The 57,671-nt window shown below is 44.7% G+C and carries 53 protein-coding genes, 16 tRNA genes, 1 rRNA gene and 1 pseudogene (2 of these 71 running past the window's edge); 58 read left to right on the forward strand and 13 right to left on the reverse strand.

What is annotated here, in order from left to right:
- The 28 genes from AC0VYE_RS06835 to AC0VYE_RS06970 all read left to right on the forward strand — a co-directional run.
- Nucleotides 1-1,756: ribosomal RNA gene (locus AC0VYE_RS06835) — 23S ribosomal RNA — on the forward strand; it begins 1,176 nt to the left of the window's first position.
- A gap of 111 nt (nt 1,757-1,867) precedes the next feature.
- Nucleotides 1,868-1,943: transfer RNA gene (locus AC0VYE_RS06840), tRNA-Asn, on the forward strand.
- A gap of 4 nt (nt 1,944-1,947) precedes the next feature.
- Nucleotides 1,948-2,038, forward strand: a tRNA-Ser gene (locus tag AC0VYE_RS06845).
- A 4-nt stretch (nt 2,039-2,042) separates the two neighbouring features.
- Nucleotides 2,043-2,117, forward strand: a tRNA-Glu gene (locus AC0VYE_RS06850).
- Nucleotides 2,118-2,183: 66 nt separating this feature from the next.
- Nucleotides 2,184-2,259: transfer RNA gene (locus tag AC0VYE_RS06855), tRNA-Val, on the forward strand.
- Nucleotides 2,260-2,277: 18 nt separating this feature from the next.
- A tRNA-Met gene (locus AC0VYE_RS06860) sits at nt 2,278-2,354 on the forward strand.
- A gap of 38 nt (nt 2,355-2,392) precedes the next feature.
- Nucleotides 2,393-2,469: transfer RNA gene (locus AC0VYE_RS06865), tRNA-Asp, on the forward strand.
- A 16-nt stretch (nt 2,470-2,485) separates the two neighbouring features.
- A tRNA-Phe gene (locus AC0VYE_RS06870) sits at nt 2,486-2,561 on the forward strand.
- Between the two features lie 31 nt (nt 2,562-2,592).
- Nucleotides 2,593-2,668 (forward strand) — tRNA-Thr (locus AC0VYE_RS06875).
- 3 nt (nt 2,669-2,671) lie between these two features.
- Nucleotides 2,672-2,756: transfer RNA gene (locus tag AC0VYE_RS06880), tRNA-Tyr, on the forward strand.
- A 12-nt stretch (nt 2,757-2,768) separates the two neighbouring features.
- A tRNA-Trp gene (locus tag AC0VYE_RS06885) sits at nt 2,769-2,842 on the forward strand.
- Nucleotides 2,843-2,860: 18 nt separating this feature from the next.
- Nucleotides 2,861-2,936, forward strand: a tRNA-His gene (locus AC0VYE_RS06890).
- A 31-nt stretch (nt 2,937-2,967) separates the two neighbouring features.
- Nucleotides 2,968-3,042 (forward strand) — tRNA-Gln (locus AC0VYE_RS06895).
- Between the two features lie 7 nt (nt 3,043-3,049).
- Nucleotides 3,050-3,124, forward strand: a tRNA-Gly gene (locus AC0VYE_RS06900).
- Between the two features lie 7 nt (nt 3,125-3,131).
- Nucleotides 3,132-3,205, forward strand: a tRNA-Cys gene (locus AC0VYE_RS06905).
- Nucleotides 3,206-3,229: 24 nt separating this feature from the next.
- Nucleotides 3,230-3,306, forward strand: a tRNA-Arg gene (locus tag AC0VYE_RS06910).
- A 13-nt stretch (nt 3,307-3,319) separates the two neighbouring features.
- A tRNA-Leu gene (locus AC0VYE_RS06915) sits at nt 3,320-3,401 on the forward strand.
- Nucleotides 3,402-3,558: 157 nt separating this feature from the next.
- Entirely contained in the window at nt 3,559-4,515 is a 957-nt protein-coding gene (locus AC0VYE_RS06920) for an ABC transporter ATP-binding protein (protein ID WP_475446910.1), read from the forward strand.
- Nucleotides 4,508-5,260, forward strand: a complete 753-nt coding sequence (locus AC0VYE_RS06925) for an ABC transporter permease (RefSeq protein ID WP_475446912.1) — start codon at nt 4,508-4,510, stop codon at nt 5,258-5,260. Before AC0VYE_RS06920 ends, AC0VYE_RS06925 begins: the two co-directional genes overlap by 8 nt.
- A gap of 45 nt (nt 5,261-5,305) precedes the next feature.
- A complete protein-coding gene (locus tag AC0VYE_RS06930) occupies nt 5,306-5,686 on the forward strand; it encodes a GntR family transcriptional regulator (RefSeq protein WP_076270974.1) in 381 nt (126 codons plus the stop codon).
- Nucleotides 5,687-5,693: 7 nt separating this feature from the next.
- The gene (locus AC0VYE_RS06935) at nt 5,694-6,392 is read left to right on the forward strand and encodes an ABC transporter ATP-binding protein (RefSeq protein WP_076270975.1); all 699 of its coding nucleotides are present in this window, start codon (nt 5,694-5,696) and stop codon (nt 6,390-6,392) included.
- Nucleotides 6,389-7,144, forward strand: a complete 756-nt coding sequence (locus AC0VYE_RS06940) for a hypothetical protein (protein WP_475446915.1) — start codon at nt 6,389-6,391, stop codon at nt 7,142-7,144. The genes AC0VYE_RS06935 and AC0VYE_RS06940 overlap by 4 nt, the downstream gene beginning before the upstream one ends.
- Before the next feature lie 166 nt (nt 7,145-7,310).
- Nucleotides 7,311-9,062, forward strand: a complete 1,752-nt coding sequence (locus AC0VYE_RS06945; protein WP_475446917.1) for a sensor histidine kinase — start codon at nt 7,311-7,313, stop codon at nt 9,060-9,062.
- Entirely contained in the window at nt 9,055-10,668 is a 1,614-nt protein-coding gene (locus AC0VYE_RS06950; RefSeq protein ID WP_475446919.1) for a helix-turn-helix domain-containing protein, read from the forward strand. The genes AC0VYE_RS06945 and AC0VYE_RS06950 overlap by 8 nt, the downstream gene beginning before the upstream one ends.
- Before the next feature lie 174 nt (nt 10,669-10,842).
- The gene (locus AC0VYE_RS06955) at nt 10,843-11,766 is read left to right on the forward strand and encodes an ABC transporter permease (RefSeq protein WP_076271054.1); all 924 of its coding nucleotides are present in this window, start codon (nt 10,843-10,845) and stop codon (nt 11,764-11,766) included.
- 50 nt (nt 11,767-11,816) lie between these two features.
- Nucleotides 11,817-12,755 carry a carbohydrate ABC transporter permease gene (locus AC0VYE_RS06960; RefSeq protein ID WP_076270979.1) on the forward strand — a complete coding sequence of 313 codons (939 nt, stop codon included), beginning with the start codon at nt 11,817-11,819 and terminating at the stop codon, nt 12,753-12,755.
- Between the two features lie 86 nt (nt 12,756-12,841).
- The gene (locus AC0VYE_RS06965; RefSeq protein WP_076270980.1) at nt 12,842-14,389 is read left to right on the forward strand and encodes an ABC transporter substrate-binding protein; all 1,548 of its coding nucleotides are present in this window, start codon (nt 12,842-12,844) and stop codon (nt 14,387-14,389) included.
- Between the two features lie 134 nt (nt 14,390-14,523).
- Entirely contained in the window at nt 14,524-16,107 is a 1,584-nt protein-coding gene (locus tag AC0VYE_RS06970; RefSeq protein ID WP_475446922.1) for an ABC transporter substrate-binding protein, read from the forward strand.
- A gap of 75 nt (nt 16,108-16,182) precedes the next feature.
- Here the strand turns inward: AC0VYE_RS06970 and AC0VYE_RS06975 are convergent, their stop codons facing one another.
- On the reverse strand, nt 16,183-16,731 hold the full coding sequence (locus AC0VYE_RS06975; RefSeq protein WP_076270982.1) for a C40 family peptidase: 549 nt from the start codon (nt 16,729-16,731) through the stop codon (nt 16,183-16,185).
- A 262-nt stretch (nt 16,732-16,993) separates the two neighbouring features.
- On the opposite strand from AC0VYE_RS06975, the gene AC0VYE_RS06980 reads away from it, so the two are divergent.
- The 6 genes from AC0VYE_RS06980 (at nt 16,994) to AC0VYE_RS07005 (ending at nt 21,047) form a co-directional block, all read left to right on the forward strand.
- Nucleotides 16,994-17,290, forward strand: coding sequence for a LiaF transmembrane domain-containing protein (locus AC0VYE_RS06980; protein WP_076271055.1), 297 nt, complete (start codon nt 16,994-16,996; stop codon nt 17,288-17,290).
- A gap of 75 nt (nt 17,291-17,365) precedes the next feature.
- Nucleotides 17,366-18,052 (forward strand): PspA/IM30 family protein, encoded by a 687-nt coding sequence (locus tag AC0VYE_RS06985; protein WP_076270983.1) that lies wholly within the window; start codon nt 17,366-17,368, stop codon nt 18,050-18,052.
- Complete coding sequence (locus AC0VYE_RS06990) at nt 18,040-18,519, forward strand: PspC domain-containing protein (RefSeq protein WP_441879401.1); 480 nt, start codon at nt 18,040-18,042, stop codon at nt 18,517-18,519. Before AC0VYE_RS06985 ends, AC0VYE_RS06990 begins: the two co-directional genes overlap by 13 nt.
- Before the next feature lies 1 nt (nt 18,520).
- Nucleotides 18,521-19,228 (forward strand): PspA/IM30 family protein, encoded by a 708-nt coding sequence (locus tag AC0VYE_RS06995; RefSeq protein WP_076270985.1) that lies wholly within the window; start codon nt 18,521-18,523, stop codon nt 19,226-19,228.
- 101 nt (nt 19,229-19,329) lie between these two features.
- Complete coding sequence (locus AC0VYE_RS07000) at nt 19,330-20,316, forward strand: sensor histidine kinase (protein ID WP_076270986.1); 987 nt, start codon at nt 19,330-19,332, stop codon at nt 20,314-20,316.
- 80 nt (nt 20,317-20,396) lie between these two features.
- The gene (locus tag AC0VYE_RS07005; protein WP_076271056.1) at nt 20,397-21,047 is read left to right on the forward strand and encodes a response regulator transcription factor; all 651 of its coding nucleotides are present in this window, start codon (nt 20,397-20,399) and stop codon (nt 21,045-21,047) included.
- Nucleotides 21,048-21,055: 8 nt separating this feature from the next.
- Here AC0VYE_RS07005 and mobB read toward each other — a convergent pair whose 3' ends face one another.
- Nucleotides 21,056-21,556, reverse strand: coding sequence for a molybdopterin-guanine dinucleotide biosynthesis protein B (gene mobB, locus AC0VYE_RS07010; protein WP_475446926.1), 501 nt, complete (start codon nt 21,554-21,556; stop codon nt 21,056-21,058).
- Between the two features lie 121 nt (nt 21,557-21,677).
- On the opposite strand from mobB, the gene AC0VYE_RS07015 reads away from it, so the two are divergent.
- Nucleotides 21,678-23,033, forward strand: coding sequence for a molybdopterin molybdotransferase MoeA (locus AC0VYE_RS07015; RefSeq protein ID WP_475446928.1), 1,356 nt, complete (start codon nt 21,678-21,680; stop codon nt 23,031-23,033).
- Nucleotides 23,034-23,168: 135 nt separating this feature from the next.
- On the opposite strand, the gene AC0VYE_RS07020 is transcribed toward AC0VYE_RS07015, so the two are convergent.
- Together AC0VYE_RS07020 and AC0VYE_RS07025 are read right to left on the reverse strand one after the other, a co-directional pair.
- Nucleotides 23,169-23,945, reverse strand: a complete 777-nt coding sequence (locus AC0VYE_RS07020; protein WP_076270988.1) for a hypothetical protein — start codon at nt 23,943-23,945, stop codon at nt 23,169-23,171.
- A gap of 139 nt (nt 23,946-24,084) precedes the next feature.
- Entirely contained in the window at nt 24,085-24,453 is a 369-nt protein-coding gene (locus AC0VYE_RS07025) for a hypothetical protein (RefSeq protein WP_475446930.1), read from the reverse strand.
- 181 nt (nt 24,454-24,634) lie between these two features.
- Between AC0VYE_RS07025 and AC0VYE_RS07030 the strand changes: the two genes are divergently transcribed.
- The 8 genes from AC0VYE_RS07030 (at nt 24,635) to AC0VYE_RS07065 (ending at nt 34,453) form a co-directional block, all read left to right on the forward strand.
- Nucleotides 24,635-25,474: a YwmB family TATA-box binding protein gene (locus tag AC0VYE_RS07030; protein ID WP_475446932.1), complete on the forward strand. Its 840-nt coding sequence runs from the start codon at nt 24,635-24,637 to the stop codon at nt 25,472-25,474.
- Nucleotides 25,475-25,614: 140 nt separating this feature from the next.
- Nucleotides 25,615-27,171, forward strand: coding sequence for a glucose-6-phosphate dehydrogenase (gene zwf / locus AC0VYE_RS07035; RefSeq protein WP_076270991.1), 1,557 nt, complete (start codon nt 25,615-25,617; stop codon nt 27,169-27,171).
- Between the two features lie 39 nt (nt 27,172-27,210).
- Nucleotides 27,211-28,797 (forward strand): peptide chain release factor 3, encoded by a 1,587-nt coding sequence (locus AC0VYE_RS07040; protein WP_076270992.1) that lies wholly within the window; start codon nt 27,211-27,213, stop codon nt 28,795-28,797.
- Nucleotides 28,798-28,956: 159 nt separating this feature from the next.
- Nucleotides 28,957-30,024, forward strand: coding sequence for an undecaprenyldiphospho-muramoylpentapeptide beta-N-acetylglucosaminyltransferase (locus AC0VYE_RS07045; protein WP_475446935.1), 1,068 nt, complete (start codon nt 28,957-28,959; stop codon nt 30,022-30,024).
- Nucleotides 30,025-30,218: 194 nt separating this feature from the next.
- A complete protein-coding gene (locus AC0VYE_RS07050) occupies nt 30,219-31,253 on the forward strand; it encodes a LacI family DNA-binding transcriptional regulator (protein ID WP_475446937.1) in 1,035 nt (344 codons plus the stop codon).
- A 105-nt stretch (nt 31,254-31,358) separates the two neighbouring features.
- Nucleotides 31,359-32,522, forward strand: a complete 1,164-nt coding sequence (locus AC0VYE_RS07055; RefSeq protein ID WP_475446939.1) for a Gfo/Idh/MocA family protein — start codon at nt 31,359-31,361, stop codon at nt 32,520-32,522.
- Nucleotides 32,523-32,582: 60 nt separating this feature from the next.
- Complete coding sequence (locus AC0VYE_RS07060) at nt 32,583-33,305, forward strand: ThuA domain-containing protein (RefSeq protein WP_076270996.1); 723 nt, start codon at nt 32,583-32,585, stop codon at nt 33,303-33,305.
- A 47-nt stretch (nt 33,306-33,352) separates the two neighbouring features.
- Nucleotides 33,353-34,453 carry a Gfo/Idh/MocA family protein gene (locus AC0VYE_RS07065; protein WP_179089922.1) on the forward strand — a complete coding sequence of 367 codons (1,101 nt, stop codon included), beginning with the start codon at nt 33,353-33,355 and terminating at the stop codon, nt 34,451-34,453.
- Nucleotides 34,454-34,958: 505 nt separating this feature from the next.
- Here the strand turns inward: AC0VYE_RS07065 and AC0VYE_RS07070 are convergent.
- The 3 genes from AC0VYE_RS07070 to AC0VYE_RS07080 all read right to left on the reverse strand — a co-directional run bounded on the left by AC0VYE_RS07070 (nt 34,959) and on the right by AC0VYE_RS07080 (nt 37,924).
- A complete protein-coding gene (locus AC0VYE_RS07070; protein WP_475446941.1) occupies nt 34,959-35,825 on the reverse strand; it encodes a glycine betaine ABC transporter substrate-binding protein in 867 nt (288 codons plus the stop codon).
- Between the two features lie 67 nt (nt 35,826-35,892).
- The gene (locus tag AC0VYE_RS07075) at nt 35,893-36,729 is read right to left on the reverse strand and encodes an ABC transporter permease (RefSeq protein WP_076270998.1); all 837 of its coding nucleotides are present in this window, start codon (nt 36,727-36,729) and stop codon (nt 35,893-35,895) included.
- Nucleotides 36,716-37,924, reverse strand: coding sequence for a quaternary amine ABC transporter ATP-binding protein (locus tag AC0VYE_RS07080; protein ID WP_441879374.1), 1,209 nt, complete (start codon nt 37,922-37,924; stop codon nt 36,716-36,718). Before AC0VYE_RS07080 ends, AC0VYE_RS07075 begins: the two co-directional genes overlap by 14 nt.
- A 240-nt stretch (nt 37,925-38,164) precedes the next feature.
- Here AC0VYE_RS07080 and AC0VYE_RS07085 point away from each other — a divergent pair, with 240 nt between their 5' ends.
- Together AC0VYE_RS07085 and AC0VYE_RS07090 are read left to right on the forward strand one after the other, a co-directional pair.
- Complete coding sequence (locus AC0VYE_RS07085) at nt 38,165-38,722, forward strand: GbsR/MarR family transcriptional regulator (RefSeq protein ID WP_339207472.1); 558 nt, start codon at nt 38,165-38,167, stop codon at nt 38,720-38,722.
- 233 nt (nt 38,723-38,955) lie between these two features.
- Nucleotides 38,956-40,161, forward strand: a complete 1,206-nt coding sequence (locus AC0VYE_RS07090; RefSeq protein ID WP_475446944.1) for an alpha-D-ribose 1-methylphosphonate 5-triphosphate diphosphatase — start codon at nt 38,956-38,958, stop codon at nt 40,159-40,161.
- On the opposite strand, the gene sspI is transcribed toward AC0VYE_RS07090, so the two are convergent.
- On the reverse strand, nt 40,155-40,388 hold the full coding sequence (gene sspI, locus AC0VYE_RS07095) for a small acid-soluble spore protein SspI (protein ID WP_144376885.1): 234 nt from the start codon (nt 40,386-40,388) through the stop codon (nt 40,155-40,157). The two genes, AC0VYE_RS07090 and sspI, sit on opposite strands and share 7 nt — an antisense overlap.
- Nucleotides 40,389-40,467: 79 nt before the next feature.
- Here sspI and AC0VYE_RS07100 point away from each other — a divergent pair, with 79 nt between their 5' ends.
- Together AC0VYE_RS07100 and AC0VYE_RS07105 are read left to right on the forward strand one after the other, a co-directional pair.
- Complete coding sequence (locus tag AC0VYE_RS07100; protein ID WP_076271060.1) at nt 40,468-41,190, forward strand: potassium channel family protein; 723 nt, start codon at nt 40,468-40,470, stop codon at nt 41,188-41,190.
- 8 nt (nt 41,191-41,198) lie between these two features.
- On the forward strand, nt 41,199-42,023 hold the full coding sequence (locus tag AC0VYE_RS07105) for a TrmH family RNA methyltransferase (RefSeq protein ID WP_475446946.1): 825 nt from the start codon (nt 41,199-41,201) through the stop codon (nt 42,021-42,023).
- A gap of 69 nt (nt 42,024-42,092) precedes the next feature.
- Here AC0VYE_RS07105 and AC0VYE_RS07110 read toward each other — a convergent pair whose 3' ends face one another.
- On the reverse strand, nt 42,093-42,629 hold the full coding sequence (locus tag AC0VYE_RS07110; protein ID WP_475446948.1) for a superoxide dismutase family protein: 537 nt from the start codon (nt 42,627-42,629) through the stop codon (nt 42,093-42,095).
- A gap of 112 nt (nt 42,630-42,741) precedes the next feature.
- On the opposite strand from AC0VYE_RS07110, the gene AC0VYE_RS07115 reads away from it, so the two are divergent.
- On the forward strand, nt 42,742-43,212 hold the full coding sequence (locus tag AC0VYE_RS07115; RefSeq protein ID WP_475446950.1) for a GNAT family N-acetyltransferase: 471 nt from the start codon (nt 42,742-42,744) through the stop codon (nt 43,210-43,212).
- 23 nt (nt 43,213-43,235) lie between these two features.
- On the opposite strand, the gene AC0VYE_RS07120 is transcribed toward AC0VYE_RS07115, so the two are convergent.
- Together AC0VYE_RS07120 and AC0VYE_RS07125 are read right to left on the reverse strand one after the other, a co-directional pair.
- Nucleotides 43,236-43,730 carry an LURP-one-related family protein gene (locus tag AC0VYE_RS07120; RefSeq protein WP_475446952.1) on the reverse strand — a complete coding sequence of 165 codons (495 nt, stop codon included), beginning with the start codon at nt 43,728-43,730 and terminating at the stop codon, nt 43,236-43,238.
- Between the two features lie 40 nt (nt 43,731-43,770).
- Nucleotides 43,771-44,190 (reverse strand): NUDIX hydrolase, encoded by a 420-nt coding sequence (locus AC0VYE_RS07125; protein ID WP_475446954.1) that lies wholly within the window; start codon nt 44,188-44,190, stop codon nt 43,771-43,773.
- 138 nt (nt 44,191-44,328) lie between these two features.
- Here AC0VYE_RS07125 and AC0VYE_RS07130 point away from each other — a divergent pair, with 138 nt between their 5' ends.
- The 9 genes from AC0VYE_RS07130 to AC0VYE_RS07170 all read left to right on the forward strand — a co-directional run bounded on the left by AC0VYE_RS07130 (nt 44,329) and on the right by AC0VYE_RS07170 (nt 55,628).
- A complete protein-coding gene (locus AC0VYE_RS07130; RefSeq protein ID WP_475446956.1) occupies nt 44,329-44,472 on the forward strand; it encodes an RAxF-45 family protein in 144 nt (47 codons plus the stop codon).
- A 106-nt stretch (nt 44,473-44,578) separates the two neighbouring features.
- The gene (gene abc-f / locus AC0VYE_RS07135) at nt 44,579-46,501 is read left to right on the forward strand and encodes a ribosomal protection-like ABC-F family protein (RefSeq protein WP_475446958.1); all 1,923 of its coding nucleotides are present in this window, start codon (nt 44,579-44,581) and stop codon (nt 46,499-46,501) included.
- A 391-nt stretch (nt 46,502-46,892) separates the two neighbouring features.
- Nucleotides 46,893-47,636 (forward strand): alpha/beta hydrolase, encoded by a 744-nt coding sequence (locus AC0VYE_RS07140; RefSeq protein ID WP_475446960.1) that lies wholly within the window; start codon nt 46,893-46,895, stop codon nt 47,634-47,636.
- A 161-nt stretch (nt 47,637-47,797) separates the two neighbouring features.
- Entirely contained in the window at nt 47,798-48,814 is a 1,017-nt protein-coding gene (locus tag AC0VYE_RS07145; protein WP_076271007.1) for an HD-GYP domain-containing protein, read from the forward strand.
- A gap of 175 nt (nt 48,815-48,989) precedes the next feature.
- Nucleotides 48,990-50,792 carry a sensor histidine kinase gene (locus AC0VYE_RS07150; protein ID WP_339207479.1) on the forward strand — a complete coding sequence of 601 codons (1,803 nt, stop codon included), beginning with the start codon at nt 48,990-48,992 and terminating at the stop codon, nt 50,790-50,792.
- A 30-nt stretch (nt 50,793-50,822) separates the two neighbouring features.
- Nucleotides 50,823-52,160, forward strand: coding sequence for a response regulator transcription factor (locus tag AC0VYE_RS07155; protein ID WP_076271009.1), 1,338 nt, complete (start codon nt 50,823-50,825; stop codon nt 52,158-52,160).
- Nucleotides 52,161-52,266: 106 nt separating this feature from the next.
- Complete coding sequence (locus AC0VYE_RS07160; protein WP_475446964.1) at nt 52,267-53,190, forward strand: carbohydrate ABC transporter permease; 924 nt, start codon at nt 52,267-52,269, stop codon at nt 53,188-53,190.
- Nucleotides 53,187-54,059: a carbohydrate ABC transporter permease gene (locus tag AC0VYE_RS07165; protein WP_076271011.1), complete on the forward strand. Its 873-nt coding sequence runs from the start codon at nt 53,187-53,189 to the stop codon at nt 54,057-54,059. The genes AC0VYE_RS07160 and AC0VYE_RS07165 overlap by 4 nt, the downstream gene beginning before the upstream one ends.
- A gap of 111 nt (nt 54,060-54,170) precedes the next feature.
- Complete coding sequence (locus AC0VYE_RS07170) at nt 54,171-55,628, forward strand: ABC transporter substrate-binding protein (RefSeq protein WP_076271012.1); 1,458 nt, start codon at nt 54,171-54,173, stop codon at nt 55,626-55,628.
- Between the two features lie 66 nt (nt 55,629-55,694).
- Here the strand turns inward: AC0VYE_RS07170 and AC0VYE_RS07175 are convergent, their stop codons facing one another.
- Together AC0VYE_RS07175 and AC0VYE_RS07180 are read right to left on the reverse strand one after the other, a co-directional pair.
- Nucleotides 55,695-55,892 (reverse strand): YiaA/YiaB family inner membrane protein, encoded by a 198-nt coding sequence (locus AC0VYE_RS07175; RefSeq protein WP_256711064.1) that lies wholly within the window; start codon nt 55,890-55,892, stop codon nt 55,695-55,697.
- A 60-nt stretch (nt 55,893-55,952) separates the two neighbouring features.
- A pseudogene (locus AC0VYE_RS07180) lies at nt 55,953-56,174 on the reverse strand (YiaA/YiaB family inner membrane protein); the annotation flags it as partial.
- Nucleotides 56,175-56,619: 445 nt separating this feature from the next.
- Here AC0VYE_RS07180 and AC0VYE_RS07185 point away from each other — a divergent pair.
- Nucleotides 56,620-57,671, forward strand: the 5' portion of a protein-coding gene (locus AC0VYE_RS07185; protein WP_475446966.1) for an AraC family transcriptional regulator. It continues 898 nt past the right edge of the window; the window shows 1,052 of its 1,950 coding nt (coding positions 1-1,052); it begins with the start codon at nt 56,620-56,622; its stop codon lies beyond the right edge, outside the window.

Here is a 57,671-nt window from a genome sequence, read left to right on the forward strand (position 1 = left end):
AAAATGTAACGGGGCTAAACACACCACCGAAGCTATGACATGTACCGTATGGTACTTGGGTAGGGGAGCGTTGAATACGGATTGAAGTTGGACCGTGAGGACTGGTGGACTGTATTCAAGTGAGAATGCCGGTATGAGTAACGAAAAGACAAGTGAGAATCTTGTCCGCCGAAAGCCTAAGGGTTCCTGAGGAAGGCTCGTCCTCTCAGGGTAAGTCGGGACCTAACGCGAGGCCGAAAGGCGTAGTGGATGGACAACAGGTTGAAATTCCTGTACCACCGAAGATCGTTTGAGCAATGGGGTGACACAGAAGGGCAGTGACGCGGACTGATGGAATAGTCCGTCCAAGCAGTGAGGCTGATCGATAGGCAAATCCGTCGATCATAAGGCTGGGCTGTGATGGGGAGCGAAAATTGCAGTAGCGAAGGTCATGTACTCCGGCTGTCAAGAAAAGCCTCTAGTGAGATCTAGGTGCCCGTACCGCAAACCGACACAGGTAGGCGAGCAGAGCATGCTAAGGCGCGCGGAAGAACTCTCGTTAAGGAACTCGGCAAAATGACCCCGTAACTTCGGGAGAAGGGGTGCCTCGGTAGGGTGAATAGCCCGAGGGGGCCGCAGTGAAAAGGCCCAAGCGACTGTTTAGCAAAAACACAGGTCTGTGCGAAGCCGTAAGGCGAAGTATACGGGCTGACGCCTGCCCGGTGCTGGAAGGTTAAGGGGAGCGGTTAGGGGTAACCCGAAGCTGTGAACCGAAGCCCCAGTAAACGGCGGCCGTAACTATAACGGTCCTAAGGTAGCGAAATTCCTTGTCAGGTAAATTCTGACCCGCACGAATGGCGTAACGACTTGGGCGCTGTCTCAACGAGAGATCCGGTGAAATTTTAATACCTGTGAAGATGCAGGTTACCCGCGACAAGACGGAAAGACCCCATGGAGCTTTACTGTAACTTGATATTGAACTTTGGTACGATCTGTACAGGATAGGTGGGAGCCTTAGAAGCATGAGCGCCAGCTTGTGTGGAGGCAACGTTGGGATACCACCCTGATCGTATCGGAGTTCTAACCTAGAACCGTGAAACCGGTTCGGGGACCGTGTCAGGTGGACAGTTTGACTGGGGCGGTCGCCTCCTAAAATGTAACGGAGGCGCCCAAAGGTTCCCTCAGAATGGTTGGAAATCATTCGAAGAGTGCAAAGGCATAAGGGAGCTTGACTGCGAGACCTACAAGTCGAGCAGGTACGAAAGTAGGGCTTAGTGATCCGGTGGTACCGAATGGAAGGGCCATCGCTCAACGGATAAAAGCTACCCTGGGGATAACAGGCTTATCTCCCCCAAGAGTCCACATCGACGGGGAGGTTTGGCACCTCGATGTCGGCTCATCGCATCCTGGGGCTGAAGTAGGTCCCAAGGGTTGGGCTGTTCGCCCATTAAAGCGGTACGCGAGCTGGGTTCAGAACGTCGTGAGACAGTTCGGTCCCTATCTGTCGCGGGCGCAGGAAATTTGAGAGGAGCTGTCCTTAGTACGAGAGGACCGGGATGGACGTACCGCTGGTGTACCAGTTGTTCCGCCAGGAGCACCGCTGGGTAGCCAAGTACGGACGGGATAAGCGCTGAAAGCATCTAAGCGTGAAGCCCCCCTCAAGATGAGATTTCCCAGTATGTAAGACCCCTTGAAGACGACGAGGTTGATAGGTTCGGGGTGGAAGCACAGCAATGTGTGTAGCTGACGAATACTAATCGGTCGAGGGCTTATCCTAAACACGTTTACTGTGACCCATACATCCAGTAGACAGCAGCTAAAAAGGCTTCAGCAAGCCTACCTTTCGTATCCAGTTTTCAGGGCGCAATTTGCTTTGAATGCTTAATATTCCCTGATAGCTCAGTTGGTAGAGCACTCGACTGTTAATCGAGTTGTCACAGGTTCGAGTCCTGTTCGGGGAGCCATTGTAGAGAGGTGTCCGAGTGGTCGAAGGAGCACGATTGGAAATCGTGTAGGCTCTAACCGGGTCTCGAGGGTTCGAATCCCTTCCTCTCTGCCAGCAAGGCCCGTTGGTCAAGTGGTTAAGACACCTCCCTTTCACGGAGGTAACAGGGGTTCGAGTCCCCTACGGGTCACCAACTTTTCTATAAAAAAGATTGACAAAAAAGAATGACCTATGATATGATATAAAGGTCGCTCAACATGGAGGATTAGCTCAGCTGGGAGAGCATCTGCCTTACAAGCAGAGGGTCGGCGGTTCGATCCCGTCATCCTCCACCATTCATTAAATAATAACGACGCGGGGTGGAGCAGCCCGGTAGCTCGTCGGGCTCATAACCCGAAGGCCGCAGGTTCAAATCCTGCCCCCGCAACCAAATTCTTTACCTTTCGGAACTTTCCGAGAACATGATGTGGAGCTGTGGTGTAGTGGCCCAACATGCCTGCCTGTCACGCAGGAGACCGCGGGTTCGAATCCCGTCAGCTCCGCCACTTAAAAACAACATCAGGCTCGGTAGCTCAGTCGGTAGAGCAGAGGACTGAAAATCCTCGTGTCGGCGGTTCGATTCCGTCCCGAGCCACCATTGATGCAGTACAAGCAACACAAGTGAATATGCCGTTGTAGCTCAACTGGTAGAGCAACTGACTTGTAATCAGTAGGTTGGGGGTTCAAGTCCTCTCGACGGCACCACATGGAGGATTAGTGAAGTGGCTAAACACGGCAGACTGTAAATCTGCTCTCTCTGAGTTCGGTGGTTCGAATCCATCATCCTCCACCATTTTTTTACCTTAGGGGCATAGTTTAAAGGTAGAACAAAGGTCTCCAAAACCTTTGGTGTGGGTTCAATTCCTGCTGCCCCTGCCAATAAAACATTTGAATATGGCGGTCGTGGCGAAGTGGTTAACGCATCGGTTTGTGGATCCGACACTCGGGGGTTCAATTCCCCTCGATCGCCCCATTAATTCAAAAATTAGCATCACGTATTTTGTTGGGGATTAGCCAAGCGGTAAGGCAACGGACTTTGACTCCGTCATTCTCAGGTTCGATCCCTGAATCCCCAGCCATTTATATGCGGAAGTGGCTCAGCGGTAGAGCATCGCCTTGCCAAGGCGAGGGTCGCGGGTTCGATTCCCGTCTTCCGCTCCATTTATTTGGCGCCATAGCCAAGTGGTAAGGCAGAGCTCTGCAAAAGCTCTACCCCCAGTTCGAGTCTGGGTGGCGCCTCCACAGATTTCTCTTTGCAACAAATATGTGCCCTTAGCTCAGCTGGATAGAGCGTTTGACTACGAATCAAAAGGCCAGGAGTTCGAATCTCTTAGGGCACGCCATCTTTACTGAAATGCCGATGTGGCGGAATGGCAGACGCGCGCGACTCAAAATCGTGAGGGAAACCGTGGAGGTTCGAGTCCTCTCATCGGCACCAACTTTTCTAACACAAACTCTTAAGATCATAATGATCTTAAGAGTTTTTTTGTGTTTTAGTTTCATAATAGGTAAAATCGACCTGAAAATTGCCCTTTACATTTGTTTAGACCTAGTGTACTATTTAACTAGAACACTAAGACGATGGAGGTAAGGAAATGATGAAATCATCTTCTGAAATAAAGGGAACAATCCCCGTACTTTCTTTAAAAAATGTAACCAAACGTATTGGAGGCAAGGCAATTGTAGATCGAATGTCATTTGATATTCACAAGGGAGAAATCGTAGGGTTGCTTGGGCCAAATGGTGCAGGTAAAACGACGACAATTCGAATGATTGTGGGTTTGATTCAAATGTCCGAGGGTGACGTGCTTATTCAAGGAAAAAGCATACGTAATGATTTTACAGGTGCCATAAGGCATATCGGAGCTATTATAGAAAATCCCGAGTTTTATCCATATATGACTGGGTATGATAATCTAAAGCAATATCAGAGAATGTCATCAGGCATTACGGAAGAACGGATAAAAGCAGTTACGGAGCTGGTAGGTTTAGAGGCAGCAATGAACAAGAAAGTAAAAGCATACTCTCTTGGAATGAGGCAACGGCTAGGCATTGCACAAGCACTGTTAGACAATCCATCATTGTTAATACTGGATGAGCCAACTAATGGGTTAGATCCAGCAGGGATTCGTGAAATGAGACAATATTTGCAAAGAATAGCTGTTCAAGAAGGAATTTCGATTCTTGTATCGAGTCATCTACTCTCAGAAATGGAGCTCATGTGCAGCAGAGTCGTTGTTATTCAGGAAGGCAAATATGTGACTCATCGTTCACTAAGCGATAAGGAAGAGCAATCCAAGCAACTATCCGTTGTTGTTCGTGTAGATGATATTGAGCGAGCAAGCCGGGTTGCTACAAGTATAGATGGTGTTGAGGTTATTCAACTTTTAAAAGATAACAGCGAGCTTGTATTAGCTCTTCAGAATGAACTTATTCCTCAGGTTGTAAGCAAGCTAGGGGAAGACAATATTAAAATTTATCGAATCACTGAAACGAAGATATCACTGGAAGACGAGTTTTTAAAATGGACTGGAGGTAGTCGCATTGCTTAATTTTAACGGACTAGTATTAAACGAATGGTTGAAAATGTCAAAGAAACGCAGCTTCTTCATTGCATACGCAGTAATGCTCCTTACGATTGTAGGTTTCACTTATTTAATTTGGAAAATGTCTGGCGATCAATATCCAACTATGCTAGAATTTGCAGGATCGATCATGGCAAATGGAGTCGGACAGATCGTAACGATTGTAGCCATTATTTTCACAGCTGGTATCGTTGCAAAGGAACATCAATTAGGAACTGTTAAGTTTTTGCTCATACGAGCTCATGGTAGAAGTAAAATTTTAGCATCAAAATATACAGCCGTTATATTGTTTGTTTGTTCGCTCATCATTTTCACAATAGCTGCTGCTCTTGCAGCAGGAGGAATCGCATTTGGATTTGAAGCGACTGGGGAAGTTTCCTGGTTGGATGTTGCGAAATCAATGTTATTTCAAACGGTTTATACAACCATCTATGTAACTTTAACGTTTATGTTCGGCATTTTAACAAGATCATCTGGAGCGACAATAGGAATAGGCATGACTGCTGTCTTATTGGAAGGCTTAATGAAAATGTTATTATCAAGCTACGATTTCTCCAAATATCTACTCTTTATGAATACAGATCTATCGTTATTTACAGGTAATGAATCGTCATCTGGCGGAATGTTATTCCCGAGTGTTGTGTGTGCAGCATATGTGTGTTTGTTTTTGGTCATTAGCTTTGTTACGTTTAAAAAACGGGATATTGCCTAACATGCAACGTTTTCAAGTGGGCAGTTGAAGGGAGAAGGACATATTGTGAGCATAGAATTTGATAATAATTTGCCAATCTACTTGCAGATCATGAATTATATTAAGAAAGAAATTGTCATTGGCAAGTTGAAGGCTGGGGATAAAATACCGGCGGTACGAGAACTTGCATTAGAGCTACAAATCAACCCGAATACGATACAACGAACCTTTCAGGAGCTTGAGCGAGAACAAATCGTCGAAACGAAGCGCGGGCTTGGCCGATATGTCACTAGCGAGGAGTCGAAAATAATGGATATCAAAAAAGAAATGGCAGGAGATTTGCTAGGTCGCTTTATTCAAGGGATGCAGGAGCTGGGCTTTGCAAATAACGATATCATAACGATCGTTTCACAAGCGGTAAAAGAAGAAGATAAAGAAAAGGAGTGATAGGACTGTGGAAAGCATTTTGAAGCTGACTGAGGTATCAAAGTCATTCGCCGGCAAGAAGGCATTAGACCAAGTATCACTCACGTTGGCGCCTGGCAAGATTGTTGGTCTGTTAGGAAGCAATGGCAGTGGCAAAAGCACATTGATGAAAATAGCTGCAGGACTCATTCATCCAGGTTCAGGTACGGTAACGATTAACGGGCAGCTTGTAAGCAATGAGACAAAAGCAATTACATCTTTTATGCCAGATCAACCGCTCACAGAGAGTTGGATGCGCGTAGAGGACGCAATTGATTTTTATAAGGATTTTTATGCCGATTTTGATCATAAGAAAGCAGATGAAATGCTTGCTTTCATGAATTTGAATAAACGCGATCGGGTAAGCGCGTTATCTAAAGGGATGAATGAACGTCTTCAGCTTACACTCGTATTATCACGAAATGCGAGGTTGTATTTGCTTGATGAGCCAATCGGAGGCGTAGATCCAGTAGCAAGAACGAAAATTTTGGATGCGATTGTTAACTACTATAACGAAGAAAGCAGCTTAATCATTTCAACCCATCTTGTACGCGATATTGAGCGGATCTTTGATGAAGTTGTTTTCATACGCGAGGGTAAGATTGTATTGCAGGATGAGGTAGAAAATATACGACTGGCTCACGGTAAAAGCGTTGATGAAATGTTTAAGGCGGTGTTTGGGGAATGATTAAGCTGTTGAAATACGATTGGAAGCGAAGCAACGATGGTATCCTCAGCACGCTTGCAATCTTTATCATACTAGAAGCAGCGTTCAGTATCACGGGATTGACGCGCAACTGGGATGAAGGTCTTATTACAGCGTTTAGTATTTTCGGCTATGTAATGGTCTTTATCTTGTTGTTCATCCATTGCTGCCGGACGTTTGAACGAAACATTAAATCCTATAGCCGGCGCTTACTGCCGCTGCACCCAATCAATGGAATAGGTGCTGCTATCCTTTTAGGCTGGATCATCATGCTGCTCGTTTTGATTATAGCAGCTATTCATATCGCGATCTTCATAGCATTTTCGGATATGGATATTCAATATTTCAAAGAACATATTTCTTTAGAGAACGGCGCTGTATTCGGAATGGTAATAAGCTATATTTGGATGTACACATCCTTTATGCTCTCGATTCTATGTTCCATTACAGTGGCGCGCAGCTTCCGAGTGAAGCATTCTACATGGATCGGGATTGTCTTTTTCTTTGGAGTACAAAGCATTGCTTCTTGGTTAACGTATCAGTTATTTGACCAAAAAGAAGGGATGATGGGTATAGTTTCAGTCAATGTACCTCAATCGAATAGCGGATCTGTTACCTTTGGTTCATCATTTAATGTAGATTTTTTATTCGGACCATTTTTACTGGATTTAGCGTTTACTTTAGGTTACTTGTTTCTAATGATTTATTTGTTAAAAAAGAAAGTCGAGATTTAATAAAGAATGACGATGGCGCATGTGGGGTGAAAATCCTATATGCGCTTTTTTATGTTTTAAATAGATTTGAAAAAAAGGGTCGGCGTATCGATTTTAAGTGATTTCAAGAAAACGCTTTAAATGGTAATATGATTATGATTCAATCGATATTAGGGGGAAGCGGAGCGTGAGGTTCGGTAAATCGATTAGAACTCGTCTTATTATTGGGTTTATGGCAGTTATGCTGCCGGTAGTTATTTATATGCTCATTAACAACAGTTACTCACGTGAGATCGTTCGAGAGAAAGTATCTGAGACCTATCGAAACACACTCGATATTTACGTGGGGCAAACGGATCAAAATCTATTGCAGATTAATGATTATCTTTATAAAATGTCAGTGCTTGATACCGACGTAGGTTTGCTAATGTCCTTTCCGATGGATAGTGACGGTTATACGTTAACGAAAATTAGAATTGATGGGAAGCTAAATCGCGACGTTGGTGTCTATAATCTGATTGATGCTGTATTTCTATATCACGATAAAGATATTATTTTTGGAACAAAAAGCGTATATAATGATACAAAAAAAATAATAAAAACGCATATGGATTCAATGACAAAGGAAGAAAATCTGCTTATGAATGATCAACATTTATGGGAGGTCAGAGCAGATGAGCGGTTGCCAGGGAAGTTTTTTTTGATCAATTTCATTAAGGTGTCAGATGATTTATACGTCGGCGCAATCATTAAAGTACAGGATATAAACAGAATGTTATCGATTCAATGGAGTGACGGTGATATAGGCCATAACGGCATTTATTTACGCGCTGGCGATCAACTTGTTCAGTCATTGACGGAAAACTTAGCGCCGCTGGAACTCAGCTATAAAATATCGAAGAAACCGTATGAATCGTTGACTGATCGAAATACAGGCGAAACCTATCTTGTTATGAATAGAATGAGCGAAATGGTGGATATCGCTTATCGAGTCGTTATACCTGAGCGGACGCTGCTGCGTAATTTATTATTTTTTAGAAATGCGACGTTGTTTGCTCCAATTGGGTTTCTAGCTATTTTGCTTATTTATTTGTTCTTTATGAGGAATATGCTGTTTAAGCCGCTGCATGAGCTTATTCTAGGAATGAAGAAAATCTCTTTAGGAATGCTGGATGTTAGATTGAAGAAAAACAAATCGCTTGAATTTGAGTTTCTAGGAAACACCTTCAACATCATGGCTGAACAAATTAAAACCTTGAAAATTGATGTTTACGAGGAGCAGCTCCGCGTGAAGCAAGGAGAGCTTAAGCAGCTCCAAGCGCAAATTAATCCGCATTTTTATATGAACAGCTTAAATATTATTTATAATTTAGCAGCATTAGGCGATACAGAGTCGGTGAAAAAGATGTCGCTGCATCTTGCTGATTATTTCCGCTTTATTATGAAAGCCAATCGGGATACGATCACACTTAAGGAAGAACTAATGCATATCGAAAACTATATGACGATTCAAAAAATTAGGTTCCCTGAGAAGCTGCAATGTACCTATGAGGGGATCGATGACATTTTGCATTATCCTATTGCGGCATTAACCATTCAGCCTTTTGTAGAGAACTCCATCATTCATGGGTTCAAAAACAGGAGGCAGCTTTTCCAAATCAAAATATGTGCGGAAATGGACTCCGAGCATGGATTTACGTTATCGATCAGCGACAATGGTACGGGCTTTAGTCCTGAGGTGCTGGAGAAGCTGCAAAACAAAGAACCGCTGCAGGAAGGCGAATCGAGCAGCTTAGGCATCATGAATGTTATTCATAGACTACAGCTGCTGTATGGCGAGCGGACATCAATTACTTTCCGCAATCAAGCGGAGGGTACCGGAGCAATTGTCGTTATCGTATTTCCTAAGCTTACGGAGGGAGTGAGAGCAGTTGTATAACTTATTGGTTGTAGATGATGAGGAGATAGCCATTCGAGGCATCGTGAATGGCATAGACTGGTCAACGCTGCCGATTGCGAGCATTTATACGGCTATAGATGCGGAAGAGGCCCAGGCGTTGCTGACTGCGCATACGATTCACATTATGATATCGGATATTGATATGCCAAATCAAAGCGGTATCGAATTGCTAGAGTGGGCGAATGAGCATTCCCCTTCCAGCGTAACAATCTTTTTGACCGGTCATGCGGATTTTAAATATGCGCAGCAGGCGGTTCAGCTTGACTGCTTCGATTATTTGCTCAAGCCGATCGATCATAACGCTCTAAAAGCATGTGTGAATGAGGCGCTGCAAAAAGCTCGTGATTTGGAGCAGCTGGCAAAAATTCGCGGGACATACAACTTATTTTATGAGCAATGGAGCAAGCAGCAGCCTATATTAATTGAGCGTTTCTGGCAAGATGTCATTCACTACCGTTTATCAGCGGCATCGCAACAGCTCAATTTCTCATTGCAAACCTATGGTTTACCGCTTGAAGCGGACAGCTTGATTCACGTCGTGCTTATTAGCATCGAGCAGTGGCGGGAGGAATGGTCGGCCCGTGATGAGGAGATCATGACATACGGAATTAAGAATGCTGCTGAAGAGATCGTGCTTCAAGGTGAATCTGGCCATATTGTGCAAGATGGCAGCGGGATTTTATATGCAATATTTTATAGTGGAGCGTTTGGTGACAAGCAAGGCAATAATGATCTGCATGCCAGATGCAAAACATTTATTGATCAATGCAAAACGCTGCTGAATTGCTCGTTATCCTGTTATATAAGCGAAGCAGCGGAGGTGAAGCAGCTCCGTATTACAATACAAACGCTGCTTACCTTAGAGAGAAGCAACGTCAGCAATACTTGTGCGATTATAATGGAGCGTGATTATACTCAGAAGCAAGGACTGAATACACTTCAACAAGCCCCCTTCGCTGACTGGGCACTATTGCTGGAATCCGGCAAGCAGACGGAGTTGTCCTTGCGAATAGATGAATGCTTTGACCAAATGTTAGAGCTGAAAGTTGATTATACCTATATGGCATCGTTTTATTATGGGTATATGAATATGGTGTTCCAATGGTTGAATAAAAAGTCGGTTCAAATGACGGACGTGTTTGTACATAGAGAATGGGAGGTAGGCGAGAACATTCTCAAATCATTGCCGCGCATGCGAACATGGACACAGCAATTGAGCCAGCAGATTACGGACTATGCCAACCAGAACGGCAAGGACGTGTCACAAGTAGTGGAGAAGGTTCAGCGCTACATGGAAGAGCATATGGGAGAGGAATTCAGCCGTGAGCAAGCGGCCGAGTCTGTTTATTTGAATCCAGCTTATTTATCTCGTTTATTCCGAAGGGAAACGGGTTACTCGTTAACGGATTATTTGGTTCGAATGCGTATAGCCAAGGCGAGAATCGAGCTTGAAAAAACAAATAACCGAATAAGTGATGTTGCCATAAACGTAGGATATAGTAATTTCTCGCACTTTTCTAAGCTGTTTAAGAAAACGACGGGGCTTACACCGCAAGAGTATCGTAAAAACTTTCAGGATGTATGATTGAAAAGTCACTGTACCGTTAATATGGTCACGGCGCCGACAGATGTCGGCGTCTTTTTTTTATACAATTATACCTAGATGGAACACAAGAGTTTTAGAAAGAGGAGGGGGAAGGCGTTGGCGAAACATACGACGGAAGCGATAACAACAGCTGCCTATATTCCGAAGAGTTCAATGAAAAAAATGTCTCAGCTCCGTATTTTTCGCAAGTATTGGATGTTCTACCTAATGATGCTGCCAGCCATCGTATTGCTGCTGCTGAACAATTACATTCCGATGTTCGGAATCATAATTGCTTTCAAAAACATTAATTACGCGGATGGAATATTTGGAAGCGCCTGGAGCGGGTTGAGAAATTTTGAGTATTTGTTCAAAACATCAGACGCTTGGATCATTACAAGGAATACGCTGCTGTACAACTCAGGTTTTATCGTATTGAACTTGGTATTCCCGCTCTCTTTTGCGATCATGCTTAATGAAATCAGAAGCCGTTTTCTCGCAAAGCTTCATCAAACGATTATGTTCCTGCCCTACTTTTTATCGATGGTCGTCATTAGTTATTTGGTCTATGGCTTCTTGAGCGATCAGCATGGGTATTTGAACACTTCGCTGCTGCCGGCGCTTGGACTTGAACAGGTTCAATGGTATTTCACGCAGGAGGTATGGCCTTATATTTTGCCAATCGTAAACACCTGGAAAAGCATGGGGTACTTTACCGTCATTTATATGGCAGCCATCATTGGCATAGATGATGAGTATTACGAAGCTGCAACTATAGACGGAGCAAGCAAGTGGAAGCAAATGACGAGTATTACGATCCCGCTCATCATGCCGATCATTACGATTATGACGCTGCTGCAAATCGGAAAAATATTTAACGCGGATTTCGGTTTGTTTTTCCAAGTGCCAAGAGAATCGGGTGTGTTGTTCCCGGTAACAAATGTTATCGACACCTATGTTTATCGCACATTCCTAACGGTTGGTGATATTGGCTTATCCTCAGCGGCAGGATTGCTGCAATCCGTAATCGGCTTCGCATTAGTATTTTTCTCGAATTGGGTGGTCCGCCGAATTAATAAAGATAATGCGTTATTTTAGAGTCGTGCAATCGAAGGATATTTACGAAAATTTTGTTTGGAGGTGATCCTATGGAAGCAGCTGAGATTGAGAAAATACCTTCCGGATCTAATATTAAAAACCAATTATCACTTCCGGCTTCTCTAGGCATCAATATATTTTTTATAGTGTATTCGTTGCTTTGTATCGTACCGCTCATTTTAATTATTATGGTTTCGATCTCCGATGAAAGTACAGTTGTCAGGGAAGGGTATCAATTTATTCCTTCAAAATTTGATTTGGCAGCGTACCAGTTCCTATTCAAAGATGCGACCCAGATTTTTCGATCCTATGGTATCTCTATCTTTGTAACGATTGTTGGAACTTCACTTAGCTTAATGATCATGGCGCTGTACGCTTATCCAATATCCAGATCAGATTTTCCTCATGCCAAGTTTTTTACCTTCTTCGTATTTTTTACGATGCTTTTCTCAGGGGGCTTAGTTCCTTGGTATCTCGTATATGTTCAAATGCTCGATTTGAAGGATACGATAATGGCTCTTATTGTACCGCTTTTAGTTGCTGCGTTTTTTGTTCTAATCATTCGAACGTTTTTCCAAACGACCATTCCTGTAGCCATACTGGAGTCTGCAAAAATTGATGGAGCGGGAGAGCTGACGATCTTTTTCAAAATCGTTTTGCCGTTATCGCTTCCGGTACTTGCCACAGTAGCACTCTTCCAGACGTTAACGTATTGGAATGATTGGTTTCTCAGCCTTGTGTTCATAACGAAGGAATCGAACATAACTGTTCAATACCTCATGTATAAGACGATGCTGAACATTCAGTTTTTAGCTAATAACAGTACGGCGGCGGCAGCTATTATTGCGGCTGGAGGAACCTTTAAGTTTCCGAGCGAGACAGTTCGTATGGCTATGGTTGTTGTTGGAATCGGTCCTATCATTTTTGCCTACCCGTTCTTTCAAAAATATTTTGTAAAAGGGCTGACTGTCGGCGCTGTAAAAGGTTGAACTCATGACTGTCAGCAATCATACGGCTGTAATCGGCAAAGCCGATTTAGCATATAATCCAAATTTTTGAGGGAGGTCCACCCGCTATGAAGCAAGTTAAACAAAAAACATCGATGCTTCTTCTCATGCTGATGTCCATCGTACTGATTGTATCCGCATGTTCAGGAAACAACGGGAAAAACAACGCAGAGCCAACAAAAGCGCCAGCTGCCGAAACGGATAAACCAGTCACTACGGATGAAGAGCCGCCAGCATCAGATTTGAAGCCATATCAAGTTTCTCTCGTATATCCTGGTACACCGCAAACAGATGAGAAAAAAGTAGAAGAAGCACTCAATAAGCTGCTTACTGAAAAAATCAACGCAACGATTGATCTCAGGCCAATCGATTGGGGTGCATGGGATGATAAAATCAATTTGATGGTTGCTTCGAGGGAAGAAGTGGACATTGTGTTCACGGCGCAGTGGAATGGTCATGCTAAATATGTTGCCAAAGGCGCATTTCTGGATCTAGGTGACCTGATTGATAAATACGGTCAAGGCATTAAAGATTCATTAGACCCTGCGTTTCTGGAAGGGGCAAAAATTAGCGGCAAAAACTACGGTGTTCCAACGAACAAGGAGCTCGCAGCTGCTGGCGGAATCGTCTACCGCAAAGATGTTACCGATGAGCTTGGCATTGATATGAGCAATGTGAAAACACCAGAAGATCTTGATGCTGTATATGCCGTCGTTAAGGAGAAAAAGCCGGAACTAATTCCGCTGTATACAACGGCAGGCGCTTTCAACTCGCACTTCTTCGCCAATTACGACTTCTTGGGCGATTCAACGATTCCTGGCGCCATTCTTAAAGATAAAGACGATACTAAAGTGATGCCTATGGAGCAGCTTGACCGCTACAAGCAATATTTAAATCTGACTCGTGACTATTTCAAGAAAGGCTACATTAATGCAGATGCTGCGACTACACAAGTTGCTTCAGCAGACGCTTGGAAGGCAGGCAACGTATTCTCTACGATTGAGCCAATGAAACCAGGCAAGGACGCAGAGATTGCAAGCGCTTCTAACCTGACTGGGAAGCTTGCTCAAATCATGATGACAGAAAAAACAGTCGCCACATCTGAAACTGCTGGTTCGATGCTAGGTATCTCTTCCACTTCTAAGGATCCAGACCGTGCGATGATGCTGATTAACTTGCTTCATACTGACAAGGAAATCAATAACTTGCTTAACTTCGGTATTGAAGGCGACCATTATACACGCAGTGGAGAAATCATAACAGCTACAGGAAATACAGCTAACTATAACCCAGGCTCGGCTTGGATGTTCGGCAGTCAGTTCTTGAACTATGTTTGGAATACAGAGGACCCAGATAAGTGGGCCAAATTTAAAGAGTTCAACCAAAATGCGAAGGTTTCTCCAGGCCTTGGTTTCGTATTCGACAGCGAGCCAGTGAAATCGGAAGTTGGAGCATTGGCAAACGTAATCCGTCAATATCAAAGAGCGCTTGAAACAGGCTCGGTCGACGTCGATAAAACGTTAGCTGAATATGATAAGAAATTGAAGGAAGCAGGCGTTGATAAAGTGGTTGCGGAGAAACAAAAGCAATTTGATGCGTTCCTAGCCAGCAAGTAAACAACCTGTTGTTACGATCAATGAAACCCGCGCCTTCTAAAGGCGCGGGTTTTTCTTGCTTGCAATTTTTTGTGTATTCCTTACAATTAAGCTAACAAATGCAATTCATCCATGCAGTAGGGGGCTAAGCGGGTATGACTCGATCGAAGTACCATTTGATGCGTGCAAGGATGCTCCTGCTGACCTGCTTCTTTCTAATCATAGCTTGTTCAAATGAGTCAGGCACAGAACCGGCATGGAACAACAGTGAAGCCAAGAGCAAACTTGAAATCAATAATGAAAGCGTTTCAATGGATTCAGGAGAAATGGATGAAGCCGATAACTCTGACATTCTTCAATTAAAAGCGTATACGCTAAAGTTTGTATATACAGGTGCACCGCAGAAAGATGAAGAAGAAATAGAAGCGGCCATGAATGACTACTTATTAACGAAAATAAATGCAAAAATAGACCTTATTCCAATTGACTGGGGACCGTGGGACGATAAAGTCAATCTGATGATCGCATCACGTGAAAAGATTGATATTTTATTTACAGCGCAATGGAATAAACACGCGATTAATGTGTCAAAAGGTGCTTTTTTAGTCGTTGATGAGCTTCTAGATCAGTATGGCCAAGGCATTTTGCAATCGCTTGACCCTATATTTCTGGCAGGCGCCAAGATTGAGGGACATAATTATGCCGTTCCAACAAACAAGGAGCTTGCTGCGCAGGGAGGCATTATCTATCGGGCGGATATAGCTGAAGAGCTTGGAATAGATATGACTAAGGTGAAAAGTATAGAAGACTTAGATGAGGTTTATCAGATTGTCCGAGAGAAAAAGCCGGAGATCACCCCCCTTTATCTGAAGATGGGGGAATCGTTTAATACACATTACATTGGGAATTTTGATGCATTAGGAGATACATCGATTCCTGGGGTCATTTTGAAGGATGGAGAAAGCACTAAGGTTTTGCCTGCCTATGAAGTGGGCCGTTATATAGATACACTTCATATCACACGCAAGTTTTTTCAGAAAGGGTACATTAATAAAGATGCGGCTACGAATCAGACGATGAACAGCGAGGCGCTGAGATCCGGCGATGTTTTTTCAATAACTGGCGCATTAAAGCCCGGCAAAAGTGAAGAGCTGGCGATTCAGACGGGGATGATCGGAAAGCTTGCGCAGCTGCCGTTAAATGTGAAGACGATAGCAACGTCAGAGACCGCGGGGTCCATGCTGGCTATCTCTTCGACCTCACAAGATCCAGCGCGAGCGATGATGTTTATTAATCTGCTGCATACAGATGTTTACTTAAACAATTTATTGAACTACGGGATTGAAGGCAGGCATTATATAAAGGTTAGTGAGAATGTGATCAGGCCTACCGAGTATACCCAAAATTATAATCCAGGAACCACGTGGATGTTCGGCAATCAGTTTTTAAATTATGTATGGGAAAGTGAAGACCCAATGAAGTGGAATAGCTTCAAGCAATTTAACCAAGAGGCGAAAATTTCACCAGGTCTTGGCTTCGTATTTAATGGGGATACGGTAAGGGCTGAAGTAGCTGCGGTCGGCAATGTGGATAGGCAGTACCAAACTGCGCTTGAAACAGGATCTGTAGATGTGGATAAAATACTGCCCGAGTATATCGAGAGGCTGAAAGCGGCAGGTATCGAGAAAATAATAGCGGAGAAGCAAAAGCAATTCGATCAATTTCTTGCAAGCAAATAAGCTTCAAAGCTTATAAGTTGTGCCGGCCATGCGCTTTCGTAGCTGGACCGGCACTTTTTAATGATAAGAAAACGGCTAGAGCGCGCTTCCGCCAAAAACAAAACGGTATTCCCAGTGTGTATTGTCGATGTTGTCGATTCGTACGCCGCCGCTTTCCTTCGAATAAGTATCGAGCATTTTTCCATTGCCTAAATAAACGCCTACGTGAGTTATCGTTTGTTTTGACTTCGTTAAACGCGAATAACCTGCCGTACTGCTGCCGTGATAGGACATAAAGAACATGAGGTCACCGCGCTTTAGGTTTTTCCAGTCTGTTTGAATCGCTGAATTTTTCTTAATATAAGCTGCTTGCAGAGCAGAGGTAGAAGGAAGCGTTACGCCCGCTGCTTTTTCAAATATGTGTTTGGTGAAATCTGAACAATCAAATGTTTTCGTTGTGCTTCGATCAGAGCCGAACTCATAGGGTGTCCCTAAGTATTTCATTCCTGTTGCAATTATTTTCTCCACCGATGATGATGCTGCATAGACATGTCCATTTGTTTGGAAAGGAATGGTTCCAGTATTTAATAATACGGTAGTCAAAAAGCCAGCTACAATGAGTTTCTTAATCGAATAGTTTTTCATTGGCAGCGTATACACCTCCTGTGTGATAATAACGTAACACAGGGATATTAGTAGTTTAAGCTGTAAAATATGGGTATTAACCCGCATTTGACCCTAGAGGCGGGCTGCCCACTCGACCTAAGTCTAGTGAGAAAACCGCCGAAAGTCCGTTTTATAAAAGGAGAAATTGATCTAAACTAAGTACATAAGCAAGAGCAACACACGTAAGGCAAGAAAAGAAAAATGAATAAATTCTAATAGTCGAAAGGAGTTGGAAATGGAGATGAATGGAAAAAGCGCTTTGGGCGTGTTGCTTGTCATCGTCGGCAGTATCGCGGTACTTAATTTTGTCGGAGTTCATTTTGGTGCAATATTCGGATTTTTGCTCCCGTTCATACTAATCGGATTGGGGGTTGTCGGTTGGTCGAACAATAAGAAATGGATTGGCGGAATACTTATTGCAATCGGCGGCATGATGATTTTCGGTAAACTCGGCGGTATCATCTTACTGCTTCTAGCAATCGGCTTAATCGTTGCTGGTGTGAGCCTCTTTAAGAAAGACAAACGCAGAGCATTTTAGTTGCTGCGAATCATTATAAAATGTAAAGATAGATGAAGCTGGTTTTGCACCGCAAAACGTTAAGGAGGACATTGAATGAGCATTATGAAGCGAGTTCGCGACATTACTGTCGCTACATTAAATGAACGGCTTGAAAAATCAGAGGATCCAGTACGGTTGATTGATCAATTCCTCTGGTCGACAAGAGAAGATATTATCCAAGCTGAGAAATTATATCAGCAGTATGCAGGACATAGCAATCACTTGAAAGCACAATGGCTGCAAGCTGAAGAGCAAAAGGAACGCCGTGAAAATCAAGCGTTGACAGCTCTGAAGGCTGGCGAGGAGCAAATGGCAAGAATCGCATTGCATGAGAAAGCTAGCTGCGAAGAGCGTTCAATTCAATACCGTGAGCTGTTCGAGCAAAGCCGTCAAAACACGCTTGATCTTGAAGAACAGCTGCGCGAGATGCGCAGCGAATACCAATCGGTATATGACAAGCGTGAATATTATGCAGCTCGTATGGAATCACTAAGGCTTCAACAACGAATGAACGCTCGATATACGAGCGGCTTCGGTGATCAAGGCATTCAATCGGGTTCTGTGTTTAGAAAGCTGGAGGATCGTATAAGCGGCATGGAGCATGAAGCAAAGAGTCTTCGCGACATTCGCAAAATGGGTCAAGAATTCGTATCCGAAGCGGGCAACACCTTGCAATCGGTTATTGAACGAGAGCTTGAGCAGCTGAAACGTAAGCTTGAGAAAGAGGGATGGTCGTCTTGAAAAAACTGTATCGATCTTCTCGAGACAAAAAATTATTCGGTCTTTGCGGTGGATTAGCGGAAATGTTAAATGTGGATGCGACGCTGCTGCGGATTCTACTTATAGTCGTTACGATCTTCACAAGCGGAGCTGTTATTCTGATCTATATTATTGCAGGCTTGGTTGTTCCTAAAGAACCGCCGGTCTACTCCGGCTTCGGTCCAAACGGCTTTGGTAACGGAAATGGAAACGGTTATGGCGGAGGTTATAACCCAGGATTCGATCAACATACAAATTCGCCTTTCGGTGGTCCTTACAAAAACCCGCCGCAAGCGCCAGGCTCTTGGAGTGCACCGGCACCTTCATCCCAGCCTACAACATCTTCACAGTTCGATAGCATGATGGATGATTTGGAGAAAAAAGCACTACGTCGTGAAATTGAAGAATTGAAAGCCAAAATTGCTAAATACGAGAAGGGGGATTTTTAATATGGGAATTTTCAAACGCATGAAAGACATGACTAAGGCATCGGTAAATGAGGCATTGGACAAAATTGAAGATCCGATTATTATGTTAAATCAATACTTGCGTGACATGGAATCTGAAATTCATCAAGCTGAGGTTACAGTAGCTAAACAAATGGCGAATGAGCGCCGGATGAAGCAGCGCTTGGAAGAAACAGTACGCAGCGCGGCAGATCGTGAATCAAAAGCAGAAGCGGCTCTAAGAGCTGGACAAGAAGAACATACGCGCAAGCTGCTTGAAGAGAAGCTTTATTTTGACCAAAAGGTAACAGAATATACTGATTTGCATGCACAATCGAAGACACAGGCTGAGGAATTGATGCAACAGCTGCACGCAATGAAAGAAGAGTTCTACCAGCTTCGCAACAAGCGCAATGAGCTTGCTTCCCGTGCACAAGTAGCAAAAGCTCAAAAGCAAATGGCGCAATTGACCACTAATAACACGATTGATAGCGGTTCGGCATCACGCGGCTTCTACCGGATGGAAGAGAAAATTATGCAGCTAGAGGCTGAAGCAGATGTTTTGCGCACGCCTTACTCCTATAACAGCTCTTCGAACAGCTTTAATGCAGCAGATGCTGAGAAAAAGAATAAAGTGGATGAGCAGCTGCAAGCACTTAAAAACAAGCTAAACCCAACAACTTCATTAACAAAGGCTCCGACTGAGGAATAAGACTATAGGCTATGAAGGAAGCGGACCGTTTTGCGGTCTGCTCTTTCATATGTTTTTTGCTTCATCGTGGTTAAAATAGCGAAGAGAAGGAAGTGAGCCGTATGGAGCAAGGCAATAAGAGCGACCATTCGAATCATGCGGCCCGCAAGCGTCTTGTAACGGAAACGATATTGTGGCTGCTGATCATTGTCAGCTTGGTTGTTATCATATTGCAAGGAATCGGTTATGTTGATCTCTTCACGCTTCAAGGGAAATGGGCAATTATCGGACTAGCTTTCGTTGGCGCAGGTTTAGCGGCTGCTACATTAAACGGTTATTTGCAAAACTCCAAGCTAAAGGAATCGCTGAAGCGGCTGACCGAGCAGCAAAAAAAACGTCGATTTACAGTTACCTTAAGCAATGGGGAGACGACGGAAAACGAAATTTCAGAACAAGAGCAGGTTGATCCTAACTGGGCGAAGAAGGTCAAGTTCACCGCAGTAATCGAAGAGCGCCAGCGGCTTGCGCGCGAGCTGCATGATGCAGTAAGCCAGCAGTTATTCGCCATATCGATGACAGCGACTGCAGTAAGTCGAACGATTGAGCGAGATTGGGAGCGAGCCAAACGTCAGGTACAGCTTATTGAGGAAATGGCTGCTGTTGCTCAATCAGAAATGCGCGCGTTGCTGCTACATCTTCGGCCCGTCCACTTGGACGGAAAAAATCTGGGGCAGGCGCTTACTGTTCTAGTGGATGAGCTGAAGCAGAAAGTACCGATGAAGATTACACTTGAGGTTGATGATACGATCCTGCTTCCTCCTAATGCTGAGGATCATCTGTTCCGCATCGCTCAGGAGGCATTATCGAATACGCTTAGGCATTCGAAAGCGGAAAGCATGGATATCAAATTGCTTCAATTCGGCAACCAAGTACACATGAGTCTAAAGGACAGCGGCGTTGGATTTGATCTTGAGGCGAAGAAGCAAACGTCCTATGGCTTGCTGACTATGGAAGAGCGGGTAATTGAAATTGGCGGATCCCTGCAGATGATTTCGAGACCTGGCGAGGGAACTGTCATTGAAATTTGGGTGCCCACTGATGTTTCATAAGAGAATGTAATATAATTAGAGATAATGATGAGCTTTACGAAAAAATGAGGGCGGTGTAAGGTGTGGAAGCAACCCAGCAATTGAGTCGGCCTATAAAGGTTCTGCTTGTAGATGATCATGAAATGGTGCGCATCGGACTTGCAGCGGTGCTTGATACCGAGGATGGAATTGAGGTTGTCGGTGAAGCGAGCAACGGCATGGACGGCATTCGATTAGCACAGGCATACAGACCGGACGTTGTACTTATGGATTTAGTTATGGATGGCATGGATGGTGTCGAGACGACAGCAAAACTGCTCGAGTTGTACCCGGAATGTAAGGTAATTGTATTGACGAGCTATTTGGATGATAGCAAGCTCTACCCTGTTATTGAAGCAGGCGCATTCAGCTATTTGCTGAAGACGTCGCGAGCGACCGAGATCGCGGATGCGATAAGGGCCGCTGCTCGCGGACAATCGGTACTGGAGTCGCAGGTAGCAGCTAAAATGATGAATCGCTTCCGGCAGCCCAAGCAGCAGGAGCAGGCTCCGCTGCATGATGAGCTGACTGAGCGCGAGATGGATGTATTGAAGCGGGTTGCACAGGGACGCTCCAATCAAGAAATTGCCGACGAGCTGTTCATTGGAGTGAAAACAGTAAAATTTCATATTACGAATATTTTTAATAAGCTTGATGTGGATGATCGTACGCAAGCAGCCATTTATGCTCATAGACAAGGAATTGCCGAATAAGTGTAGGGCTACTGCTTAGCGGATATCGATAATACTTTTTGGTGTAGCTGCTCGATATCATCTACATCGATTACTGGGATGGACGGAGGAACTATTGTTCCAAGGCTGGCATCATTCCAAACCGCGGCTGCAAGAGGGTTTGGTACGCTGTGGAGCAGCTCGGAATCAACTGCAGTTCGAATCATAATGATTTTTGGGTATGAGGCATCTTTGAAACCTTCGATAAGAATAACGTCGGCCTCGGTCATTTGTGAAATTAACAGCTGAAGCGGTTCAGCATGCTGTTTCATAATTGCTGTGCGCTTTGAGGATGTGATAGCTGTTATATCAGCCCCTGCCTCTTGATGTCTCCATGTATCCGTCCCTGGTGTATCGATCTGAAAATCATGCGCGTCGCGTTTGATTGTCCCAACTTTATATCCTGCTTGTTTGAAGCGTTCTGTTAGCCGGCAAACCAATGTGGTTTTGCCGGTATTTTTGTATCCAACGATTTGAACGATTAATGGCATGGGCTTCTCCTTCATGGCGCTTGATGACCGTAATTGCCAATAGTTTAACATACATTGTAAAATGGATGCTGAACAAGCTGCCGAAGGTTACGTTAGGCGGCGAGATGAGCGGAGGTTGAATATGACTGAGAGTGGCGAAGCGAGCGGGAGTAGAGATATGGCTAATCGCGGTGAGGCGAGTGAGAGGAAACAGATGAGCCGGTTCAAACGGCAGGCTGTGAAGGTGGAAGAAGCGCAGCAGCGGCTGCTTGCTGCTGCGGATGGGCTAGCTCTCGGCAGCGAGCATGTGCCGCTGCGGGCTAGCGGCGGCCGATGGCTTGCGCAGACGATAGCTGCGACAAGCGACTGGCCGCCCTTCGCGCGCTCGGGCCTCGACGGCTACGCCGTGCGCGCGGCAGATATCGCGTCAGCGTCGCCAGGTACGCCGGCGACGCTGCGCGTGGTTGATTCGGTTGCAGCGGGCGAGCTCGCCCTTGCGACCGTGCAGAAGGGCACTGCCGTGCGCATCATGACTGGCGCGGCTGTGCCTATGGGGGCTGACGCGATCGTCATGCTTGAGCAGACCGCGGAAGCGATGCTGGCCGACGGCTCGCCGGCGGTGCTGATTAAGCACGCCGGCGCGGCAGGCCAGCACATTGCGCCCCAAGGCGAGGAGTTTTGCCTTGGGGGCGCGTTGGCTTGTCCCGGGACGCTTGTGCGACCGGGACATATTGCGCTGCTAGCCACCTTCGGCTATGCCGAGGTGGCGGTTGGCAAGCGCCCGCGCGTAGCGATATTTGCAACCGGCAGCGAATTGCTGGCGGTTGAGGCTCCGCTGGCGGCAGGACAGATCCGCGACAGCAACAGCTTTATGGTCGCTGCTATGGTGGAGCAGAGCGGCGGAGTAGCGGTTATGTGCGGATCATTGGAAGACAAGCCTGATGCCGTTGAGGCTGCTTTGGCGAGTGTATGGGATGATGTTGATTTGATTGTCACAACAGGCGGTGTATCTGTAGGGGACTTTGATGTCATGTCAGACATCATAAGGACGATAAAGAACAATAGGGTATCTGGCAGCGAAGATGGAAACCGGGTGCTCTTCGACAAAGTTGCGATGAGGCCGGGCAGTCCAACGTCAGCAGCAATGTTTAACGGCAAGCTGCTGCTCGCCTTGTCGGGCAATCCCGGTGCTTGTTTTGTCGGATTTGAATTATTCGTTCGTCCGGTGCTGCTGCGATTGCAGGGAGCAAGTAAAGCATTGCCTCGTAAAGTAAAAGCAAACCTGCGGACAGCTGTGAATAAGCCAAGTCCCCATGATCGTTTTGTGCGCACAACACTCATCAGCACGGAAGATGGAAGCCTGCATGCTGACCCGCTAGCCTTTTCCAAATCGAGTATGATGGCTTCCATTGCGGATGCAGAAGGATTAGCAATCATTCCATCAGGCTCGAGAGGAGCGGAAGCGGGTGATATCATTGAGGTCATTCTTATCCCTTAACATGGAATTTGATGAAAATAAAGGTTTTTATTATATAAAACGGGAGGATATAGCCGGAACGGAGCCGAATATATCACTTACATAGAGTGGCAAACAGCAGCTTTGCTAACGTAGCATGCTCCTTCGGATTTAACTTTAAAGAAACCGATTCAAGACTAATCCAACATATGGAATTGGCGAATAGGTTTGCATAGAACTGTAGTAAGCAGCGTAAGGAAGAGTTGATGTAAGAGGTGACTGGAGCAGATCAACGGCCTTATGCTGCTCGGCATAAGTAAGTGCATATTTTATGCCAGTAAGCATACCTTCTGATCCAAGCATTAGCCTCTGCATACGGCTGGAAGAGTACGACAGCTCTTGTTTTTGCTCCATATGGATGGTAGTTGGCAGCAAACTCTTGCTGATTTCGTTCTGAACAGAAATAAGGCTAGCTGTTCGATCTCTATTTTCTGAAGAAATGGTATAGGTAGAATCCGCAATCCACTTGCCGTTTGTTGTACTGCGTCGCAGTCCGATCTCCTCCGCTGCGGGATGCCTCAAAGCCAGCTCAATACTCTCCCACAGCTCTGGTTTCAAATCATCAGCATGTGCTCTGTAATGATCCTCCAACTGATTGAGCACCGCAGTAAGGCGATGCAAGCTGCCTGCAATTGGCTTGTCCGTGTACAATTCGTTACTTAATTGCTTGTTTATCTGCTCAATGTCGGACTGCGCCTTTTTAGCCTTACTAAGCCAAGAAGCAGCACTGTTTGCAGCTTGCTGGAAATCGCGCGTTAAGCTTTTGTTATATTCTGGGGCTTGCTGAGCCTCGCCATCCCGATAAGGATAATAAGCATAAGGGCTAACGGCTTGTACGGTGGAGTATGCATAGGATCGTTCTATGCCTCGAATGGAACGTATCGATGTGCTCATTAGAAAACCCCTTTCTCACTCCATTGGTATATGTTGTGTCAGCGTACTATAAGGTGATTAAAAAGACTGGCGAAAGCTGTCAGCAGCATCAATTAAATAAAAAAGCGGCGCATCTCCGCTGAGCTCGCCGCTTTGCCATTTACAGCAATAGAAACAAGAATGCGATTGATGCCAAATCAAGAGCGAGCGCTTCGCCCCATGGATTATAAGGCCGTTCTCCATAATAGTAAGGATCATAAGGGTAAGCCTGCGTTTGAACTTGCGTTGAAGCGGATTTATGAGCCATCTCTTTTTTACCTTTACCGCCTTTTTTGTTTTTTGAAACTTGCGGCTTTGCATTTGCGGTCGCGGCTTCCGTCTCGCTGGAGCCTGCGTTTAAATGCAATCTGCCGCTCTCGCAGGAGCTAAGTATGCCAAAGTGACGCATGCCGTCATTCATAATCACACATACTGGATACCCGCAAAAACGACTGACGACTTCTTCGTGCAATGGATAAATGCGTTCCATTTGCTGATGACACCTCCAAAGTGTAATTGGAATAAAGCGCTTGAGCGTGTTGTATTGGCATTTTGCTATGAGAGGGTAGACTCAAAGCATTTATTCCAGCATTCCTGCAACCAGTGTATTCACCTACAGGCAAACGTGTATGGATGTTTACCCATTTGGAAGAGGACAGGAGTGAATAATAATGTATATTCCGAAAAACACACCTCCCGCTCGCCACCGTATGTCAGCAAAGCAGCGAGCCAAACAAACGAAGGTTGGGATCATACTAGCGATGCTCGTGATTTTGATATGTGCAGCATGGGCGATGTGGCAGGCCGACAGGGAACCGAAGGAAGCAACTTCAGCGGAACAGCTTCTTCAGCATGATTTGGGAGAGCTGTGGTTATGGAGCGACGACCAAATGAAAAGCAGCTCTGAGGGAGCGCAGTGGTCGATTCGATGGAATGTAACGGGCAAGGAAGGAGCCATGGAGGAGCTTACTCAGCAAATGTTTTCACAGGAACCGGGAAAAGCTAGCAGCATACTGGTGCAGAACCAGAATGAGGGCAAAACAGTCACTGGCGTTATCCCGTCATACGGCGGACAAGTTTCAATTAGTCTCACGCAGATAGACAGCAATGGCGAGCAGCTTATGGTTATATTAGAAACTAATCCAACAGAAATGACCAAAAAAAATAAGCTGTTGCAAGTGACAGCAGAAATTTCCGCGCAGATCGCACGTATTTCCCCTGCGTTTACGACGAGTATGAAAGTACAAGGTTATACGAAAAATAGTCAAGCCATTCAGCGTTTGGTTAGGCTGACAGATGCCAAAGCAGTGGATCACTATGAAGATAAAGGCACGACAAGCGACATGTTTTATACCCGAATGCTGCATTCAGCCATCACCGTTGAAAATGGGAAAACAGCCAATCTTCAAATCGCTTTGCATAAAGAGACAAATACGGATCAAACGGCATTGACGATCGGTGTGCCTGTCATTACGGGTGAATACAGTGCCAATGCGACAGCGAGCCCATAGATGGGTATACTTTGATTAGAATTAGTAACGGATCTTATCAGTATTTTTTATGACATGTTGAATAGCGAATTAAAGTTGAATATGCTAAACTACATATCATGTAAAGTTGTATAAAAATACATAGGGAAAGAATGAGGCAAATGACATATAATAATAATCTTGAATCCGTCTCTGCAGAAGGTGCTGTATATTACCTCTTCGGAGCAACGGGCGATTTGGCTCGGCGCAAGCTGTTTCCAGCCCTTTTCAGTTTATATAAAGAAGGCAAGCTCACGGAAAACTTTGCCGTCGTTGGTCTAGCAAGACGTCCTCGTACGAATGAACAATTTCGTGCTGACCTTTATGAATCTATTGTAGAGTTTTGTCGTTACAAAGCGGACGATGCTGAGCTTTGGAATCGTTTTGCAGAACATTTCGTATATATGTCACTCGATATTAACGATGTAGAAGGCTTCCGCGAGCTTAGCAAATTGTCTGAGCAGCTTGACGTGAAGTTCAACATTCCGGGTAACCGTCTTTTTTACTTGGCCCTTGCGCCTTCACTTTTCGGTCCGGTATCATTCAATTTGCGCGACGGCGGATTGCTTGAATCAAACGGTTGGCATCGCGTCGTAATCGAGAAGCCATTTGGCTACGATCTTCCATCGGCTCAGAAGCTGAATGAGCAGATTAACCAAGTGTTTAAGGAAGAAGAAATATACCGTATCGATCATTATCTAGGCAAGGAAATGGTTCAGAACATTCAAGTTATTCGTTTTGCTAATGCTTTTTTTGAGCCTTTGTGGAATAATAACCATATTGCCAATGTTCAGATTACATTATCCGAAACGGTTGGCGTTGAGGATCGCGGAGGCTATTACGACAAATCGGGAGCTTTGCGCGACATGGGTCAGAACCATATGCTGCAAATGCTAACGATGATTGCTATGGAGCCGCCAAGCCGCTTGCACGGAGAAGATATTCGTGACGAGAAGGTAAAGGTGCTTCGTTCACTGCGCAATTATACGTCAAGTGATGAGGTTCGCTCGCACGTCGTACGCGGTCAATACAGCGAAGGCAGCCATCATGGCAAAGAACTTCCGGGATACCGCCAAGAGGATTCTGTTGGCGAGGACTCCACGACTGAAACTTATTTTGCTGCCAAAGTATTAGTGGACAACTTCCGCTGGGCTGGCGTGCCTTTCTATATTAGAACGGGCAAACGTCTACCTGTAAAAACAACGGAGGTCGTCATCGAGTTTAAATCGATGCCGCAAAATGTTCTATTTGCCCAGCGTCATGATTTGGCGCCGAATTTGCTCGTTATTCGCGTAAACCCGCTTGAGGGCATATATATTAAAGTAAACGCAAAGACACCTGGTCAAAACAATTCGGTACAGCCAGTTGCCATGGAGTTCTGCCAAAGCTGCCAAATCGGCTTAAATACGCCTGAAGCGTATGAGCGCCTCATTCATGATGCGGCACGCGGCGACTCCACTTACTTTACGCGCTGGGATGAAGTATCCCAAGCTTGGGCTTTCGTGGATCGTATTGCACAAGCTTGGCGTGAAGAGAAAAGTGATTTGAAGCTGTATCCAGCGGGATCATGGGGTCCAGAAGCTGCGGATGAAATGCTAAAAGAAGATGGTTTCCATTGGTGGCCGGTTAACGGACAAGAGGAAGATAACGTCATTTGGGTTTCGAACAGCGGAAAATAATCGCTGCCGCATACCTTACGTAATGAAGGGAAGACAAGCATGAGCCAATCGTTAAGTGAAGAAATTAAACAGGAAGTAGATAAGCGCCGTACATTCGCGATTATCTCTCACCCGGATGCAGGAAAAACGACCCTCACTGAGAAGCTCCTCCTATTCGGAGGAGCCATTCGGCTTGCAGGGTCAGTTAAGGCGCGCAAAGCGAGCCGTCATGCAACATCCGACTGGATGGAAATTGAGAAACAACGTGGTATCTCGGTAACGTCCAGCGTAATGCAGTTCGATTATCTAGGACATCGCGTTAACATTCTTGATACGCCTGGTCACCAAGATTTCAGTGAGGACACGTATCGTACGCTTACCGCAGCCGACAGCGCCGTCATGCTTATTGACGTTGCCAAAGGTGTCGAGGCACAAACGATCAAGCTGTTCCAGGTTTGCCGCAAACGCGGCATTCCGATTTTTACTTTTATTAACAAGCTAGACCGTGAAGGGCAAAGTCCATTTGAATTAATGGAGGAGCTTGAGCGTGTCTTAGGCATTCGCGCTGTTCCAATGAACTGGCCAATCGGCATGGGACGTGAGCTTTGCGGTGTTTATGACCGAATGAAAACACAGGTCGAGCTATTCCAAGGAAATGACCACTCGACAATCGAGGTTCGTCCCGTTAGCGACTATAATGATCCTGTCATTCGTGAGATGGCTGGAGATTATTTAACAGATCAGCTTATTGGTGATCTTGAGCTGCTGGATGTCGCTGGTGATCAATTTGATTTCGAGAAAGTGCAAGCGGGTGAACTGACGCCTCTTTTCTTCGGAAGCGCGGTTAATAACTTTGGCGTGCAAACTTTTCTAGAAAACTTCCTTCAGCTGGCTCCTAAGCCGACGTCGCGCAACAGTACGACAGGTCAGGTTGATCCGACGAATGAGAAATTTACAGGATATGTTTTCAAAATTCAAGCGAATATGAACCCGGCCCATCGTGACCGAATTGCTTTCCTTCGGATTTGCTCCGGCAAATTCGAGCGCGGAATGAGCGTTCGTCATGTGCGTAATGGCAAGGACATTAAGCTTGCGCAGCCGCAGCAGTTTCTAGCGCAAGACCGTGATATCGTGGATACGGCGTATCCGGGCGATATTATCGGTTTGTTTGATCCAGGCATTTTCCGAATCGGCGATTCATTATCACAAGGCGGCGAAGTTGTGTTCGATGAGCTTCCAACGTTCTCGCCTGAAATTTTTGCTAAAGTAACCGTTAAAAATGCGTTGAAGCACAAGCAGTACCAAAAGGGCATTGATCAGCTCACGGAGGAAGGCACGATTCAAGTGTTCCACTCCACAGGCAACTTCGACGAGACAATTCTCGGCGTTGTTGGTCATTTGCAATTTGAGGTATTTGAGCATCGAATGAAAGCGGAGTACGGCGTAGATATTCAATTGCACCGGATGCAGTTCCAATTTGCCCGCTGGATCGTTGATGATAATATTGACCCTAGCAAATTCCGAATCAATACGACGCTCGTAAAGGACAAGAAGGGCAACTATGTCGTCTTGTTCGAGAACGAATATGCGATGCGTACGGCAGTAGACAAGAATCCAACGTCTAAGTTTCTGGAAACTGCGCCTTAAGGGTAGGGATATAGGCACGTTTAAAGCATCCTCGGCCAATCGCGCAGCAGCGCTTGCGGCTGGGGATGCTTTTTATATCCATCTCCTTGAATTTCAGTGCTAAAACGAATCTTTACCCGTATAATAAATGGATAAAAAACGATAGGTGGCTAGTCATTCATGAAAACAATCATGTTCACCGGGGGAGGCTCAGCCGGACACGTTACCGTTAATATGGCCTTGATCCCGCATTTTTTGGAAGAGGGCTGGTCAGTCCAATATATCGGATCGGAGAGCGGTATTGAAAGGCAGCTTATCGCAACGATTCCAGAGGTTAAGTATTTTCCGATATCGACGGGAAAGCTGAGAAGGTACATGGATATTCAGAACATTAAGGACCCGTTCAAGGTAGTAAAAGGTCTTTATCAAGCTTATCGCCTCATTAAGCAAAATAAACCGAACGTCATCTTCTCCAAAGGCGGATTTGTATCCGTACCTGTCGTTATTGGCGCATGGCTAAACAAGGTGCCGCTGCTTATTCATGAATCCGATCTGACGCCGGGTCTCGCCAATCGGCTATCGATTCCTTTTGCTACAGGAGTATGTACGACTTTTCCTGAGACGGGCAGCATGCTGAAGGCAGATAAAAGCAGGCATGTAGGGGCAGTTATACGTGAGGAAGTGAAGCAGGGCAACGCGGATAGAGGCAGAACCTTTTGCGGATTTACTAAAAACAAACCTGTCATCTTAATTATGGGTGGAAGCTTGGGTGCACGCAAAATTAATCAGGCGGTCAGACAGTCATTAACAAGCCTTACCAAAAACTTTCAAATCGTTCATCTCTGCGGTAAAAATCAAGTTGACCCATCGCTTGCTATGCCTGGCTATAAGCAATTCGAATTTGTGAATGAGCAATTGCCGGATGTTTTGGCGATGACGGACCTTGTGATTTCACGAGCAGGCTCTAATTCCATATTTGAATTTTTATCTTTAAAGAAGCCGATGCTGCTTATTCCTCTAACACGGGAACAGAGCCGAGGCGATCAAATTTTGAATGCTCAGTCATTTGAGAAATCGGGTTATGCCGACGTTTTGTATGAAGAGAAGCTGACGGCAAGCACGCTTGTTGAGAGCGTCGAGCGTTTGTACCAAAACCGTAAATCCTATATCGATAGGATGAACATGAGTGAGGAAGCAAATGCGCTGTCCGCTGTTTTTGAATGGATTAATGAAATAGCGAAGAAGTAAGTAACTGCAAGAGACAACGAGAAAAAACGATCTGGGACGCCGATGCAAGCGTTCTGGATCGTTTTTTTGTAAAGAGGGCAACGATAGAAAAATATGCAAAAAGTTTATTGACGCTAAAACGTTTTCATGCAATAATGTACGCGTGTACATTGAAATGAAATGACAACTTAGCATATTAGTTTTTCAGGAGGAAAATGATTATTAGCAGGAAAGAAGTTGCGAAACTAGCTGGTGTTTCAGAGGCGACTGTTTCGAGAGTGATGAACAGCGTCGGCCCTATCAAAGAGGAAACGCGTGAACGTGTATTACAAGCCGCGGCTGAGCTTGGATACGTACCGAATGCGCTTGCTCAGCAATTTGCTCGAAGGAAGAGCGGGAATATTGGCGTCATATTGCCATTCGTGCCCAAAGTTCATTTGTTTTCCACTTACTATTTTTCGGAAATATTAAGTGGAATCGGTGAAACAGCGAAGCGCTGCGGCTATGACCTGCTTCTTATTTTTAGAGAACCTGATGGGGCGAGAGATTACGCTAAGCTATTTCGCACGCATAAGATTGATGCTTGTATCGTTTTAGGCTCACAAAATGTGCCTGAGGAAAGAGCCGCCCTTGCTGAGCTGAAGGCTGAGAACTTTCCTTTCTGCCTTGTGAATCAGCGGTTTGATGCGGAGCATTATCGTACAGTCGATGCTGATCATGTTTCAGGCAGCAAGGCAGCCGTATCGCATTTGTTGAGTCAGGGCAGCCGCAGAATTGCTTTTGTTAACGGCCCGCTGCAATATTCCAATAGTGCCGATAGGCAGGAAGGCTACAAAGCGGCTCTAATGGAAGCGGGACTTGCTTATGAGCCTAGTCTAATCTATCACGGTAATTATAGCCGAAAGAGCGGAGCGGAGCTCGCGGAGCAATTGGCGGAAAAAATTAAAGAAGGCAATATCGATGCGGTATTTGCGGCTAATGATCGAATGGCAATCGGCCTGATGCAGCGCTTGCGGGAACTGGGAGTTGAAGCTGGCGAGCATTATGCGCTAGTTGGATATGATGACTCGGACGGCTCGCGCATTATTAGTCCAAGGCTTTCTACCGTTGCTGTTCCTTTCTATGAGATGGGTAAGCTTGCAGCTGCTAGATTGCTGGACCCGGATCAGAAAACGGAAACGACAGATTCACAAACAGATGTTTTACCGGTCAGCCTGATCACAAGAGAAACGTCAAGACTCAAACGTTAAATCCTGAATACGAGTTTTTCTGCTCCATTCTATTTCAATTGCGGGACGCGATCTTATCGCTTAGAGGCAGCATAAGGCGTTTACGCTTAAGAGAGGCGGATTTTTATGGATAAAGTAAGAGTTGGCATGGTTGGTTATAAGTTTATGGGGAAGGCACATAGCAACGCATACCGCGCGCTTCCGATGTTTTTCGCGAATGCGATTAAGCCGGAGATGACGGCCATTTGTGGTCGCGATCCAGAAGGCGTTGAGCAAGCACGGTCACAATTCGGCTGGGAAAGTGCTGAAACGGACTGGAAAGCACTCGTTAACCGTGAGGATATTGATCTGATCGATATTAATGCACCAAGTGATGCACATAAGGCTATCGCTCTAGCAGCAGCGGCAGCTGGCAAACATATCTTTTGTGAAAAGCCGCTGGCGCTTACTCTCGAAGACTCCCGTGAAATGCTTGATGCTGCAGAAAAAGCAGGCGTGAAGCATATGGTAGGTTTTAATTATCGATTTGCACCTGCTGTACAGCTTGCCAAAAAGTTGGTGTCAGATGGCAGGCTCGGTGAAATCTATCATTTCCGTGCTGTGTTTTTGCAAGATTGGATTATCGATCCGAGCTTCCCGCTCGTATGGCGTCTTCAGAAGGAAATTGCAGGCTCCGGCTCCCATGGTGATTTAGGAGCACATTTGATAGATATGGCGCGTTTTCTCGTTGGAGAATTCAATGAGGTTATCGGCATGAGCGAAACTTTCGTTAAAGAGCGTCCGATTGCTTCAGCTATGACAGGCCTCAGCGCAAAGGGAAGCGAGGGTGGACCGCTCGGAGAAGTAACAGTGGATGATGCAACCATGTTTATGACACGCTTTGCTAACGGAGCGCTGGGCAGCTTTGAGGCGACTCGCTTCGCAGCCGGCCATCGCTGTACGAACGCTTTTGAAATTAACGGCAGTAAAGGAAGCATCAAGTTTGATTTTGAGCGGATGAATGAGCTTCAAGTCTATTTCACCGATGATGCTGAGGATGTTCAAGGCTTCCGCCGCGTACTCGCAACCGATCCATCGCATGCGTATATGGACGCTTGGTGGCCAGCTGGACATACCATTGGGTACGAGCATACGTTTACACATGAAGTGCATGAGCTGATGCAAGCTTTTGCTGAAGATCGTCAGCCTGTACCGAACTTTGTAGATGGCGTGAAATGCCAAGAGGTTCTGGAGGCGGTAGATCGTTCGATTGCAGAACGCCGCTGGGTAGCAATTAGCGAATTATCGTAAGCCATATAGGGTTATTAGTTAGGAGATTACTTAGCGCTTGGAGAGAGGCAGGAGAAGGTAATGAAAAAAGCACTAATCGTATGGGGCGGCTGGGATGGACATCAGCCGAAAGAGGTAGCAGAAATTTTTCGTGAGGTGCTTGCAGCTGAGGACTTCGAGGTAGAGGTGTCCGACACATTGGAAGCATTTGCGGATGCAGAAAAACTGTTGGGACTTGATCTTATCGTACCCGTTTGGACGATGGCACGGATCGAGCAGAAGCTTGTCGATAATGTATCCGCAGCTGTTCAAAGCGGCGTAGGTTTGGCAGGATGCCATGGCGGAATGTGCGATGCGTTCCGTGAAAATGTAGACTGGCAGTTTATGACCGGCGGACAATGGGTAGCTCACCCAGGCAATGACGGGGTTGAATATACGGTTAATATTAATAATTCATCCAGTCAGCTGACAGAAGGCATTGAAGATTTTGTTGTAAGCTCTGAGCAATATTATTTGCATGTGGATCCGGCAGTTGAAGTGCTGGCGACAACACGTTTTCCGCTGACACCGGGACCGCATTCCCTCAACAAGGCAGTCGATATGCCGGTTGTATGGACGAAGCGCTGGGGTGTTGGACGCGTATATTACAATTCGCTTGGCCATCAAGCTAATATTATCGAGATTGAAGCGGTGAAAGAGCTTATGAGACGCGGCTTCTTGTGGTGTGCTGAAGGTAAAGCAAATGCGCTGGCAGCAGGCAAAACAGCTTCTGCTTATAGCGGTATGGCAGATAATCAGTTGTAAATCGCAATCATAATAATCTTAGGATATGAGAAGAGGGACTAGAGATTATGGAAAAGATCAAAGCAGGCATTATAGGAACAGGCAATATTAGCGGCATCTATTTTGAAAACGGCAACCGTTTTGATGCTTTGCAGGTTGTAGCTTGCGCAGACTTAGATGTGGAGAGAGCCAAAGCAAAAGGCGAGCAGTTTGGCGTTCGCGGTTGTTCGGTTGAGGAGCTGCTTGCTGATCCGGAAGTTCAGATGATAATCAATTTGACGATCCCGCAAGCGCATGCATCGGTATGCTTGCAAGCTCTTGAAGCAGGCAAACATGTTTATGTTGAGAAGCCTTTTGCAGTTACTCGTGAAGAAGCGCAGCAGGTACTTGAGCTTGCTGAGAAAAAAGGTCTTTATGTAGGAAGCGCGCCTGATACATTCCTTGGCGGCGGCATCCAAACGAGCATTAAGCTGCTTGAGGATGGTTGGATTGGTACGCCAATTGGCGCGACTGCATTCATGGTGTGCGGCGGGCATGAATCATGGCATCCGGCTCCTGAATTTTATTATCAAAAGGGCGGCGGCCCGATGTTTGATATGGGACCATACTATTTAACCGCGCTTGTAGCGCTGCTTGGACCGATCACTCGTGTAACGGGTTCGGCACGTATCTCCTTCCCAGAGAGAACGATTACAAGCAAGCCGAAATACGGTCAGCAGGTAGAGGTTGAAGTACCAACTCATATCGCTGGAGTGATGGACTTTGCATCGGGTCCTATCGGAACATTGCTCACAAGCTTTGATGTGAAAGGCGGCTCAACGCTTCCTCGAATCGAAATATATGGCAGCGCGGGCACACTTCTTGTCCCAGATCCAAACGGGTTTGGCGGTCAAATTAAAATTTGGCGTGCGGGCTCAAACGAATGGTCAGATATTCCGCTTGCTTACGGATACACAGAGAACGCTCGTGGTGTCGGTGCAGCAGACATGGCCAAAGCGATTCAAACCGGTCGTAAGCATCGCGCTAATGGCGAGCTTGCTTATCATGTACTCGAAGCTATGCATGGCTTCCATGACGCGTCGGAACAAGGCGTGCATTATGTTATGAAAAGCACTTGTGAGCGCCCAGCGCCATTGCCGCTTGGTTTGCAGCCATTCTGCTTGGATTAATAAAGGCTGAAGAGCATTAACGGCTAGAATGTAAAGCCATTAATAAATAACTTTAAAAAAGAGCTGTCCCAAAAGTAGATGTATCTACGATTGGAACAGCTCTTTTTGATGGAGCTAAGGCAGAACGATGTTCTTACCTTATCAAACCTATAGCTAACGAACCCAGCAGGTCTTATTCAAGCCATTCGTAATGGAATTAAATTTTAACGAACTCCAGAATCGTTATTTCGAGAAAACTAGCGCGGAACACCATGTAAAACATGATATAACGTTTATCAGGTTCGTTAAAATGAAAGAAGAGTCGTTTTCTTCACGATAAGCATGATACAGTTCGTTAGAGAAATGATTAAGGTATTATGCAATGTCGGCGAGAGCAATAATTGAATCCGCCGGGAATAGCCTTTGATGCGCTATTTTTTCATGCTCTCCAACATTTTGTCCAAAGTGACCTATTGATCCATCGAAGTTGACTACTTTTGAGACAGCTTCTTTCGAATGTTGACTATTATTTTATCCAAGCTGCAACCTTGTCAGGATTTTGCTCAACCCATGCTTTGGCAGCTGCTTCTGGCGTCTCGCCTTCTTGGATTTTGATCATAACGGAAGCCATATCATCTGGCGTCCAATTAAACTGATCGAGGAATGCATAAGCTTCAGGCAGATCATCCTTTAGGCCTTGACGGGCGATTGTATGAATTTGTTCGTCTCCGCCATATACATTTTTAGGATCTGCCAAATATTTCAGCTCCATCTTGGCGAACATCCAGTGCGGTGTCCAGCCTGTCACAACAATCGGCTCTTTGTTAGCATAAGCCTTCTCGAGCTGCTGAGTCATTGCTGCGGAGGAGCTCTCAAGCAGCTTCCATTTATCTCGGAGATTATATTGATCTAATACTTTTTCTGTCGACATCATAAGACCGGCACCCGGCTCAATACCGATAATCGTATGATCTACTTCAGCGCCAACGGCATCATTAAGCTCGTCAATGCTGTTAACATCCATATATTTAGGAACGACTAGACCAATTTTTGTTCCTTCAAGATTTGGTCCTAGATCATCAAATTTACCGTTATATTTCTCGATGTACGAAGCATGTGTTGTAGGAAGCCAAGCAGCTACCATCGCATCTGCACTGCCGTCAGAAATACCAGCCCACATAGGCCCCGCATCAACTTGCATCATATCAACTTTGTAATTAAGCTTCTGCTCAAGTACTTCCTTCACAACATACGTGCTCGCTATCTCAGAATCCCAAGCCACGTAAGCAAGCGTTACTTTCTTCTTAGCGCCTTCATTGTTTGAAGAGCATCCAGCGACTAAAGCCATGGTCATAACAGCAGCAATAATTACACTCATTTTATTAAATTTCAAAAAATCACTCCTCAAATTTTGCGCAGCAAACTAACATCGAGCATGCGCTTAACGTTTATAAATTAGTTTAGGTGGTTTTGCTTTTACGAATAATTTGTTGGGTCAGTCGGTCTAAAATAATGGCTAATATAACAATGGCAAGACCAGCTTCAAATCCAACGCCGGTATTTCCTTGCGTGACTGCACGATATACATAAGCTCCTACGCCTTGAGCACCAATCATGGATGCAATGACGACCATCGATAGTGACAACATAATGGTCTGGTTAATGCCGGCCATAATGGTTGGCATGGCAATAGGAAGCTGCAGCTTGAACAATTTTTGCGTTGGCGTAGAGCCGAAGGCATCTGCTGCTTCTACTAATTCGGCAGGGACTTGGCGAATGCCAAGATTCGTTAATCGTATCGTTGGCGGGATTGCAAAAATAATCGAAGAGATCACGCCAGGAACAACACCCAAGGAGAAAAACGTTACAGCTGGGAGCAAATAAACGAAGGCTGGCATCGTCTGCATAAGATCAAGCAGTGGTGTAATTATTTTTTGGAAATTGGTGTAGCGAGCACACAAAATTCCAATAGGAACGCCAATCAGCACGGATATGAAGGCTGCAGTCAAAACGAGAGCTAGTGTCTGCATCGTTTGGCTCCATAAGCCGAGGTTTTCTATGATTAACAATCCGATAAGTGTGAATATTCCCATTTTCCACTTGCCGATGAGCCAAGCCAAAATAGTGAATATCAAAATAAGCACTAGCGCTGGAAACCAATTGAGAGCGACATCCAAGCCATTTACAGTTTCGCCGACAACTGTGCGTATTAATTTGAAAAAAGGGTCGAAATGAGCTTCAAACCAAGCCTCCAGCCATTCGATCCAGTCAGCTAATGGGATTTTAGGTAGATTCAATACGTTCACCAGCCTCTAATACGGAATTTCCAGCTAATGCGGCTAGAACCGCGCCCTTGATGACGATGCCTTTAAGGCGCCCGTTTGCATCAATAATGGAAATGGGGAATTTCGAATTACTCATTAATTCAAACAACTCATTAAGCAGCGTATCCGGCTGTGCGAATGGCGCTTCTCGCTCCATTGCATCTTCAAGCTTTTGGCCGTTTTTAATTGCATTCGCTGCTTCTTCTGCCGTTATAACGCCAAGCAGGCGCATACCTTTGTCGACAACGTAAAGGCTCGATACTCCGCGGTCACGCATAAATTGCAAAGCAACACGCGGACCTTTCTCGATCGTTATCGTTTCAGGCTTAATCATGACATGTGATGCTGTAAATACTTTGGATAAATCAACGTCCTCGACGAAACGCTCAACATATTTGTTCGCTGGCTGCATCAATATTTCTTCAGGTGATCCAATTTGGACGATGCTTCCATCCTTCATCAAAGCGATTTGATCACCGATCCGCAGTGCTTCGTTTAAGTCATGGGTAATGAAAACAATTGTTTTCTTCATTTTGGATTGAAGCTCAAGCAGCTCATCCTGCATATCCTTCCGAATTAAAGGATCGAGTGCGCCAAATGCTTCATCCATAAGCAGAACATCCGGATCGTTGGCAAGTCCTCTTGCGAGTCCAACGCGCTGCTGCATACCGCCGCTTAATTGGTCAGGATAGCTGTCTGCCCATCCTTTTAATCCAACAAGCTCTAGCGAATGCATCGCCATTTCTCTGCGTTTTTTCTTATCGATGCCCTGTACCTCTAGTCCGTATTCAATGTTTTGAATAACGGTGCGATGCGGAAACAGTGCGAACTTCTGAAATACCATACCTACATTTTTTCTTCTAAATTGCCGCAGCTGCTCTGGTGACATCTTAAGTACATCTGTCCCGTTAAACAGGACTTGACCTAGAGTAGGTTCAATTAATCGATTGAGAAGACGTACAAGTGTCGACTTGCCGCTACCGGACAAGCCCATAATAACAAATATTTGTCCCTCTTCAATCGAGAAATTTGCTTGGTTCACCCCAACCGTAAGCTTTGTTTCTGCAAAAATTTTCTCTTTAGACCATCCTTTATCCAGCAGCGGGATCGCCTTTTTCGGATCTGTCCCGAAAATTTTGGTCAGCCTCTTGGCTTCTATAATCGCCATGTTGTGCCCCCTTTGGAATATTTCGACTCCCATAAGTTTAGTTGGTTATGTTTGTTATGGTCAAAAGGCGTGAGACTCTGTATATTACGTACAGTTATAACTTTACGAACTTTACATACTGTATACTCTGGATAACTCCCTTTTTCGTATCAAACGTGTTCTTTACATATGGATGGTCATTTGATTACAATAATTGATGTAAGAATGATAGGGGGAAAGACACTCCTCAGGAGGAACGACATGAATGAGCTTGCAGCATTAACAGATGAGCAGCTAACCAAGCTGCATAAAGCAAGGCGCCGCGTCATTGAATCAATAGGTGAAAACATGGACTTGTACGGCATTACGTTATCCATTGGTCATTTGTACGGCAATATGTACTTTAATCGTGAGCCAGTTACACTTGATGAGATGAGCCAGACGATGGGCATGAGCAAGACTTCAATGAGTACTGGCATGCGTACGCTGCATGATCTGAAGATGATAAATAAAGTATGGGGTAAAGGCTCAAGAAAAGACTTATATGAAGTAGAGCCGAACTGGCATCAAAACTTTACTGACTACTTCTCCATTAAATGGAGAAAAGCTGTCGAGCAAAATATGAGTGCCCTAAACCGATCAATGAAGGAAATTGATGCTCTAAAGCTTCAATACGAAAGCGAACAAGCTTTCCTTGATGTGCTTGATAATGATACACAAAAGATTGATGAGGCTTTAAAATATTACAAATGGCTGGATCGTTTAATCGATTCTTTTGAAAATGGAGATATTTACAAGCTAATACCTCTTGAAGAATAAAATGAGAAACGAAAGGCAACGCTTCTTGCCTTTATTATGCTTCAAAGCCGCGAGGAATTATTCTTGCGGTTTTTTTGATTGTTTCGAGCATAATATAGAAGCTTTAGATCTGTATAAAAGAGGAATTAATGTCTTTTTTACAAATATCAAGGATCTAACTCCTAGGTATGTTTTTCTAAGTAAAATATGGTAAAATCATTACAATCATTTTAGAGCGGGGGAAGTGTATATCGATGGATAATCGCTTGAGAGCCAGCACTGAGCCTATAATCATTACGAACGGAAAGATCGTTTTGCCTGGCCAAATGGCTGACGGGGCAATTGCTATTATCGATGGGCGAATAACTGCTGTGCTGCACGATGAACTCGCAATCAGCAATTGGATAAAGCTGCACCCCCAGTCTATAAACATAGATGCGAAGCAGCAATACATCCTTCCAGGTCTAATTGACATTCATTGCGATGCGATTGAGAAAGAAGTGCAGCCGCGTCCCAATACATTGTTTCCTTTGGATATGGCATTGCTGGAGTTTGAACGGAAGCTGCCTGTGCATGGCATAACTACGATGTATCATTCATTATCGCTTGGCGTAGGGCTTAGTTTGCGAGGAGATCATTTGCTAACGGGGATGATTGAGCATATTAACAGCTACCGCAATAAACGATCGATGATTCGCAATCGTATACATTTACGCTTTGAGGTATCACATTTGGCAGGTATGCCCATAGTTGAACGGTTTTTGAATGAGAAAGCGATTGATTATTTATCGTTTATGGATCATTCACCTGGGCAAGGCCAATATCGTGAGCCCGGCTCTTTTGAGCGTTATGTAATGAAGAATCAGGGTGTAGGCGTCGTAGAGGTACGTGCAATTGTTGATAATCTCATTCAGCAAAGGCAACTGGTAAACGGTGACCATTTGAAGAATCTGAGCAAGCTAGCAGCTAAAGCTGGCATAGCCGTTGCCTCACATGACGATGATTCGGTGGAGAAGGTAGATGAGTCGCTTGATTATGGGGTTTCTGTCTGTGAGTTTCCAATTAATATGGTTACGGCAAAATATGCTTCTAAGCGAGGGCTTCGTGTTTGTGTAGGTGCTCCTAATGTTGTTCGAGGTGCGTCTCATGATAACAATTTAAAGGCGGTCGACGCAATTGCTGCTGGTGCTGCCCATATTTTATGCTCAGACTATCATCCATCTTCTATGCTGGCAGCTGTGTTTAAGCTTGCAGATGAAGGGATTGCCGCTTTGCCAGCTGCGGTACGGATGGTCTCATTACATCCAGCGCAGGCATTGGGCGTGGATGGTGACATTGGTTCCATAGAGCTTGGCAAAGCAGCGGATTTAATTATTGTGGATCGTTATGATGGCCTGCCTTGGGTAACAACTACCATTATCGGAGGCCAAATTGTTTATTCTGCAGCTGTGCGTTACTGAGACGGATTAGCATGCTCAGAATGATGAAGATGCCTATATAAGGAATCAACCATTCGCTCTTGCTCTAGCTCAGTGGATTGCTGCCAGATCATCTCAAAAAGTACACCAAGCCCCGGCAAAGCACGCTCATCCGCGCCAATTGAGTCTTCAATGACTTCCGATAGATCTTTCGCAGAGTTATCCTGCACACGCATAACGATCGCTTGACGCAGATCAATTTCTTTCAAACTAAACAGCCTCCTGCCCATTGGGATTTACTTATTTACTATGTCCAGTGCATGCTTCTTTCATCCGAATGAGCAAGCTATGGTATACTGTCTAAATAACTGCAGCAATCATCCGCGTAAGGAGGATTATGTATCGATGGCAAAGAAGCAATACGCAGTAATTGGAATGGGGCGTTTTGGCTCCAGCATTGCAAAAGCTTTGACAGATATGGGCTTTGAGGTATTAGCTATTGACTCGAACGAACAGCGAGTACAAGAAGTCGTTAATTTTGTAACTCATGCGGTATCCGCTGATTCAACGGATGAGGAAGCGCTTCGAGCGCTCGGTATTCGGAATTTTGATGTTGTTGTCGTAGCGATAGGACAAGACATTCAGTCAAGCATTTTGACGACGCTCATTTTGAAGGATTTAGGAGTAAAAACGTTAATCGTCAAAGCTCAAAACGAGCTTCATGGTAAAGTTGTAGGCAAAATTGGTGCCGATAAGGTCGTTTTCCCCGAACGGGATATGGGCCTGCGCGTTGCGCATCATCTTGTGTCACCTAACATTCTTGATTATATCGAGATATCAGACGATTACAGCATTATTGAGATTAAAGCTCCCGAGCCAATGATTGGACAAAGCTTAAAGAAGCTCGATATTAGGGCGAAGTATAAATGTAATGTTATGGCTATCAAAACAGGGTCTACCATGAACATCGCTCCATATGCAGACGACTTAATTGGCAGGGACGATATTCTTGTTATTGTAGGTAAAAACTCAGATCTAACAAATTTAGAAATTGCATATTCGGAAGGTTAAATCAAACGATGAATGAAAATTTTGATTCTTTGCTATCATCTGTACAAAATGACAGAGTCAAGCAGTGGGCATCGCTGCTAGACAAAAAATACCGTGATCGCAGCGGCCAATTCCTAATAGAAGGCGTTCATCTCGTATTGGAAGCGCTGAGAGGTACAGCAAAAGTTACGACGATAGTTTATGATGCAGAACGTGGTATTCCCGGAGAGCTTAAGCTGGAGCGAGAAACGAATGATACGGATGCGACACTCGGTTTAGAGTGGGTTCAAGCTTCTCGATCGGTCATGTCAAAATGCACAGGAACGGATACGCCTCCACCTGTATTTGCTATTTTGTCAAAGCTGTCCGTACATAAAGAGGCATTATATCGCAAAAACGGGCTTGTCGTTGTGCTTGACGGTGTACGAGATCCTGGAAATGCAGGAACGATCATCCGCAGCGCGGATGCGGTTGGCGCAGATGCTGTTATTTTGGGCAAAGGCTGCGTGGACCTCTACAATCCGAAAACCGTAAGATCTACGATGGGTTCTTTATTCCATCTGCCCATTATAGAAGCGGATTTAAAAGAACTGCTGCCCGAAGCGAAAGAAAAAGGCATGAAGCTTATTGGGACAAGCCTGCAAGCAGAGCATACCTGCTATGGCTACGACTGGACACAGTCAACATGGCTGCTGATGGGAAGCGAATCAGAAGGACTGTCTCCTGAAGTCCTCGCGCTCGTGGACGAATCGGTCATTATTCCGATGGTTGGACAAGCAGAGTCGTTAAATGTTGCGATGGCAGCTACGGTTTTGCTCTATGAAAGCTTGCGTCAGCGGGCTTATAACAAATAAATATCGAGATCAAAAAAAGGCTGTTACAAGGTTATTTCCTTGTGACAGCCTCTCGTTTTTCACGCTAGCTTATTGGATAACTCCGCAAGCGATACGATTGCCAGAATTTCCGGATGGGTCGGTAACATAATCATCTTCTTTTTCATGGATGATAATGGATGTGCCGCCGTCCTTTAATAAGGAATTTGGTTTGCCTTTCAAGAGCGTCACATCGCTGCTTACAATATCAGCCTTCACTTTACCGTCGGCATCTACCGTAATATTGGGGAGGTCTCCGTTATGGTAGCCTTTTGGATTGTTAAAGCCATGCTGCTTATTCACTGGATTGAAATGAGCTTCAGCTGTTTTGAAATCAGGAGTATCGCATTTGCCCACGCTGTGAAAGTGAATACCATGCTTGCCTGGAGCAAGCTTCTCCGCTTCAATGTGCAAATATACTTTGTCAGCTTTTTGGGTGAGCTGAGCGGATCCAATATGCTCACCTTCGCTGTTAATTATAGTGACAAGTACTCCAGCAGGTTCAGCATTTGGATTTGGATGTGCTGATACAATTCCAAATGTTTGGGTCAGGAATAGCAAACAGACTAACATAGATATTTTTCTCATCGTATTCTCCCATTCATCATGTTTTTGTTTTGACCGCATAGAGAACGGCAATATGCTTATAGTGTGCAAAACGATTACTTTTATACATAAAAATCCAGCTGGAGGAATGAGTATGAATATTAGAAGGTTCCTTGAAGAGGATATTAGTGAGGTTGTTTCCCTATTCTATGAAACGGTGCATGAAGTAAACAAACAACATTATTCACAAGAGCAGCTTGATGCTTGGGCTCCACAAGATGAGACAGACCAAAAAATCGAAGCTTGGAAGGAATCCATGGTTCGAAATATTACTTTTATCGCTGAGAACAGCGGTCAAATTGTAGGATTTGCTGATATGACATATGGAGGGGAGCTGGATAGAATGTATGTCCATAAGGATTATCAGAGAAGAGGCGTAGCTTCAGCCCTATTGAAAAAACTTGAAGCTGAAGCTGGTCGACTAGGGGTAAATGAGATAAAAACAGATGCGAGCGTAACAGCAAAACCATTTTTTGAACGTCATGAATACCGGGAAGTCGAGTCACAAGACGTGGAACGGAGAGGTGTGAAATTAAACAATTTTAAAATGATCAAAAAGCTGTAAAACTACTCATACGTAGAAGAATACTATGTAGCTGCTGTGTTTGTCGCTTCCTTCTGAATGCTATGAACACCCATCACGACTGCAATAAGCTCATAGCTATTAAGCTCGGTTGAGAGATTGTGGAGAACGAAGGCTCCCGACTGGAGCCAAGTGCTCGTTTTTTCAAAGGAAGCAACCTCTTTCCCTGACGTATCCATGATCGAATAAACATAAGAGAAGGCAGGAGATTCAATTTGAAAAAGACCTCGCTCCCCGGCGTCGTATTCATATCGTTTGCTGAAAAAAGTAAATCTGGTTCTCAGCACACCAACTATTGAATCTGCGGCGTCACGAACTTCCCATTTACTAGAGAAAATACGGAATTTTCCACTGTAGAGGAGTCTATGGTCGGAAGCATAAACTGACAGCGTCGCACTGAACATGCTTTGTAAGTCTATAGTTCCAACAGAGGCTCCATTTGCATCCATAATCGTTGTTTCACCAGCACTAAAGAAGTTGTCTTTAAAATAAAGCTCCACTTGAATACCACCTTTCCGTTTAAGAATAAGGAATGTCCGGCTAGCCAAATATATTTTTTACAAACGGAGTTACGGGCATATCTATTAAATCACGCATAGGAATCCACTTTGCGCCTAACGAGTCTTGGCCATCGCCATCCGTTTTTAGATTGAATGTATCATCTACTAGGTTTACATCATAAATAATGCCGATATGATGCATCTCTTCTAATTTATCCGCTTTAAATGGCCAGATCAGCGTATATGACATTGTCGTTTTGATGGTGCCAGTTAACGCTGTAATTCCTGTCTCTTCTTCAAACTCTCTAATGAGTGTTTGATCAGGCTCTTCTCCAAATTCAATTGACCCTCCCGGGAAATCCCACTTCCCTGTATGCGGCCCTCTGCCTTTTTTGATGAGCAATACTTTATCGTCTTTCCTCAAGACGCCGTACACCCCAAGATGTGTAAATCTATCCATATATAAGCCTCCTTCACAATATCATCTTCGACATCATATATGCTCACTCCTTGTAAATACAAAAATTGGTTTGGCTATTGCAATAACACTTGCCCTTATGTTATTTTAAAAAGAATGAATGAAAGGGAGGTGAAGTAGGTGAATCACGAAATGGTCAATAACCGTATTAGCCAGCTGCCGATTGCTATTGCTGGCATTGTTCATACATTTTCCGCGAACGGGAGAGGTCTGTCCAATTATGCTCATACGATTAAACCATTCGCGAGAAGACGCCTACTTTAACCACTACGGATAGCTTTACCATCCGAAGGGTCGCAGGCTTGTTGCTGCGGCTCTTTTTTTGTTGTGTTTGAGAGTCAGGGTCTTCATCTAACAGGAGGCTCTTCACATGATTATTGTTAATATACAGGAAATAAAGAAATACCACGCCGCAAATCTGATATTTGATGGACTAACGGTGCAAATACAAGCAGGCGAGAAGATCGGGTTGATTGGCCGCAACGGAAGCGGAAAATCGACATTGCTTCGCCTAATTTCAGGTCATGATCAGGTAGATGAGGGAATGCTTACGGTACAGAAGGAGCTGGCAATCGGATATTTGCCGCAGACACCTGCCGAATTTGATAAGCTGACCGTGTATGAAGTTTTGGCTTATGGCTATCAAGACTTAATGGCGTGCAAGCATCAGATGACGCAGATGGAAACAGAGATGTCGAGTCCGCAAATGCTTGCTGATTCAGCTGCTTTGGAGCGTTTGCTTAAAACATACTCGCTGGCTCAGGAAAGGTTCGAGAGAAGCGGCGGTTATGAGATGGATACGGCAATTGAGCAGGTAGCAACGGGCTTGCGTATCGACCGAGCTGTTTATTCACGAAGCTTTGGCAGCCTGTCCGGCGGTGAGAAAACGCGGATTGCACTTGCCTCCCAGTTAATTGTCCGACCGGCTTTGCTGCTGCTTGATGAACCTACGAATCATCTGGATTTGCGGGGGATGGAGTGGCTGGAGCAATTTATTCAGCAATATGATGGCGCATGTGTCATCGTGTCGCATGATCGTTATTTTCTTGATGAGGTGTGCTCCAAAATAATCGAGCTTGAGGATGGTACAGCACAAACCTTTCTTACAAACTATAGCGGATATGTGAAGGAGAAAGAGGAGCTTCTCTTGCAGCAGTTTGCGAATTTTCAAGAGCAGCAGAAGCAGATAAAGAAGATGAAGGAAACGATTAAGCGCTTGGAGGAATGGGGGCGTATCGGCGACAATGAGAAGTTTTTTAAACGCGCCGCTTCCATGCGCAAAGCTTTGGAAAAGCTGGAAATGATTAAACGACCGGTTCTTGATCCGAAGACAGCTGATTTCGAGCTTACAGCGCTTGATCGCTCTGGACGTAAGGCGATTACCTTTGAGAATGTGACTAAACAATTCGGTGAACGGGTTATTTTGGAAAACGCTGAGGGCAGTTTGTTCTATGGTGAGAAGGTTGTGCTGGTCGGGGACAATGGGTCAGGCAAAACGACGCTGTTTAAGATGCTGCTTGGAGAGCTTCAACCAGATGATGGACAGCTAGTCTTAGGAGCTCGCCTTCATATCGGGTATTTGGCTCAAGAAGAGAAGGTTAATGATAAGCAGCTCAGCGTACTTGAATTTTTTAAAACGGAGGGCGGTTTAGAAGAAGGCGAGGCAAGGAATATTCTGGCTAGCTATTTGTTTTACGGAACAGATGTATTTAAACCACTTCATTTGCTGTCAGGCGGGGAATGGTCACGCCTTCGCCTCGCGCTGCTTATTCGCAAAAAACCGAATTTATTGCTGCTGGATGAGCCAACGAATCATCTTGATGTCAGCTCTCGCGAGGCGCTGGAGGAAGCATTGGAAAACTATGATGGAACGGTGCTGGCGATCTCGCATGATCGGTATTTTATCAATCGGCTGGCTAAACGAGTTTGGGAGCTTAATGAGGGAGCCATTCACACTTACTTGGGCAATTACGATGACTTTAAGTCAAAGCGGAAGCCTTATAAAACGAACGAGAGTATTGTTACCGTTAAAACGGATCATGTTGTTCGAGATCCGAGGCAATTAGCTAACCAATCAAAGCCGAAACATGGTGGAAGAGTGGAGCGTACGAAGGAGCAGCTAGAACATGAGATTGCGAGGCTTGAAGCAAGTCTGCTAGAGGGCAATATAGAAATGGAGCAAATCGCGGCAATGGGTGATCCAGCTGCGCTTGAATCCATTTGGAATATGCAGGAGGAACGGCAAAAGCAGCTGGATCAGCTAATGGAAGTATGGTTGAACTATAATTCATAAAATGCTTCTACGCTAAATATAACATGCTGTTATGTGTAACCCATGGTGAGATTCTCGTTTTGTAATGGTTGTAGTACATTGTAGTTAACCATTTTATGAGAATCTCCCTTGGGTTATTTCTTTTTTTTATGTGCAGCTAGCTGCGTTCACGATTTCAGTCGCTAGACGTATTGTTAATTAAAATTACAGGATGTATGATTATTTTGCTATATAAATAAGGTTAAGCAGGTGGAAAATGGTAATAAAGGCAAGAAGGTTTATTTTGAATATATTTCTTGTGAGTATGATATTGTGCAGTCTTTTAACGAATTCCGGTTGTACTGCAGCCACTAGCGAAAATAATGCCGTGTCCTCGAAAGCTCTTCCAGCAGCACGTGTGGAGAAAAGGACGATGAACAGTGAAGCATTACATAAAGATATGAAACTGCAAGTTTATTTACCTGCTGGATATACGGAAACCGTTGACTATCCTGTCCTTTATTTGCTGCATGGTCGAGGTGGTAATGAGAAAACGTGGAATAAAGATATGAATGTGTCCGATAAGGCAACACAATTGATCAAGCTTCAGAAAATCAAGCCATTAATTATAGTGATGCCTCAGTATGACAACAGTTATGGCACGAATTACGCTGATCAAACGTATTCCGAGGATGGACGTCAATACGGACGATATGAGGATTACTTGATCAAGGATTTGATCGGATATGTGGATTCCCATTACAGTACGATCGCCGATAGAGAAAGTCGATATATTGGAGGACTCTCCATGGGCGGCTTTGCAGCGTTGTTTTTAGCATTTACGCACCCGGACTTATTCAGCAAAAGTGGTGGACATAGTCCAGCCATGTTTATGGATTCTACGGAGAAGTTGGGCTGGTTATTCAAAGATGAAGAAATGAGAAAGCGGACAGATCCGCTTTATCTTGTAGACCAGCTGGAATTGAAAAATTTAAATATTTATTTGGATTATGGTAATAAAGATATGATACATGTTATTAATTCTACTGATCAATTGTATGCAAAGCTTAAAGCAAAGGGCATCGATGTACAGTTCCAAACCTCATCTGGCGGCCATGACCGTAATTACTGGAAAGCGAATACAGATCAATATTTAATGTTTTATGCTGGATTTTAAGATAGCTGTACAGGACTTGATTCTGAAAAAGCCAACGGATTAGTTTTCCTAATCCGTTGGCTTTTTCTATATATTCTCATCTTTCTAATTTTAATAGACCCTTCCTAAATAAGATATGGTAAACTAAAAGTTGGAAACGTCAAGTCCGAGGGAGTGAAGTCATGGAACAGTTGATCGGGAAAAAAATGAAATATGATATTTTGAACGCTTATGGCGTTACGATTGTACCTGCTGACTCTGTTCTGACTCGTGAATCAATACAAATATTAATAAACCATCGGATAGATTTATCATCGATTGCCCTTGCTTATGAGGATAAGCCGATTCAGCAATCAAGCATTCAAATTGGTGAGCTTGTTCAGCAAACGGTTAATATCTCAAAAGAGCTCTTTGAATCGATATTAGTATCACGTAAGGTCCCGTTAATGGAGATTCGCAATGAGGTGCTGCCTGCTATTTTGCAGCTATCCAAAAATCAGGATATTTTCGAATTATTCGAAGCGGTGAAAGCCAAGGATGATTATGTATATGAGCATAACGTAGGCGTGGGCGTCATATCGACGCTTATCGGAAGATGGATGAATCTGGACAATTCAGAGCTTTCGATTTTGTCGCTTGCTGCTACCCTGCATGATGTTGGCAAAGTAAAGCTTCCGTTAGAGGTTTTAAACAAGCCGGGCAAGCTGAATGAGGTTGAATTCCAATTAATTAAGAAGCACACCATTTACGGTTATGAGCTGCTCAAGGGTACGACGGGCTTAAGCCTCCGAATCGCTCGTGTTGCGCTTCAGCATCATGAACGCGAGGACGGGAACGGCTATCCACTCGGACTGAAAAAGGAAAATATTGATTTATTCAGCTCTATCGTAGCAGTTGCGGATATTTTTCATGCGATGTCCTCCAAGCGTCCTTATCACGAGCCATTATCCTTTCATGAAATTGTTAATCAGATGACAGATGGGAAGTTTGGCGTTCTTAACCCGCAAATTATCTCGGTATTTATTGAAAACCTGATGAAGCGATTAGTCGGCAAACAAGTGCTTCTGACCGATGGCCGAGAAGGCGAGGTCGTGTACATCAATCCGCACAATATTGAGACGCCTCTTATCAAGCTGGCAGATTATTTCTTGGATTTAAGCCAGGAGAGAAATATACATATAAAATCTATTATCGCTTAAAATATACCATCCTAAGTGCTGCTAACCAACATCTGTTGACTAGCAGCATTTTTTTGTATGAAGTATGTGTATTTCTACGATTTTGCTCCATTGCCCCTTTTGAAAAGGGTAGATCTAGCCACTCTGTTTGGCTGTTTTTTTTGCTATAGTACAATTATTAACCGGAGGTGCCTGCATGCGATCGGGTCTTAGCAATCCTTTGACAAAATTGAACATAAAGCAGCAATTGATACTTTTGTTTCTTGTGATGGTGAGTCCGATTTTTCTACTGCATTGGTACGGCAATATGAAAGCAGAGCATTTGCTTAAAAACCATGTGACGAGCGCATATGTGGAGCTCATTAAACAAAACGATACCGTCATTAATCGTGACATGGATACGATCAGCAAAATAACGACGACGATTATTCAAAATCCAATTACGCAGCAGCTTGTCCCTACAGGGGCAGAAACGGTGATTGAAAGAGTAAGGAAATACGATAAGGTCGACAAGCTGCTTGCGAGTAATTCGATTCCCCTTAATGGAGGAGAAGCCGTATATTATTCGCTGTATATTTATGACCCGAATGATTACTATTTTTTTGCGCCGAAGCGTCAGTTGACACAAACCGGGGTTTATTTTTTCTCCGATGCAGAGAAGCCAAGCTGGTACGATGATGCGGTCAGTTATAAGAGCAAAGGTTACATGGAAATTATTGATTCAAATGTAGGGTTATCGCAGATCAGCACGCTTGCTTATATTCGTGCCGTCAGCAATGTATCTATTGGAAACGGTATCATTGGCGTTTTGGTCGCAACAAAGATGGATATGAAAATTAGCGAATCGCTGAAATCCGTTTCACTGCCAGACGGCAAGATCATGTTTATGGATTGGTCGAATCGCGTGCTCGCAGCAACTGATTCAAGTCTGATGGGGAAGACGTATGTACTGCCGCCTGCAACAGAGATTAAGGATGGGATGGAAGCGGTGGGCACTTTTGATGTCATGACCTCTGATTACATCTATGTGGTCAATTATAACCGCAACTTGAACAATAAACTTGTCTATCAAATTCCGATCAGCTCGTTATTAAAGCAGCAAAGCGAGCTCAAGCATGTCATTCAGCTCATTTCTATTGCTTATATATTGTTCGGCTGCGTTGTTGTTGTTTATTTCTGGCGCTCGCTTATGACGCCTCTTCAGAAGCTGGCGCAGTTTGTTCGCACCTATGAGCCAGGCAGGCTAGTGCCGGAGACGCCGGGAAAAGGCCGGAATGACGAGGTCGGCGTACTCTTTGCCGCTTTGTATGACATGGCCCGCAGGCTGAATGTGCTTATTCATTATAAATACCATATGGACATCAAGCAGAAGGAGTCGCAGCTTCAGCTGCTTTACCAGCAAATTAATCCACATCTACTGTACAACACGCTTGAGAGTATTTACTGGAAGAGCTCGCTTGAAGGCAATACGGAATCCGCAGAAATGATTAAGGACTTATCGAAGCTGATGAAAATTGGCCTAAGCAGAGGGAGAGAGCTCATTCCGCTGGATGAGGAGCTTGAGCATGCATCCGCTTACGTCAGCTTGCAGCAGAAGCGATACAAATATGAGTTTCAAGTGCACTGGAACATTTCCGATGCCGCAAGAATGATTATGATTCCGAAAATATCGCTGCAGCCGCTTATCGAAAATGCGATTATCCATGGCGTTAAATTTATGGGCGAGGATGGCGAAATCCAAATTTCGGCCGTAGTTGAGGGCGAGCGAGTTACGATCAAGGTGGAGGACAACGGACATAAGGAAGTTGATTATGCCTCAATTGAGCGTTTATTAAGCAATGACAAGTCGGATCATAGTTTAGGTTATGGGATTCGTAACATCCAACAACGAATTCAGCTTCATTTTGGCAATGGATATGGAATGAGCTACAAGCGCGGGGACAACGGCGGCACGACGGTGACGATTATTTTGCCAACGAGCTATGATGAGACAAAGTGAGTATTGGAATGCTGACGGGGAGGATTATAAATGTACAATATATTGATCGTAGATGACGAGCCTTTAATATGTGAGGGTTTATGCAGTTTATTGTCTGCTTCCGGCATTAGTTTAGCAAATGTTTATATGGCACACAGCGGATATGAAGCGCTCGATTATTTGAGAATTGAAGAAATTGACCTGCTGATCACAGATATTCAAATGGGTTCGATGAATGGAATTGAGCTAATGCATCAGGCTAAGCTGCTGAAGCCTTGGGTTCAGACGATCATCATTTCCGCTTATGAAACGTTTCAATATGCTCAAATGGCGATTCGACTCGGTGCAAAGGATTATATGATTAAACCGCTTAATAACGATCAATTTCTAGATTCCGTCCGAAATGTGCTGCTCAAAATGAATAAGCCTGCGGCAACGGAGGATCAGTTCTTATCCAAGCTGCAAGAGCATTTCCATATGGAGGAACCGCTCCCGAAGCGAACGGAGCTGTTTAATCAGCTGCTGTCAAGCTCCGAGGAGACACCCGAGGAAATTGCGAAGAAGCTGTATGAGCGCTACGCTATCAAGCTGACCGGGCCTTATTATGCGGTCATTAAGCTGCGCCTGAATTTATCGGATAAGGATCGGCAGATCCAAAGTAGGGATGCACTGCTGCTGCAATATGCTGCATTGAACATTGCGAACGAACTGCTTGATAAGGAATGGAATCATGTGGCCTTTTATTCCCCCAATCAGGAGATTAGTGTACTTATTCAATGGGATGAGAACGAGTTTGGAGAAGCAAGTGTCAACAAAATTAATCAATTGGATATGATCGGGCGCAGCCTCTATTACAACATTCATAAATTTATCGGGCTGCACTGTGTCATTGGCATTAGTCAAATTGTGCGGGGCATTGGTTTCGTAGGCATGCTCAGCGAACAAGCGCGCAAGGCGATCATGTGGAACCGTGAGCATCGTGATCATTATGTGTTTTATTACGGTGATTTTAATTGGAGCACCTATACGCAGGACCCTACTGCCGAAGAGCTAAGCGAACAGAATAGCCTCATTGTAGAGAAGTCGAAGGCATATATCGATCGCAACTTTGCTCAGAAGGGACTGACGCTGCATGAGGTCGCCCAAAAAAATCATGTCAGCCCGAATTACTTAAGCTATTTATTCAAGAAGGATACAGGCTATAACTTATGGGAGTATGTAATCAAGCTTCGAATGGAGGAGAGTCGGAAGCTTATTTTGTTTACCGATTTGCGAAGATACGAGATTTCGGAGCGCGTCGGCTACGAATCTCCTGAGCATTTTAGCAAAATATTTAAAAAATATTATGGGATGAGCCCAAGCGAGCTTAAGAAGGACGACAAGAAATAAGATGAAGTAAAAATAGCTATCATTGTCTTAGATTTGCACATTACCAGTTAGCCGCCTTGCTTCTAGAATGGTATAGAGCAATAGAAAAGAAATGAGGGAAACTCAGATGGAACAATCCGTTGTAGTAGGCGAGCCGCTCGATAGCAAGGTGCAGAGGAAGGCTGGCAGGTGGAAAAGACATATTTCGGGCTATTTGTTTCTGCTGCCCGCAGCTATCATTTTTATTTTATTTTTGTGGGTGCCAATAACGAAAGGCATTATTTACAGCTTTTACACGATCGATTTTGTAAAGGGAAATACGTTCGTGGGGTTTGATAACTACAAGACGATTTTTAACGATCCTGATGTATGGATTGGTGTCAAAAATACGCTGTATTACATGTTTTTATGTATGGTTATCGGCTTTTGGGTTCCTATTCTGTTTGCAATCGCAATATCAGAGCTGCGTCGCTTTCAAGGCTTCGTTCGCGTGGCGGCATATTTGCCGAACGTCGTGCCTGCTGTTGTGTTATACGGCTTATGGAGATGGTTCTATGATCCGGTAGGTCCGATTAACGGATTGCTGACGGAAGCGGGGCTTGACCAAATAGCCTTCCTAACGAATAGAAGCTGGTCAATGATTTCGCTTGTCGTCATGGAAACATGGCAGCAGTTCGGTTCAGGCATGCTCATTTATTTGGCTGCTGTTCTTAGTATCCCGCGGGACTGGTATGAGGCGGCAGAAATTGATGGCGCAGGCATATTCCGCCGTATCTGGCATATTACGCTTCCGTCGATTCGCGGCTTGATTCTGCTTCTGTTCCTCTTGCAGTTGATTGCAACGACGCAAGGTTTCCAATCTCAGCTGGCCTTGCTTGACGGCGGTCCGAACAAAGCAACGCTCACTTACTCGCTGTTTATCGTCAAATATGCATTTACGAAGCTTGATTACGGGGTAGCCTCTGCGCTGGGTGTACTTATGTTCGTCGTCCTTGGCGGATTGGCACTTTTACAATTCAGGCTGAACAACAGGGGGGCGAGCAAGCGATGAAGAGCTTAGACAGAGGGATATTATCCAGTCACGATTTGCGCAGAAATAAAAACAAGGTAGGGTTTCTGCTTATTATTCTTGTCATTATTGCAATGGTTGCCTCGATGCTTTATCCCATTGCTACTGCATTGTTTAACGGTTTGAAAGCAAACACCGAAGTGAACTCGTTTCCGCCGCACTTTTTGCCATCGGAGTGGCATTTCGACAACTACCGAACAGGCTGGAATTTTATTAATCTGCCGCAGTTTTTGAAAAACACGCTTATGATTTTTGGCGGCAACATGATTATGACCATCGTCGTGCTTGGTTTAGCAGCCTTTAGCCTCTCCAAGCTTAATGTTCCGTATCAGAAGGGAATCTACTTTTTTTTCATGATTACACTTTTTATACCGCCGAGCACTTATATCATTCCGAACTTTCTTAATCTGAAGGATCTTGGGTTGCTTAATACGTATGCGGCTTTCTGGCTGCCTGCCAGTGCGAGTGCATTCTATCTGCTGCTGCTTAAAAATTTCTTCGATGGTATCCATCATGAAATGATTGAAGCGGCTCGAATCGACGGCGCGTCGGATTGGAAATGCTTCAGCCTAATCGCGATTCCGCTTTCCATTCCTATTTTCTCCACGCTCGCAATATTTGTTTTCTCAACGGCATGGAACGATTGGTTCTGGCCTTCGCTTGTGATGCACAGCGATAAGAAATATCCACTTGCGACAGCCGTATATAAATACGTCATCAGTGCGCAAAGGCTCAATCTGAACATTCGTTTCGCGATCCTTACGATGGTGATGCTGCCGCCGATTCTCGTGTTTCTGGCGTTCCAAAAGTTCATTATGCGCGGACTTCATCTTGGCGGGGTTAAGGGATAAGCAGTTCGTAGACATACACATGATCGGAATAAGAATACACCTCGCCCAAATGAAAACGTCTCCTTTATGATGAGGATGTAGTGAAAATACGAATGGTGAAGGGGAATATCGATGCTAAAGAAAAACGTGGCAGTGTTGATTTGTTTGGTCATGATATGCTCAATTCTTGCGGCTTGCAGCGGTGGGAGCAAGGAGACCAACGATCCAAAAGAAACTGATAAACCAACGAATGCAGCGACAAACAATGCAGGCAGCAAGGAAACAGACCCTCCGAAGGAAGATATTAAAGACAAAAAAATTACGATCAGCATTTATTATCCATTGCCGGATCAGGTGGAGAACCGCAAGCTGGAAGATGACAAAATCAAACGTTTTAACGAGGTTTATCCTAACGTGGAAATCGTAAAAAGCGACTGGCACTACAACCCAAGCGAAATCGGCATCAAAATGGCAGCAAACGAAGCGCCGACATTTTTCAACACTTGGGCAACAGAAGCTAAGTTTTTGCAGGAGCGCGGCTGGGTAGCCGATATTACGGAGCTGTGGGACAGTTATCCATTCAAGGATCAAATCAACCCTGTGCTGCAAAGCCAATTTATCATTGACGGCAAGGTATTCGGAGTATCTCAGAAAGCCTATGTTACAACTACGGTTGTAAACAAGAAGCTGCTTGACGAGAAAGGTGTACCGATTCCATCGTATGACTGGACATGGGACGATATGTACAATACTGCGAAAGCAGTAGCTGATCCGAAGAAAGGTATTGCAGGTATTGCGCCGATGGGCAAAGGTACAGAAGCAGGCTGGAACTGGACCAACTTCTTGTTTGAGGCAGGCGGCGATGTTCAGACGATCGCTGACGGTAAAGTAACAGCAGCCTTTAATTCTGCGGCAGGCTTGAAGGCGCTAGAGTTTTACAACAAGCTTAGATGGGAAGCAAATGCAATTCCGCAGGACTGGGCACTTGGATGGGGCGATGCTGTCGGCGCTTTCGGACAAAGCCGTACGGCTATGGTTATAGCGGGAGCTGAGGGTGTACTTGAGCAAGCGCTCAACCAAGGCGGCTTGAAGCCAGAGGATGTATTGACATTCCCGATGCCGGCAGCGGAGAAAGGCGGCAAGCATACAGGCGTACTTGGCGGCGATTACCTCGTGATCAACCCAAATGCGACGAAGGACGAACAAGAAATTGCTTTCCGCTATATTACATTCGATTACTTTACCGATAAAGGTCTAGAGTCGCTTGAAACCGATATCCAAAAACGTCAAGCAGAAGGCAAATACTATATTCCGCCGCAAATGAACTACTACAGCCCTTCATCGGAATACGGTCAAAAAGCACAGGCTATATTTGATAAATACGATAACGTCTACAAATATAACGCTGAATCCGATTCTTTGCTTGACGGCAAACCTGAAGCGCAATACAACACGCAGGATTACTACGGCGAAGTAACGAATGTGCTGCAAGAGGTTTTCTCCAAAAAAGGTTCAGATCTTCAAGGCTTGCTCGACAAGTCTGCCAAGGTCGTGCAAGAGAAGTTTTTTGATTCTATTAAAGTCGAATAGCTAAACGGATTGATCGAAAGAAAGCCTCCCCAATTCATCTTTAAAGGGGAGGCTTTTTATTATTTTCTAGCTTTCTAAATCTTCTGTTTTCGTATGCACGCTGTCTTCTTCATTATCCCGAATGGTCTTTTGCAAAACGAGGCAAGAAACGATTAAGAAAGCACCGGCAATCGCGTAGTAGCCTTTGACATAAAGCGGCTCCTCTAGCGTGTAAATACCTATATATTGAGCGAGAATGGCAATGATAAAGCCGGCCCAAGCCATGAACGAAAAGGCGGAGGTATTGCGGCTTCTGTAGCCAGGGTTGTAGTCTTTGAGAAACTTATCCTCGTCATTGTCGCGCGCAACCTTCTGCAGAAGAAATGAAGTGATAATTAAAAGTATGCCAGTTACCGCGTAATACCCTTGCACAGACATTGGCTGTTTAAGCGTGTAAATACCAATGAATTCGAAGCCGCATGCTATAAGAAAAGCTGCCCAAGCCATGAAGGTATATGTTGGGGTATTGCGGCGGCGATAAAAATTTGCTGGTTTGCGTACTTGCATCGTTTCCATTTTTTCCATTTGAGAAAGCCTCCCGAATCGATTTGTTGTTCATGTCTTTAGTTTACATCATATGCCAAAACGCAAAAGTACCAACTTATTGTAGTACCAGGTACTAGGGCGTGACTGAAAACCCGTTCAGTGGCACCTTTCACCGCCTTTTCGCCCCCTGCTTCGTTCCGTCTGCTTGACGTACCCCGGTACGCCTTCACAAACGCGCCTTGCATGGAACGAAAATTCAGCAAAATTTGCTGTCTACAGAGTTCTCAGACATGCCCTAGTAAGAAAGGAATTGACAATGAGAATGGTTATCATTAGAATGCTTGTTAATATGCTCTGCAAGGAACCATACATAAAAGGCTGAACCATCATAATCAAGTAGTCGGCTTTTTCTTCGGTCGATCTGTGAGTAGCACAAAGTAAACGCTAGAGGAGCTGAACTCGGAAAGTGGAGTGGAATGATCTTATTAGGCTTTGGAACCATGCCTCTATTAAGGTGTTGGATGTTCGTCACCATAAGATGAAACTTGGCGATAGGCTGCAATCCTACCGTCTTCCAGCAAGCGGATTTTTATATACGACAATGGGCAGCGCAAATGTATGTTTGGACGGTCATCTATATAAGGCGGAGCGATTTCATGTGCTGCATGGGGGTAAAGGAATATGCTTGGATATAGATAAGCTGGAGGAGGATTTTGATTATTACTTAATCTTCTATAAAGCACTTATTCCGCATCCTTGCAGGCAGGAGATTTTATCACTTATTGAAAATAACAACCCGTTCCAAATGCAATATGGCTTCGCCCCGCAATACCCAATTTCGCTGTTTCGAATTGTTAACGTAATGGCACAAGAGTGGCAAATATCGCATTCTTTGGAGAGGTTTCATGTCAATACGTTATTTCATCAATTTGTTTATGAGGTATTCATTCAGCTGCAAAAGCAAGATGTATCTCTATCGAAGCCCGACCTAGCAGCTCAAGCGCTTCGATATATTCATAATCATTATATGGAGCCGATTACGCTTGAGCAGTTGGCGCAGACCTTAAGCTATAGCGCCAAAAACTTGTCCAAGGTGTTTAAAAAGGAAACAGGGCATAGTCTCATTGATTATGTCATTCAGGTGAGAATTGATCATGCGAAGGAGCTAATGAAAAATACAAGCGCGACCATTCAGGAAATTGCGGAAAGCGTTGGTTATTCCGATCGCTTATATTTCACACGGATATTCAAAAAGGTTGCTGGCGTTTCGCCAGGCAGGTATAAAGACAGTTTGAGAAATGCTAGAAGCGGGGCAAATCGTCTATATAGATCGAGCCGATTGTCCATTGTTCCAGGGAGGCTCCGGCGTTACAATGTGTATCGTTATGATAATCATTATCAATACAAAGGAGAGAGTCAATTGCCCATGTACAAAGGATTAAAATTATCAATGGCGGCAACCCTGTTGTTTTGTTTTGCTTTATTTATGAGTGCATGTTCTACGGGGACGTTAAATAC

This window comes from Pristimantibacillus sp. Z349TD_6 (genome assembly GCF_056173205.1).

Bases quoted from the DNA above. Each gene is read 5' to 3' on its own strand.
- AC0VYE_RS07165 (WP_076271011.1), top strand. From the start codon at position 53,187: ATGAAGAGCTTAGACAGAGGGATATTATCCAGTCACGATTTGCGCAGA.
- AC0VYE_RS06995 (WP_076270985.1), top strand. From the start codon at position 18,521: ATGGGAATTTTCAAACGCATGAAAGACATGACTAAGGCATCGGTAAAT.
- AC0VYE_RS07125 (WP_475446954.1), bottom strand. From the start codon at position 44,190: ATGGATAGATTTACACATCTTGGGGTGTACGGCGTCTTGAGGAAAGAC.
- AC0VYE_RS07085 (WP_339207472.1), top strand. From the start codon at position 38,165: ATGAATGAGCTTGCAGCATTAACAGATGAGCAGCTAACCAAGCTGCAT.
- zwf (WP_076270991.1), top strand. From the start codon at position 25,615: ATGACATATAATAATAATCTTGAATCCGTCTCTGCAGAAGGTGCTGTA.
- AC0VYE_RS07155 (WP_076271009.1), top strand. From the start codon at position 50,823: ATGTACAATATATTGATCGTAGATGACGAGCCTTTAATATGTGAGGGT.
- AC0VYE_RS07160 (WP_475446964.1), top strand. From the start codon at position 52,267: ATGGAACAATCCGTTGTAGTAGGCGAGCCGCTCGATAGCAAGGTGCAG.
- AC0VYE_RS07115 (WP_475446950.1), top strand. From the start codon at position 42,742: ATGAATATTAGAAGGTTCCTTGAAGAGGATATTAGTGAGGTTGTTTCC.
- AC0VYE_RS06920 (WP_475446910.1), top strand. From the start codon at position 3,559: ATGATGAAATCATCTTCTGAAATAAAGGGAACAATCCCCGTACTTTCT.
- AC0VYE_RS07090 (WP_475446944.1), top strand. From the start codon at position 38,956: ATGGATAATCGCTTGAGAGCCAGCACTGAGCCTATAATCATTACGAAC.
- AC0VYE_RS06990 (WP_441879401.1), top strand. From the start codon at position 18,040: ATGGTCGTCTTGAAAAAACTGTATCGATCTTCTCGAGACAAAAAATTA.
- AC0VYE_RS07065 (WP_179089922.1), top strand. From the start codon at position 33,353: ATGGAAAAGATCAAAGCAGGCATTATAGGAACAGGCAATATTAGCGGC.
- AC0VYE_RS06960 (WP_076270979.1), top strand. From the start codon at position 11,817: ATGGAAGCAGCTGAGATTGAGAAAATACCTTCCGGATCTAATATTAAA.
- AC0VYE_RS07050 (WP_475446937.1), top strand. From the start codon at position 30,219: ATGATTATTAGCAGGAAAGAAGTTGCGAAACTAGCTGGTGTTTCAGAG.
- AC0VYE_RS06955 (WP_076271054.1), top strand. From the start codon at position 10,843: ATGAAAAAAATGTCTCAGCTCCGTATTTTTCGCAAGTATTGGATGTTC.
- AC0VYE_RS07110 (WP_475446948.1), bottom strand. From the start codon at position 42,629: ATGAGAAAAATATCTATGTTAGTCTGTTTGCTATTCCTGACCCAAACA.
- AC0VYE_RS07175 (WP_256711064.1), bottom strand. From the start codon at position 55,892: ATGGCTTGGGCCGGCTTTATCATTGCCATTCTCGCTCAATATATAGGT.
- AC0VYE_RS07020 (WP_076270988.1), bottom strand. From the start codon at position 23,945: ATGAGCACATCGATACGTTCCATTCGAGGCATAGAACGATCCTATGCA.
- abc-f (WP_475446958.1), top strand. From the start codon at position 44,579: ATGATTATTGTTAATATACAGGAAATAAAGAAATACCACGCCGCAAAT.
- AC0VYE_RS07145 (WP_076271007.1), top strand. From the start codon at position 47,798: ATGGAACAGTTGATCGGGAAAAAAATGAAATATGATATTTTGAACGCT.
- AC0VYE_RS06980 (WP_076271055.1), top strand. From the start codon at position 16,994: ATGAATGGAAAAAGCGCTTTGGGCGTGTTGCTTGTCATCGTCGGCAGT.
- AC0VYE_RS07000 (WP_076270986.1), top strand. From the start codon at position 19,330: ATGGAGCAAGGCAATAAGAGCGACCATTCGAATCATGCGGCCCGCAAG.
- AC0VYE_RS07045 (WP_475446935.1), top strand. From the start codon at position 28,957: ATGAAAACAATCATGTTCACCGGGGGAGGCTCAGCCGGACACGTTACC.
- AC0VYE_RS06975 (WP_076270982.1), bottom strand. From the start codon at position 16,731: ATGAAAAACTATTCGATTAAGAAACTCATTGTAGCTGGCTTTTTGACT.
- mobB (WP_475446926.1), bottom strand. From the start codon at position 21,556: ATGCCATTAATCGTTCAAATCGTTGGATACAAAAATACCGGCAAAACC.
- AC0VYE_RS07140 (WP_475446960.1), top strand. From the start codon at position 46,893: ATGAACAGTGAAGCATTACATAAAGATATGAAACTGCAAGTTTATTTA.
- AC0VYE_RS07100 (WP_076271060.1), top strand. From the start codon at position 40,468: ATGGTATACTGTCTAAATAACTGCAGCAATCATCCGCGTAAGGAGGAT.
- AC0VYE_RS07030 (WP_475446932.1), top strand. From the start codon at position 24,635: ATGTATATTCCGAAAAACACACCTCCCGCTCGCCACCGTATGTCAGCA.
- AC0VYE_RS07025 (WP_475446930.1), bottom strand. From the start codon at position 24,453: ATGGAACGCATTTATCCATTGCACGAAGAAGTCGTCAGTCGTTTTTGC.
- AC0VYE_RS06970 (WP_475446922.1), top strand. From the start codon at position 14,524: ATGACTCGATCGAAGTACCATTTGATGCGTGCAAGGATGCTCCTGCTG.
- AC0VYE_RS07015 (WP_475446928.1), top strand. From the start codon at position 21,678: ATGACTGAGAGTGGCGAAGCGAGCGGGAGTAGAGATATGGCTAATCGC.
- AC0VYE_RS07080 (WP_441879374.1), bottom strand. From the start codon at position 37,924: ATGGCGATTATAGAAGCCAAGAGGCTGACCAAAATTTTCGGGACAGAT.
- AC0VYE_RS06985 (WP_076270983.1), top strand. From the start codon at position 17,366: ATGAGCATTATGAAGCGAGTTCGCGACATTACTGTCGCTACATTAAAT.
- AC0VYE_RS06940 (WP_475446915.1), top strand. From the start codon at position 6,389: ATGATTAAGCTGTTGAAATACGATTGGAAGCGAAGCAACGATGGTATC.
- AC0VYE_RS07040 (WP_076270992.1), top strand. From the start codon at position 27,211: ATGAGCCAATCGTTAAGTGAAGAAATTAAACAGGAAGTAGATAAGCGC.
- AC0VYE_RS07150 (WP_339207479.1), top strand. From the start codon at position 48,990: ATGCGATCGGGTCTTAGCAATCCTTTGACAAAATTGAACATAAAGCAG.
- AC0VYE_RS07060 (WP_076270996.1), top strand. From the start codon at position 32,583: ATGAAAAAAGCACTAATCGTATGGGGCGGCTGGGATGGACATCAGCCG.
- AC0VYE_RS06965 (WP_076270980.1), top strand. From the start codon at position 12,842: ATGAAGCAAGTTAAACAAAAAACATCGATGCTTCTTCTCATGCTGATG.
- AC0VYE_RS07170 (WP_076271012.1), top strand. From the start codon at position 54,171: ATGCTAAAGAAAAACGTGGCAGTGTTGATTTGTTTGGTCATGATATGC.
- AC0VYE_RS07055 (WP_475446939.1), top strand. From the start codon at position 31,359: ATGGATAAAGTAAGAGTTGGCATGGTTGGTTATAAGTTTATGGGGAAG.
- AC0VYE_RS07105 (WP_475446946.1), top strand. From the start codon at position 41,199: ATGAATGAAAATTTTGATTCTTTGCTATCATCTGTACAAAATGACAGA.